The 57,460-nt window shown below is 55.4% G+C and carries 52 protein-coding genes (2 of these 52 running past the window's edge); 19 read left to right on the top strand and 33 right to left on the bottom strand.

What is annotated here, in order from left to right; all coding sequences use genetic code 11:
* The 3 genes from EL29_RS03995 to mntR form a co-directional block, all read right to left on the bottom strand.
* Positions 1 to 573 carry the start of an HlyD family secretion protein gene (locus EL29_RS03995; protein ID WP_015700686.1) on the bottom strand. It extends 573 nt beyond the left edge of the window, so the window shows 573 of its 1,146 coding nt (coding positions 1–573); the start codon lies at positions 571 to 573; the stop codon falls past the left edge of the window.
* Between the two features lie 142 nt (positions 574 to 715).
* The gene (locus tag EL29_RS03990; protein ID WP_014593277.1) at positions 716 to 1,825 is read right to left on the bottom strand and encodes an SLC13 family permease; all 1,110 of its coding nucleotides are present in this window, start codon (positions 1,823 to 1,825) and stop codon (positions 716 to 718) included.
* Between the two features lie 24 nt (positions 1,826 to 1,849).
* On the bottom strand, positions 1,850 to 2,308 hold the full coding sequence (gene mntR / locus EL29_RS03985; RefSeq protein WP_013025174.1) for a manganese-binding transcriptional regulator MntR: 459 nt from the start codon (positions 2,306 to 2,308) through the stop codon (positions 1,850 to 1,852).
* Between the two features lie 220 nt (positions 2,309 to 2,528).
* On the opposite strand from mntR, the gene EL29_RS03980 reads away from it, so the two are divergent.
* Positions 2,529 to 2,717, top strand: a complete 189-nt coding sequence (locus tag EL29_RS03980; RefSeq protein ID WP_014606238.1) for a hypothetical protein — start codon at positions 2,529 to 2,531, stop codon at positions 2,715 to 2,717.
* Positions 2,718 to 3,156: 439 nt separating this feature from the next.
* Here EL29_RS03980 and ompX read toward each other — a convergent pair whose 3' ends face one another.
* Positions 3,157 to 3,669, bottom strand: a complete 513-nt coding sequence (gene ompX / locus EL29_RS03975; protein ID WP_028714971.1) for an outer membrane protein OmpX — start codon at positions 3,667 to 3,669, stop codon at positions 3,157 to 3,159.
* Between the two features lie 366 nt (positions 3,670 to 4,035).
* On the opposite strand from ompX, the gene rhtA reads away from it, so the two are divergent.
* The 5 genes from rhtA to glnQ all read left to right on the top strand — a co-directional run bounded on the left by rhtA (position 4,036) and on the right by glnQ (position 8,308).
* Positions 4,036 to 4,947, top strand: coding sequence for a threonine/homoserine exporter RhtA (gene rhtA, locus EL29_RS03970; protein WP_014606240.1), 912 nt, complete (start codon positions 4,036 to 4,038; stop codon positions 4,945 to 4,947).
* 322 nt (positions 4,948 to 5,269) lie between these two features.
* Complete coding sequence (gene dps / locus EL29_RS03965; protein ID WP_014593274.1) at positions 5,270 to 5,773, top strand: DNA starvation/stationary phase protection protein Dps; 504 nt, start codon at positions 5,270 to 5,272, stop codon at positions 5,771 to 5,773.
* A gap of 333 nt (positions 5,774 to 6,106) precedes the next feature.
* A complete protein-coding gene (glnH, locus tag EL29_RS03960) occupies positions 6,107 to 6,853 on the top strand; it encodes a glutamine ABC transporter substrate-binding protein GlnH (RefSeq protein ID WP_014593273.1) in 747 nt (248 codons plus the stop codon).
* Between the two features lie 76 nt (positions 6,854 to 6,929).
* Positions 6,930 to 7,589 carry a glutamine ABC transporter permease GlnP gene (glnP, locus tag EL29_RS03955; RefSeq protein WP_014593272.1) on the top strand — a complete coding sequence of 220 codons (660 nt, stop codon included), beginning with the start codon at positions 6,930 to 6,932 and terminating at the stop codon, positions 7,587 to 7,589.
* Positions 7,586 to 8,308, top strand: a complete 723-nt coding sequence (gene glnQ / locus EL29_RS03950) for a glutamine ABC transporter ATP-binding protein GlnQ (RefSeq protein ID WP_014606242.1) — start codon at positions 7,586 to 7,588, stop codon at positions 8,306 to 8,308. Before glnP ends, glnQ begins: the two co-directional genes overlap by 4 nt.
* 35 nt (positions 8,309 to 8,343) lie before the next feature.
* On the opposite strand, the gene rlmF is transcribed toward glnQ, so the two are convergent.
* Positions 8,344 to 9,267 carry a 23S rRNA (adenine(1618)-N(6))-methyltransferase RlmF gene (gene rlmF / locus EL29_RS03945; protein WP_028714970.1) on the bottom strand — a complete coding sequence of 308 codons (924 nt, stop codon included), beginning with the start codon at positions 9,265 to 9,267 and terminating at the stop codon, positions 8,344 to 8,346.
* Positions 9,268 to 9,504: 237 nt separating this feature from the next.
* Positions 9,505 to 10,611: an SDR family oxidoreductase gene (locus EL29_RS03940; protein ID WP_014593269.1), complete on the bottom strand. Its 1,107-nt coding sequence runs from the start codon at positions 10,609 to 10,611 to the stop codon at positions 9,505 to 9,507.
* 318 nt (positions 10,612 to 10,929) lie between these two features.
* Here EL29_RS03940 and EL29_RS03935 point away from each other — a divergent pair, with 318 nt between their 5' ends.
* Complete coding sequence (locus EL29_RS03935) at positions 10,930 to 11,559, top strand: flavin reductase family protein (RefSeq protein ID WP_014593268.1); 630 nt, start codon at positions 10,930 to 10,932, stop codon at positions 11,557 to 11,559.
* Positions 11,560 to 11,562: 3 nt separating this feature from the next.
* Here the strand turns inward: EL29_RS03935 and EL29_RS03930 are convergent, their stop codons facing one another.
* The 7 genes from EL29_RS03930 to hutI all read right to left on the bottom strand — a co-directional run bounded on the left by EL29_RS03930 (position 11,563) and on the right by hutI (position 18,846).
* Positions 11,563 to 13,062, bottom strand: coding sequence for an HAL/PAL/TAL family ammonia-lyase (locus EL29_RS03930; RefSeq protein WP_028714969.1), 1,500 nt, complete (start codon positions 13,060 to 13,062; stop codon positions 11,563 to 11,565).
* The gene (locus EL29_RS03925) at positions 13,062 to 13,853 is read right to left on the bottom strand and encodes an ABC transporter ATP-binding protein (RefSeq protein WP_028714968.1); all 792 of its coding nucleotides are present in this window, start codon (positions 13,851 to 13,853) and stop codon (positions 13,062 to 13,064) included. Before EL29_RS03925 ends, EL29_RS03930 begins: the two co-directional genes overlap by 1 nt.
* Position 13,854: 1 nt before the next feature.
* Positions 13,855 to 14,586: an ABC transporter permease gene (locus EL29_RS03920; RefSeq protein WP_013025162.1), complete on the bottom strand. Its 732-nt coding sequence runs from the start codon at positions 14,584 to 14,586 to the stop codon at positions 13,855 to 13,857.
* Between the two features lie 11 nt (positions 14,587 to 14,597).
* Positions 14,598 to 15,317 carry an ABC transporter permease gene (locus tag EL29_RS03915; RefSeq protein ID WP_014606245.1) on the bottom strand — a complete coding sequence of 240 codons (720 nt, stop codon included), beginning with the start codon at positions 15,315 to 15,317 and terminating at the stop codon, positions 14,598 to 14,600.
* Positions 15,318 to 15,329: 12 nt separating this feature from the next.
* Entirely contained in the window at positions 15,330 to 16,178 is an 849-nt protein-coding gene (locus EL29_RS03910) for a transporter substrate-binding domain-containing protein (RefSeq protein WP_014606246.1), read from the bottom strand.
* 662 nt (positions 16,179 to 16,840) lie between these two features.
* Positions 16,841 to 17,632, bottom strand: coding sequence for an N-formylglutamate deformylase (hutG, locus tag EL29_RS03905; protein WP_014593263.1), 792 nt, complete (start codon positions 17,630 to 17,632; stop codon positions 16,841 to 16,843).
* Complete coding sequence (hutI, locus tag EL29_RS03900) at positions 17,629 to 18,846, bottom strand: imidazolonepropionase (RefSeq protein WP_014593262.1); 1,218 nt, start codon at positions 18,844 to 18,846, stop codon at positions 17,629 to 17,631. Before hutI ends, hutG begins: the two co-directional genes overlap by 4 nt.
* Positions 18,847 to 18,930: 84 nt before the next feature.
* Between hutI and EL29_RS03895 the strand changes: the two genes are divergently transcribed.
* Both EL29_RS03895 and EL29_RS03890 read left to right on the top strand, forming a co-directional pair.
* Complete coding sequence (locus EL29_RS03895; RefSeq protein WP_028714967.1) at positions 18,931 to 20,286, top strand: formimidoylglutamate deiminase; 1,356 nt, start codon at positions 18,931 to 18,933, stop codon at positions 20,284 to 20,286.
* Positions 20,283 to 20,828 carry a HutD/Ves family protein gene (locus tag EL29_RS03890; protein WP_014593260.1) on the top strand — a complete coding sequence of 182 codons (546 nt, stop codon included), beginning with the start codon at positions 20,283 to 20,285 and terminating at the stop codon, positions 20,826 to 20,828. The genes EL29_RS03895 and EL29_RS03890 overlap by 4 nt, the downstream gene beginning before the upstream one ends.
* Here the strand turns inward: EL29_RS03890 and hutC are convergent.
* Complete coding sequence (gene hutC / locus EL29_RS03885) at positions 20,812 to 21,567, bottom strand: histidine utilization transcriptional repressor HutC (RefSeq protein WP_014606249.1); 756 nt, start codon at positions 21,565 to 21,567, stop codon at positions 20,812 to 20,814. The genes EL29_RS03890 and hutC overlap by 17 nt on opposite strands.
* A 303-nt stretch (positions 21,568 to 21,870) precedes the next feature.
* Here hutC and hutH point away from each other — a divergent pair, with 303 nt between their 5' ends.
* Positions 21,871 to 23,427: a histidine ammonia-lyase gene (gene hutH / locus EL29_RS03880; protein WP_024470908.1), complete on the top strand. Its 1,557-nt coding sequence runs from the start codon at positions 21,871 to 21,873 to the stop codon at positions 23,425 to 23,427.
* A 10-nt stretch (positions 23,428 to 23,437) separates the two neighbouring features.
* Positions 23,438 to 25,120 carry a urocanate hydratase gene (gene hutU, locus EL29_RS03875; RefSeq protein ID WP_014593258.1) on the top strand — a complete coding sequence of 561 codons (1,683 nt, stop codon included), beginning with the start codon at positions 23,438 to 23,440 and terminating at the stop codon, positions 25,118 to 25,120.
* Between the two features lie 98 nt (positions 25,121 to 25,218).
* Here hutU and EL29_RS03870 read toward each other — a convergent pair whose 3' ends face one another.
* Both EL29_RS03870 and EL29_RS03865 read right to left on the bottom strand, forming a co-directional pair.
* Complete coding sequence (locus EL29_RS03870; RefSeq protein ID WP_014593257.1) at positions 25,219 to 26,532, bottom strand: MFS transporter; 1,314 nt, start codon at positions 26,530 to 26,532, stop codon at positions 25,219 to 25,221.
* 72 nt (positions 26,533 to 26,604) lie between these two features.
* Complete coding sequence (locus tag EL29_RS03865) at positions 26,605 to 27,801, bottom strand: L-talarate/galactarate dehydratase (protein ID WP_013025150.1); 1,197 nt, start codon at positions 27,799 to 27,801, stop codon at positions 26,605 to 26,607.
* Positions 27,802 to 28,070: 269 nt separating this feature from the next.
* Between EL29_RS03865 and EL29_RS03860 the strand changes: the two genes are divergently transcribed.
* Positions 28,071 to 29,126 carry a LacI family DNA-binding transcriptional regulator gene (locus EL29_RS03860; protein WP_019106162.1) on the top strand — a complete coding sequence of 352 codons (1,056 nt, stop codon included), beginning with the start codon at positions 28,071 to 28,073 and terminating at the stop codon, positions 29,124 to 29,126.
* Positions 29,127 to 29,268: 142 nt separating this feature from the next.
* Positions 29,269 to 30,432 carry a M20 aminoacylase family protein gene (locus EL29_RS03855; protein WP_024470907.1) on the top strand — a complete coding sequence of 388 codons (1,164 nt, stop codon included), beginning with the start codon at positions 29,269 to 29,271 and terminating at the stop codon, positions 30,430 to 30,432.
* Here the strand turns inward: EL29_RS03855 and ybiB are convergent.
* From ybiB to EL29_RS03835, 4 genes are all read right to left on the bottom strand, one after another.
* Positions 30,429 to 31,397 carry a DNA-binding protein YbiB gene (gene ybiB / locus EL29_RS03850; protein ID WP_014593253.1) on the bottom strand — a complete coding sequence of 323 codons (969 nt, stop codon included), beginning with the start codon at positions 31,395 to 31,397 and terminating at the stop codon, positions 30,429 to 30,431. The genes EL29_RS03855 and ybiB overlap by 4 nt on opposite strands.
* 27 nt (positions 31,398 to 31,424) lie before the next feature.
* On the bottom strand, positions 31,425 to 33,587 hold the full coding sequence (gene dinG / locus EL29_RS03845; RefSeq protein WP_014593252.1) for an ATP-dependent DNA helicase DinG: 2,163 nt from the start codon (positions 33,585 to 33,587) through the stop codon (positions 31,425 to 31,427).
* Between the two features lie 194 nt (positions 33,588 to 33,781).
* A complete protein-coding gene (locus EL29_RS03840; protein WP_014593251.1) occupies positions 33,782 to 34,312 on the bottom strand; it encodes a GNAT family N-acetyltransferase in 531 nt (176 codons plus the stop codon).
* A complete protein-coding gene (locus tag EL29_RS03835; RefSeq protein ID WP_013025144.1) occupies positions 34,309 to 34,872 on the bottom strand; it encodes a helix-turn-helix domain-containing protein in 564 nt (187 codons plus the stop codon). The genes EL29_RS03840 and EL29_RS03835 overlap by 4 nt, the downstream gene beginning before the upstream one ends.
* A gap of 149 nt (positions 34,873 to 35,021) precedes the next feature.
* Here EL29_RS03835 and EL29_RS03830 point away from each other — a divergent pair, with 149 nt between their 5' ends.
* Positions 35,022 to 35,756 carry a MerR family transcriptional regulator gene (locus EL29_RS03830; RefSeq protein WP_013025143.1) on the top strand — a complete coding sequence of 245 codons (735 nt, stop codon included), beginning with the start codon at positions 35,022 to 35,024 and terminating at the stop codon, positions 35,754 to 35,756.
* 84 nt (positions 35,757 to 35,840) lie between these two features.
* On the top strand, positions 35,841 to 35,948 hold the full coding sequence (locus EL29_RS23525; RefSeq protein WP_013025142.1) for a YohO family small membrane protein: 108 nt from the start codon (positions 35,841 to 35,843) through the stop codon (positions 35,946 to 35,948).
* On the opposite strand, the gene EL29_RS03825 is transcribed toward EL29_RS23525, so the two are convergent.
* The 8 genes from EL29_RS03825 to bglX all read right to left on the bottom strand — a co-directional run bounded on the left by EL29_RS03825 (position 35,929) and on the right by bglX (position 46,215).
* A complete protein-coding gene (locus EL29_RS03825; RefSeq protein ID WP_028714966.1) occupies positions 35,929 to 36,660 on the bottom strand; it encodes an ABC transporter permease in 732 nt (243 codons plus the stop codon). The two genes, EL29_RS23525 and EL29_RS03825, sit on opposite strands and share 20 nt — an antisense overlap.
* On the bottom strand, positions 36,648 to 37,595 hold the full coding sequence (locus EL29_RS03820) for an ABC transporter ATP-binding protein (protein WP_024470905.1): 948 nt from the start codon (positions 37,593 to 37,595) through the stop codon (positions 36,648 to 36,650). Before EL29_RS03820 ends, EL29_RS03825 begins: the two co-directional genes overlap by 13 nt.
* Complete coding sequence (locus EL29_RS03815; protein WP_028714965.1) at positions 37,582 to 38,763, bottom strand: ABC transporter permease; 1,182 nt, start codon at positions 38,761 to 38,763, stop codon at positions 37,582 to 37,584. Before EL29_RS03815 ends, EL29_RS03820 begins: the two co-directional genes overlap by 14 nt.
* Positions 38,764 to 38,766: 3 nt before the next feature.
* The gene (gene osmF / locus EL29_RS03810; RefSeq protein WP_015700703.1) at positions 38,767 to 39,678 is read right to left on the bottom strand and encodes a glycine betaine ABC transporter substrate-binding protein OsmF; all 912 of its coding nucleotides are present in this window, start codon (positions 39,676 to 39,678) and stop codon (positions 38,767 to 38,769) included.
* A gap of 181 nt (positions 39,679 to 39,859) precedes the next feature.
* Positions 39,860 to 40,393: an isopentenyl-diphosphate Delta-isomerase gene (gene idi, locus EL29_RS03805; protein WP_014593247.1), complete on the bottom strand. Its 534-nt coding sequence runs from the start codon at positions 40,391 to 40,393 to the stop codon at positions 39,860 to 39,862.
* Positions 40,394 to 40,541: 148 nt separating this feature from the next.
* Complete coding sequence (locus tag EL29_RS03800; RefSeq protein ID WP_026021034.1) at positions 40,542 to 42,437, bottom strand: methyl-accepting chemotaxis protein; 1,896 nt, start codon at positions 42,435 to 42,437, stop codon at positions 40,542 to 40,544.
* 178 nt (positions 42,438 to 42,615) lie between these two features.
* Complete coding sequence (locus tag EL29_RS03795) at positions 42,616 to 43,722, bottom strand: suppressor of fused domain protein (protein WP_019106159.1); 1,107 nt, start codon at positions 43,720 to 43,722, stop codon at positions 42,616 to 42,618.
* A gap of 195 nt (positions 43,723 to 43,917) precedes the next feature.
* Complete coding sequence (gene bglX, locus EL29_RS03790) at positions 43,918 to 46,215, bottom strand: beta-glucosidase BglX (RefSeq protein ID WP_028714964.1); 2,298 nt, start codon at positions 46,213 to 46,215, stop codon at positions 43,918 to 43,920.
* A 151-nt stretch (positions 46,216 to 46,366) separates the two neighbouring features.
* On the opposite strand from bglX, the gene dld reads away from it, so the two are divergent.
* Positions 46,367 to 48,070 (top strand): D-lactate dehydrogenase, encoded by a 1,704-nt coding sequence (dld, locus tag EL29_RS03785; protein ID WP_024470902.1) that lies wholly within the window; start codon positions 46,367 to 46,369, stop codon positions 48,068 to 48,070.
* Between the two features lie 62 nt (positions 48,071 to 48,132).
* On the opposite strand, the gene EL29_RS03780 is transcribed toward dld, so the two are convergent.
* From EL29_RS03780 to EL29_RS03770, 3 genes are all read right to left on the bottom strand, one after another.
* The gene (locus EL29_RS03780) at positions 48,133 to 50,583 is read right to left on the bottom strand and encodes a DUF3772 domain-containing protein (RefSeq protein ID WP_024470901.1); all 2,451 of its coding nucleotides are present in this window, start codon (positions 50,581 to 50,583) and stop codon (positions 48,133 to 48,135) included.
* Positions 50,584 to 50,718: 135 nt separating this feature from the next.
* Positions 50,719 to 51,666, bottom strand: a complete 948-nt coding sequence (gene pbpG, locus EL29_RS03775; RefSeq protein ID WP_014593242.1) for a D-alanyl-D-alanine endopeptidase — start codon at positions 51,664 to 51,666, stop codon at positions 50,719 to 50,721.
* A 175-nt stretch (positions 51,667 to 51,841) separates the two neighbouring features.
* Positions 51,842 to 52,429, bottom strand: a complete 588-nt coding sequence (locus tag EL29_RS03770; protein ID WP_013025130.1) for a Yip1 family protein — start codon at positions 52,427 to 52,429, stop codon at positions 51,842 to 51,844.
* Between the two features lie 207 nt (positions 52,430 to 52,636).
* Here EL29_RS03770 and EL29_RS03765 point away from each other — a divergent pair, with 207 nt between their 5' ends.
* Positions 52,637 to 53,218 (top strand): DedA family protein, encoded by a 582-nt coding sequence (locus EL29_RS03765; protein WP_014593240.1) that lies wholly within the window; start codon positions 52,637 to 52,639, stop codon positions 53,216 to 53,218.
* Here the strand turns inward: EL29_RS03765 and EL29_RS03760 are convergent.
* Positions 53,212 to 53,985, bottom strand: a complete 774-nt coding sequence (locus EL29_RS03760; protein WP_022623669.1) for an SDR family oxidoreductase — start codon at positions 53,983 to 53,985, stop codon at positions 53,212 to 53,214. The genes EL29_RS03765 and EL29_RS03760 overlap by 7 nt on opposite strands.
* A 156-nt stretch (positions 53,986 to 54,141) precedes the next feature.
* Here EL29_RS03760 and EL29_RS03755 point away from each other — a divergent pair, with 156 nt between their 5' ends.
* A complete protein-coding gene (locus EL29_RS03755; RefSeq protein ID WP_028714963.1) occupies positions 54,142 to 55,956 on the top strand; it encodes a glycoside hydrolase family 15 protein in 1,815 nt (604 codons plus the stop codon).
* A 196-nt stretch (positions 55,957 to 56,152) separates the two neighbouring features.
* Complete coding sequence (locus EL29_RS03750; RefSeq protein WP_014593237.1) at positions 56,153 to 57,295, top strand: L,D-transpeptidase family protein; 1,143 nt, start codon at positions 56,153 to 56,155, stop codon at positions 57,293 to 57,295.
* Between the two features lie 94 nt (positions 57,296 to 57,389).
* Here EL29_RS03750 and EL29_RS03745 read toward each other — a convergent pair whose 3' ends face one another.
* Positions 57,390 to 57,460 carry the final stretch of a transporter gene (locus EL29_RS03745; RefSeq protein ID WP_014606263.1) on the bottom strand. Its footprint extends 952 nt past the window's final position, so only the last 71 of its 1,023 coding nucleotides appear in the window; the start codon falls outside the window, past its right edge — the gene reads right to left on this strand; the stop codon is at positions 57,390 to 57,392.

Below are 57,460 nucleotides of genomic sequence, written 5' to 3'. Positions count from 1 at the left end.
CGAGTCGATGTTTCGCTGGCTGGTGGCACGCGGATCGACGCCACGCTGGCGCCGGTAGTCCGCCTGGGCGTTCATGTAGTTGGCTTCGGCTTTCGCCTGGTCGGCCAGCGCCTGATCGCGCTGGGCCGGATACTGAACACGAGAGAGCGCTAACTGCGCCTGTGCCTGATGCAGCTGTGCCGTGGCCAGACCCAACTGGGCTTTAGCCTGAGCACGCTGGGCCTCATTGTCACTCGGATCGATTTCAACCAGCAGATCGCCCTTCCTGACGCGTTGGTTATCGTTAACCAGCAGTTTAACAACATAGCCGGACGCTTTTGCGGCAATGGTGACCGCATTGCCTTCGGTAAAGGCGTCGTCAGTGGTTTCTTCGTTACGGGTCGTAAACCAGAAGAAAAAGGCCACGATTAGCATGACCACCACGACAACGGCCAGGATGATTAACGGTTTTTTGCCGGGGCGTTTGCGCGGCTTTTCGTCGTCATGATCCTGATTGTCATGTGGCTGGCTGTTTTTATCTGGCGCGTTTTCTGCGTCTTCCTGATGTGAATCGCGGTTGTTGTTCTCGCTCATAGTGTCCGTCGCTGGCTAAGGCCCTCTGTCCTGGGCGTAGAAAGTCCACTAAACATTAGATCGAAAACTGACAAAATCCAGTACAACTTTACGTAACTTGAGAAAGGCAGCACATCCTGCACCGCGGCAGGATGTGTCTGAGTCAGGCGACCAGTTTCAGCAACAGCCACCCCGTGAGCATTGACCAGGCGAGTAAGGGCACGGAGAAGAGATGAAAACGCCACCAGATGGCGCGATCTTTGGCCATTCGTAGCGCAATAAGGTTAGCGAGCGAACCGGGAAGCAAACCAAAGCCACCAATATTGACCGCCCAGGCAAGCACTTCTGTCGGCTGCACTTTTTGCAGTAGCAGGATGGTGGCCGGCACATTACTGATGACCTGGGACAGACCGATGGCCAGCAGATAAAGCTCGCCTTTGCCCAGATGCGTAATGGCATCGAAATGCGCCTGAACGACCGGTAAACGCGTCAGCAAGAAGACATCCAGGAACATCACGATGAAGACCACCAGCAGGCTCCAGTCGATATTGAGCAAGACCTGACGCGCCATAATCAGGAAACACACCATAATCAGCAACAGGGCCCAACCGGTCACATGCCATTCCAGCGCGGCAATAAAAAGCAGATACAGCACGACACTGACGGCAAAAAGGGGTTTCTGCCAGCTGTGCTCTTCGCTGGTCTCGTGCTTGTCAATCGTGCGTTTGGCAAAGCTGAACCAGGTCACCACCATCAGGCTCAACAGCAGCCAGGCGGCCAGCGGCGTCATTTGCAAGATAAAACCGCCCACGCTCAAAGAGCCGTGGCTCCAGAGCAAAATATTTTGTGGATTGCCCACCGGGGTGAGTAGCGAACCGGCATTGACCGCCAGCGCTTCAAAGATAATCAGGCGCGAGATAGGTAAATGCGAAAATTTGCGTAACGTCAGCGTCAGCGGCACCAAAATAAACAGCGCCACATCGTTGGTTAAGAAGGTCGACAGCAGCGCCGCCGCCAGCACCATAAAGAGTGCCAGCGTGCGTTCGTGTTTGAAGCGCGCAATTAACCTGGCCCCGAGAACATCAAAATACCCGCTGGTTTCTAACCCTTTTGTGAGGATAAGTAATCCACTCAGGGTAATGATGGTATGCCAGTCCACCGCGGCGGGAAGATCCGGCCAGCGATAGTCAGCAAGAAACAGCAGAACAACCCCAACAACGACTAACAAGTGCAATATATGGTCATGCAAAAATGAGCGAAGCACGATGGGCATGATGTCCGGCGCCTTACCTGAGGGTTAATTGTTTTCGTAAAATTTCTGGAATACAGCCAGGGTTTCATCACTCACGTGATGTTCAATGCCTTCTGAATCGCGCCGTGCCGTCTCCGGACTGATGCCAAGCGCTAACAGAAAGGTTTCAACAATATGATGGCGGGCGCGGCTCTCTTCAGCCAGCTTTTCGCCTTCACGTGTCAAAAAGACACCACGATAAGGGACCTGCTCTACCAGCCCGGCGGTACCTAATCGCTTTAACATTTTTGCGACGGTGGGTTGCGAAACCCCCAGGCGCGCCGCCATATCGACCTGACGTGCTTCACCAAATTCACCAATTAAATCAGAGATTAGCTCAACATAATCATCAATCAGCTCACGGCGATGCGCCTCGCGCACCTGCCGAAACCCTTCGACATGCTCTTCAATATCTTTTAGTGGTCCTTGCGGGGCAGAAACCACGCTTTTGGCACGACGACTCATTCAGCTTCCTCTTTATTTTTTTCCACACCAGCCCTGCCGTATGGATTTAGCTGCGCTCATTGTAAACCAGGCGCAAATAAGCTCAAATTTTTCGTCGTTAGCCTTGGCTAAACGATATAGCCAATGCTATATTTGTTGATAATGTAAACAGAGTGGTGCATTAAAGCACGATTAGGCCAGTCTGCTTACCGTTGCGTTAAATTAATTGGGAGGTGATGTTATGAGCACCCTGAAAAGCTGCATCGACTGCGGCAAATGCTTTCAGGCAGAAAAATCTACATCAGGTATGAAATCCTGGTGGTGCCTGCTGACGCGTTCCCCTTTTACGCTGCGCCTGATGTTGATCAACAAACTCCTGGGTCACGAACCTGAAGAACGCCACTGCCAGAAACTGATCTGGCGCGGCTAATCGTTGATACCGCCTTCTGGCTGCAAGCCTGAAGGTGCCATCTTCAGGCTGCACGGCCTTCTTTTTCGCTGTCTGGCTGTGCCATTCGCGCACGTTTTGCCTTTTGCTGTCGCCCGTTTGCACGTCCAGCGCTTCTTACTTTTGCATCACCCTGTCTGTGGCAATCCCACGTTTATTTTGCAACCCACGACCACGTGGCTGTCTCCGGCATCGCCTGGCGGATCGCTTTTCTCATTGTGCAGCCGTCGTTTTCAGCACGAGCAAGCCGGTAAGCTCAGAGGGAGACAGGCTGCGGCGCCGCATCCGGCAGGGAGTCAGGGTAATGGACGATATTGGGAAGGCGTGAAGGCCAGGCTGACGCTCTCTGGCGGGCTGTTTTTTTGTCACCAATAAAAACGGCCCTTAACAGGGCCGTTTTTTTAAACTCGACTAAGATCACTTAGAAGCTGTAACCTACGCCAGCAATCCAGGTGCCAACGTCAACGCTACGGATGCGGCTCTGCTCATAGCCCACGTCCAGTGCAACGTTTTCCATTGGGTTGAACTGCATACCTGCGCCGTAAGAGAAACCGTAATCGCTGGTATCAGTTTTGCCGCGTGAAACAGTGTCGTTCTGCTGGTATTTACCGTAGCCAACACCGACTACACCATAGATGCTTGCCCAGTCATTCAGACGGAATGCTGGACCACCGGTGATGCCGTAGTACTGGCCTTTATTGTAAATGCCATCTTCGGTACGATCTTTCTCGGTGTAGGTGAATGAGCCGATCCAACCCAGTGGGTTAGAACCGTCTTCATAACGATATTTCAGGTTGAAGCCGTTTGCTTTGTTAGCAACGCCCTGGTAGTCGCTCTGTGCGTAGCCACCGGTTACAGTGCTTTGTGCCATGGCGGAACCTGTCGCTACTGCTAACACACAGGCTAATGCTGAAAGACATGCAATTTTTTTCATAACCACCTCAAATGTGAAAGTACTTCTCTCCTGACAACGCTAAAAATATAACAAAAATTAGCGAGAAACTCTGCCCGCATTTTGTTGTCTAACACATAGTTTGGTGTAACAGGAAGTTAATGAAGTTTCGTATGTCATTCTTTTTTCTTATAAAATACGTCATATGATTGCAACAAACCTGCTTAATAAATTTTCATGCTTTAAGTTAATTCCTAAAAAATCCTGACATTAATTTACTTTTGCAGCCGCAAATGTGCCTAAAATCCAGGCAAACAGACAAAATTAAAATCGGTTTACGTCCTCTTTTTGACCGCCACTTCCATTACACTGGTCATCTTTAGCTCATGTTTGGGAAGTGCCTACAGGATGTCAGCCACCTCATTAAAGTCCATTACACCCGTTTTTATTCCCGTTATTGTTCTGCTTGTCTCAATGTTGTCACTTCAGGGCGGTGCCTCGCTGGCGAAAACCCTGTTTCCCACCGTGGGCGCAACCGGCATTACTGCGCTGCGTCTGGGATTTGGCACCCTGATCCTGTGCATTATTTTCAAACCCTGGCGACTGCGTTTTAGCCGGGAACAACGTACGCCACTGCTGATTTATGGTTTGTCACTGGGCGCGATGAACTTCTTGTTCTACCTCTCCATCCGTACCGTGCCCTTAGGCATTGCGGTGGGCCTGGAGTTTGTCGGTCCACTGACGCTGGCGCTGCTCGGTTCGCGCCGCGCGCTGGACTTTGTCTGGGTCCTGCTTGCCGTGGCAGGGCTGTGGTTCCTGCTGCCGTTTAGCACCGGCATTGCCTCGGTGGATCCGGTCGGCGCGCTGTTCGCGCTGGGTGCCGGCGCCTGTTGGGCGATATATATCTTATCGGGCCAGCGCGCAGGGGCAGAACATGGTGCTGCGACCGTGGCCATCGGATCGCTTATTGCCTCGCTGGTTTTTGTTCCCGTGGGTCTGACGTTTGCCGCCAGTGGCATCTGGCAGTGGAGCGTGGTTCCCGTCGCGATTCTGGTGGCGTTTCTTTCTACAGCACTGCCCTACTCGCTGGAAATGGTGGCATTAACGCGCTTGCCGGCGCGCATCTTTGGCACATTGATGAGCCTTGAGCCTGCAGTGGCAGCTCTGTCGGGGATGATGTATCTGCATGAAAGCCTTTCGGGTAAGCAATGTCTGGCGTTGCTGGCCATCATTCTGGCTTCCGCAGGCGCCACCCTGACGATGCGTCCAAGAAAGAGTCAGTTAAATGAAGTTGAATTGACCGACAACGCAAAAAAATAATCCGCTTTAGCCTGTTGAAAAACAGGCTAAATAACAATAAAAATCATCTTGATAATTATTTCATTAGAAATGTCATTGAAAATTAATATTTTGAAACACACAGAATACCTTTCCAAAAGGTACACCTAACCAACTGATTTTTATTACCTTTGAAGCGCTGTTAAATTTAACATATTATTAACTCTTTTGGTATTTACGTCGTTAGAGCTAAGGCAGATGCTATTTCAGCCATTGATAAGGCCAATCCTGCAAATCCCGGAATCGCTGCTATACTAAGTTTCGTACTTGATTAGGACAACCATTGAATGAGAGGACTGAAACAATGAGTACCGCTAAACTGGTTAAAACAAAATCTTCTGATCTACTTTACACCCGTAATGATGTGGCAGATGACGAAAAGAGAGCCACCATTGAGGTGCTCAACCGCCTGGTAGTGGAGTTCATTGATCTGTCGTTGATCACCAAGCAAGCCCACTGGAACATGCGTGGTGCAAACTTCATCGGCGTGCATGAGATGCTGGATGGCTTCCGCACCGCGATTACCGATCACCAGGATACTATCGCAGAACGTGTTGTGCAGTTGGGCGGTGTGGCACTGGGTACCACCCAAGTTGTGAACGACAAGACTCCGCTGAAAAGCTATCCGTTAAATATTCACAGCGTACAAGATCATCTGAAAGCGCTGGCCGATCGTTACGGCATTGTCGCTAACGATACGCGTAAAGCGATTTCGGAAGTTAAAGACGAAGATACTGCAGATATTTTCACTGCCGCCTCGCGTGACCTTGATAAATTCCTGTGGTTTATCGAATCCAATATCGAATAATGCCAGACACTGAGGTGTCAACAGGCGGGGAAACCCGCCTTTTTTACGTCTGTGTAATTATAATTTTATGACTTTGTTAACAGTTCTTACTTCCTGCCCTTCCTGTTTTTCCCGTCTGATGCACACTACCTCTGCACCACCGCAGCACACCGCACCAACACAGAGCACCAAAACAGTGCACACCGTTTGACCTGTGCAGAATCGTGTCAGCGATTGTGTCACAGGCGGTGAATTCTGCGGTTTTTGCAAAGTTGGCATAATTTTTTCATATGATAGCCCGCAAACGATAGCTCGCAAACCTGGCTTTGAGCCCGGTCGTAAAAAGGAAAAATAATGAAATCGCTGTTTAACGTCTCTGTGGCCGCCCTGGCGCTGGCCTTCTCTCTCTCCGCTACCGCAGCCGAAAAGAAACTGATTGTCGCCACTGATACCGCCTTTGTCCCGTTTGAATTTAAACAGGGTGATAAGTACGTTGGGTTTGATGTGGATTTGTGGGACGCCATCGCCAAAGAATTAAAACTGGATTACACCCTGAAGCCAATGGATTTCAGTGGCATCATCCCTGCACTGCAAACGCGCAACGTTGACCTGGCCTTAGCCGGTATCACCATTACGGATGAACGTAAAAAAGCGATCGAATTTTCTGATGGCTATTACAAAAGTGGTCTGCTGGTGATGGTGCGTAATAACGAAAACGACATCAAAAGCATCAATGACCTTAACGGCAAAGTGGTCGCGGTGAAGAGCGGAACCGGCTCGGTGGATTACGCCAAGAGCCACATTAAAACCAAAGATCTGCGTCAGTTCCCTAACATCGACAACGCCTATATGGAACTGGGCACCAACCGTGCTGACGCCGTGCTGCACGATACGCCAAACATCCTCTACTTTATTAATACTGCGGGCAAAGGCCGCTTCAAGGCAGTCGGTGATTCCATTGAAGCACAACAGTACGGTATTGCCTTCCCGAAAGGCAGTGACGACCTGCGTGAAAAAGTGAATGGCGCCCTGAAAACGCTTAAAGAGAACGGTACGTATAACCAGCTCTACAAAAAATGGTTCGGCACCGATCCTAAATAATAACTGAAACGGTTTTACTTTTTTCAGCAGGGAAGATTTCCCTGCTTTTTTCCATCGCAACAACTGGAGTTTCACCATGGAGTTTGACTGGAGCGTCATTTGGCCAGCCATGCCCGCGCTGCTCGAAGGCGCAAAAATGACCTTAATTATTTCCATTATCGGCCTGGTGGGCGGTTTGATCATCGGGCTGGTCGCGGGTTTTGCGCGCGCTTACGGCGGCTGGATAAGCAATCATATTGCCCTGGTTTTTATTGAAATCATTCGTGGCACGCCTATCGTTGTGCAGGTCATGTTTATCTATTTCGCCCTGCCAATGGCTTTCCCGGATTTACGTATCGATCCTTTCACCGCTGCCGTGGTGACCATCATGATCAACTCGGGCGCTTATATTGCGGAAATCACGCGCGGCGCCGTGCTGTCAATTAATAAAGGTTTTCGCGAAGCCGGCCTGGCGCTGGGCCTGTCGAGCCGTGAAACCCTGCGCTATGTGATTATGCCGTTAGCGCTGCGCCGTATGCTCCCTCCGCTTGGTAACCAGTGGATCGTCAGTATCAAAGATACCTCTCTGTTTATCGTGATTGGCGTGGCCGAACTGACGCGTCAGGGCCAGGAAATTATTGCCGGTAACTTTCGCGCGCTGGAAATCTGGAGTGCGGTAGCGATTATCTATCTTGTGATTACGTTGGTGTTGAGCTTTGTGCTGCGCCGCATTGAGAAAAGGGTGAAAATCCTGTGATTGAATTTAAAGACGTCTCAAAGCATTTTGGCAAAACCCAGGTGCTACACAATATCGACCTGAAAATTAAGCAGGGAGAAGTGGTGGTAATTATTGGCCCATCCGGCTCCGGTAAATCCACACTGCTGCGCTGTATTAACAAGCTGGAAGAGATCACCAGCGGTGAGCTGATTGTCGATGGATTGAAAGTTAACGATCCGAAAGTCGACGATCGCCTGATTCGTCAGGAAGCGGGCATGGTGTTCCAGCAGTTTCACCTTTTCCCGCAGATGAGCGCCCTGGATAACGTGGCTTTTGGTCCGATTCGGGTACGGGGTGCCAGCAAAGAAGAGGCTCGTCAACTGGCGCAAAGCCTGCTGGCTAAAGTGGGCCTGGCCGAACGCGCCGGTCACTTTCCCTCTGAGCTGTCCGGCGGCCAGCAGCAGCGTGTCGCAATTGCCCGCGCGCTGGCGGTTAAGCCCAAGATGATGCTTTTCGATGAGCCGACCTCTGCGCTGGACCCGGAGCTTCGTCATGAAGTCTTGAAGGTGATGCAGGATCTGGCTGAAGAAGGCATGACGATGGTCATCGTCACCCATGAAGTCGGCTTTGCACAGAAAGTCGCATCGCGGCTGATCTTTATTGATAAAGGTCGCATTGCTGAAGACGGCGATCCTGATACGCTGATCAGCCATCCGCCAAGTGAACGTCTGCGCGAATTTTTACAGCACGTTTCCTGAGTGATTAACACAGCAGCCCATAACGGGCTGCTGTCTCATCGTGACAGACGCTGTGCGCGTTGGGCGGCGGACATAAAGCTCCACGCCAGAAAACGGCTCTGCTTCTGCCCCTGCGCCATATTGACGACCCGGACCACCGCGGTATCCAGTGCCTGTAACTGTTTTTCCAGCGCAGGCAAATGCTCTTTTCGCGATACCAGTGAGGTAAACCACACCACCTGACTTGCCAGGCCAGCGCTTTCCGCAATCATTTTCCCCACAAACGCTTTTTCACCGCCTTCGCACCAGAGCTCATTATGCTGACCGCCAAAGTTGAGCGGCGCCGACTGCTGTAAGCCCAGATTTCGTGATTTACGCTGTGAACCCGCCGCCGCCTCTGCAGCCGACGCATGAAATGGCGGATTGCAGATGACCGCATGGAAAAACGCACCTTTATTCACAACGCCGTTCAGCACCGCCTGAGGATTTTTTTGCCGACGTAAGCGGATCAGACGCGACATACCGGCGTTGGCGGCGACAATTTTACCTGCGGCTTTCAGGGCAGCGTCGTCGATTTCGGTTCCGGTGAAACGCCAGCCGTATTCTGCGGCTCCAATCAGGGGATAAATGCAGTTTGCCCCGCAGCCAATATCCAGCACGTCGGCCGAGGGAACCCTGCCCTGATTATCCAGCGCCAGGAGATCCGCCAGATAATGCAGGTAGTCGGCGCGCCCCGGCACGGGCGGACACAGCGATCCCGGCGCCAGCTGCCAGTCGAGTCCGTAGAAGAGTTTAAGCAGCGCCTGGTTAAGCAGCATCACGGCCTCGGGATCGGCAAAATCAACCGACATGACGCCATAACCATTGGGCCGGACCTTTGCTGCCAGCGGTGGATGCGCCGCCGTGAGGGCAGCAAAATCATATTCACCCTGATGGCGGTTTCGGGCGTGGAAGAGCGACGGGCTGGCAGACTTTTTCATACTTTCTCTCATGTTTTCAGGCGCGCGTACAATACGCTGTGACTGGCAGAAAATAAACAGCATTCTCGGCTGAAAGCAGACTTTATGGCGGGCAAGCCAGGTGATGTTATGCAGGCGAATCGCTGTTTAGGGTGTTTGGCAAAGCGAATAAAAGGCAGAAGAAGGGAAAAGCATGAGCGGAGAGCAAAATGCGCGCCGCCAGTCATCATGCTGGCGGCGCGACTCACGAATGCGGGATTATTTAAAATCGACGCGCATTAAATCCTGGATGGGCATCCCTTTCGTCGTTTCTACACAACGATCGATATAGCTGGTAAAGCCCGGGGGCGAACTCATTCCCAGACGCAGCAACTTATCATTAGAAAACACGACATTCAGACGGGCAAACTCGCCGTACAGACGCATCGCGCGCAGCATCAGGCGTTCGTTGCAAGGCCCGTAAATCTTTTTAAAGTTCTTACGCTCTTTAACGATTTCGCTGAAATCAACTTGCAGATAGTTAGGTGCCAGCGGTGCACTTTTTTCTGCGGTGGCAAAGGCCGAATCGATCTCAGAGAAGGTGTTGCTGCTGCGCTCACCGGCAGAAATATGGTAGACCATCTCTTTGGTGCAGCCGTGATCCATCAGGAATACCAGGGATTTTGCACAGTAGTCCACCGGGATAACATCGACACGATCATCAAGCGAGCAGAGGAATTTCTCCAGCTTCATCACCATTTTAAATACCCAGAAAATGCTGCCTGACGGCGTACAACCTTCCTGAGAATGGCCAACAACGATGGACGGACGGGCAATGACCAGCGGCAGGTGCGGTAACTCCTGCTTGATCTTGTTTTCGATATAAGATTTGGAATAGGTGTAATCGACAATGTGATCTTCACGTGACGACAGCACCAGGTCCTCTTTGACGACTTCACCCTGATCCGGCGCGGAAGACATTGCCGTGCCCACGTGAACAAATTTTACGAATTCTGGCAGCCCAGCCATTCTGGCAGCCAGCTTAAAGGTGCCTTCGACGTTGACGCGCCAGATATCGTTATTTTCACCAAATGACGCAATCGCTGCGCAGTTGATAACGTGGCTGACCTGATCGATACGCGCATCACCCAGAAAAAGTTCGGGTGCAAGGAGATCGCCGACCAGAATATGATCTGCGGTCAGGCGTTGAATCGCCTGTGCCGAACATGAAAACTTGGTTAAATTTTCTTTAACCCTCTCCAGTCCCTGGTTAGCATCGCTGGCTCTGACAAGCAGCAGCAACTCAACATCCTGGCGCATCAGCAATTCTGCCACAACTGCACCACCAACGAATCCAGAAGATCCTGTAACAAGAATTTTTTTCATATCGACCACGAGAACAATTGATGAGGTTGTATAGTGCACCTAATTCGTTAAACAAATACGAAACTTTGTTAGCACAAAATGTATAAAATGCAATCGTTTACTTTTCGTTTACTTTTGCACCATCTGTTTTCAGCAGTAAAATCGGAAAATAACACTTAACTAACTGATATAAATAAAAATTCATCCGTTAGCACAGAAAGTAACGGCTGTTATTATTCAGGAATAATCCGGTACCTGATCGAGACCTTTTTTACAGATTTGCCCCGCCAACAGCCATTTACCCACTACGCTTGAATCAGCTTTTACAGGGAGACAACCATGAACAAACGTTATTCATACCAGCCACGCGCCGGACACGGTCTGCCGCACGATCCACTCAATGCGATTATCGGCCCGCGCCCCATCGGCTGGATAAGCTCCACCAGCGCCAAAGGCATACGTAATCTTGCCCCTTACAGCTTTTTCAACTGTTTCAATTACCTGCCGCCGATCATTGGTTTTGCCAGTAGCGGCTGGAAAGACAGTGTGCAGAATATTGCTGAAACCAAAGAATTTGTCTGGAATCTGGCGACCCGTCCGCTGGCTGAGGCCATGAATGAAAGTTCGATTTCTGCGCCCGCCGATCAGGACGAGTTTGCCCTTGCCGGTTTAACGCCCCTGGCCGCCTCTCAGGTTAACGCCAGTCTGGTGCAGGAAAGCCCGGTGAATTTTGAATGTAAACTCACGCAGCTGATTCAGTTGCAGGATGCGCAGGGAAAAGCCATCGACAGCTGGCTGGTGTTAGGCGAAGCCGTCGCTATCCACATTGACGAAAGGCTACTGGAAAACGGGATTTATCAGACGGCAAAAGCCGAACCGATTCTGCGCGCGGGCGGCCCCAGTGCCTATTACGGGATCACTGAGGCGCAGCGGTTTGACCTGGTGCGTCCGGATGCGCGGCGGGGATAAATCTCAGAGCACCTCCGGCATCTGGGTTCGAAGGACCTGCACCGCGCGGGCAATCTCCGGTGCCAGCCAGCGATCCTCTTGCCAGCAGGGTACAATCTGACGCAGACGTCGCCAGGCGCGAAGGGTTCCACTTGCCAGTTGCGCCTCACCGTGGAACTCCAGCGCCTGGGCCGCCAGCAGGTATTCAATGGCGAGAATGTAATAGACGTTACTCACGGTTTTCAGCAATTTTAATGCCGCACCGGTTCCCAGACTGAGGTGGTCTTCCTGTAGCCCGGAGGTGATGTAGTTATCCAGCACCGCCGGCTGAGCCAACTGGCGATTCTCAGCACAGAGCGAGGCCGCCACGTATTGCGCAATCATCATGCCGGAGTTGACGCCGGGCTGGCCGACCAGGAAAGGCGGTAAGCCGCTGACCAACGGGTTGACCAGACGATCCAGACGCCGTTCGGCAATGCTCCCCAGTTCCGCCAGGGCAATGGCCAGCAGGTCGCAGGCCATCGCGACCGATTCACCGTGTGGATGCGCTTGTGAGACCACGCGCCAGGCCTGCGGTGTGCCCATTACCAGTGGATTATCGGTACAGGCGTTGAGTTCCGTTTCAATCTGACGCTCGGCATGTGCAAACTGATCGCGGCAGGCACCGTGCACCTGCGGCATGGATCGCAGGCTCAATGCATCCTGGGTCCGGATGCCGCTGCTTATCTTCAATAGCGGGCTGTCGCCCAGTAAACGCCGTAACCGCTCGCCGCTGCGCTGGATACCCGGGCTGGCTTTAAGGGACAACACCTCTTCGTCAAAGGCAACCAGCTGCCCACGCAAGGCTTCAAAACTCATGGCTCCGGTAACGTCTGCCCAGTCCAGCAAACGGCGGGCATCATCCAGCGCCAGGCAGGCCAGTCCGGTCATGCACGGCGTACCGTTTACCAGGCTAAGCCCCTCTTTTGCGCCGGGTCGATAGGGCGTGAGTCCGGTCCGCGCCAGCGCCTCACAGGCAGGCACAATCTGCCCATCAAATTCCGCCTCGCCCACGCCAATCAGCGTCAGGCTGATATGCGCCATGTGCGTCAAATACCCTACCGATCCCTGCGAAGGCACCTGAGGCGTAATGTGCTGGTTAAGCAGCACCAACAGGCGCCGAACCAGTTCGACCGACACGCCGGATTTCCCGTGACTGTAGTTCGCTATTGCGGTGCATAAGATAGCGCGCACCTCATGTTTTGCCAGCAGCGGCCCCACGCCACAGGCATGACTTAACAAGGTGTTACGCGACAGCTGACTCAGCTCTTCTTCCGCCAGCATAATATTGCACAGCGCCCCCAGCCCCGTGTTGATGCCATAGGCGATCTGACCACTCGCAACGATATTCGTTACGATTTCTCGCCCCCGGGCAATGCGCTGCCAGGCACTCTCGCTCAGCACCAGCTCGGCATCGTGGCGGGCGACCTCAACCACCTCCTGCCAGGCTACCGGCGCGTCTCCCCAGACAACAACGCGACTCATTACACAGACTCCGCTGCATGGTGGCTGGAGATAAACTGCCTGAAGCGCGCCGAGCCGCCCTCACCGAACATGTCATCCGGCGTTCCCTGACAGTCAATGGTGCCTTGATGCATAAATATCACCCGGTTTGATACGTGGCGGGCAAACCCCATTTCATGCGTCACCACTAACATGGTGCGCCCCTCTTCTGCCAGACTGCGCATGACCTTCAGCACTTCGCCGACCAGTTCAGGATCAAGTGCCGAGGTGGGCTCATCAAATAACATCACCTCCGGGTCCATGGCTAGCGCACGGGCAATGGCGACGCGCTGCTGTTGACCACCCGACAACTGGGCCGGATAAAAACCTTTGCGATTCAAAAGTCCGACCCGGTCCAGCAGCTGTTCTGCCTGCGCAATACAGGTTTTCTTATCGCGTTTCAGAACATATTGCGGCCCTTCAATGACGTTTTGCAGCACGGTCATATGGGACCAGAGATTGAAGCTCTGAAAAACCATCCCCAGGCGTGAGCGCAAACGTTCCACCTGTTTGGGATTCGCGGCCAGTTGATGCCCGCGGGCATGGCGTTTCATCTCAATGGTTTCCCCGCCGACGCTTACCACGCCGGAATCGGGTGTTTCCAGCAGGTTAATACAGCGCAGCAAGGTACTTTTGCCCGAGCCGCTGGCACCGAGGATCGAAATGACGTCACCTTTGTGGGCCTGTAATGAAATGCCTTTCAGCACTTCCATGGCGCCAAATGATTTATGGATATCGCTGGCGGACAGCGTTACGGCGGATGAATCCTGCATCTTAATCTCCCCCAGGGACGGGTTTAATGGCCGCTAGCGGCTTCTTTGCGGGCTGATGAACCGGCGTCAGTCGACGCTCAAGCAGGGCATACAGCTGCACGATGATGAAATTGAGGATCAGGTAAATGGCGGCGGCACACAGAAACACTTCCATCGTGCGGTAGGTACGCTGGATAATCTGCTGCGCGACGCCCGTGACATCCCACACGGTAACCAGGCTGGCGAGTGCGGTGGACTTCACCAGCAAAATGGCTTCGGTTGAATAGGCCGGCAAGGCATAGCGCAACATCACGGGCGCAATAATGCGCCGCAGCAGCAGCCAGCGCGACATACCGCACGCCATACCGGCTTCCACCTGCCCGGCGGGCACCGCCAGCAACGCACCACGCAGGATTTCTGCCGTATAGGCAGCGGTGCACAGGGACAGCGCCAGCACGGCACAGCTGAATGGCTCACGTAAAAACGGCCAGACAAAACTGTGGCGAATCACGCCAAACTGGCCCAGGCCGTAATAGATTAAAAACAGCTGGATCATCAGGGGAGAACCGCGAAACACCAGAATATAGCCACGGGCAAAACTGCTCAGTATGCGCCAGCGGCTCATGCGCAGCGCCAGAATGCCCACCGCCAGCACGCCGCCGCACAGGAATGAACTGATAAACAGGCCGAGCGTAACCGGCAGGGCGGCGCTTAACTTCAGGAAAGTATCAGCAAGAAAGGCAAAATCGATCATGGTGCGGTTCCTTAATGCTGTGCCGCCGTTCGGCTCTGCCAGGCGCGGCCCAGACGAGCTTCCACGCGCAGAAAAGCCCGATTCGACAGCACAGTTAACAACAGATAGCATCCGCCGCCGATCAGATAAAAGGTGAAGTAGTCCCGCGTAGAACCCGCCGCGACCTGACTGGCGCGCATCAGCTCCACGATGCCGGTGACCGAAACCAACGCAGAGTCTTTCAGGCTCATCTGCCAGACATTGGACAGGCCAGGCAGCGCGTAGCGCGCCACCTGAGGCAGCAGGATGCGCTGACGAATTCGCCAGCGCGACATGCCTGTTGCCACCGCCGCTTCCACTTCGCCCCGGGACAGCGCCAGCCGGGCAGCACGATAAACTTCAGCCTGGTAGGAGCCCGAAATCAGCCCGATCGCCAGCGCGCCGATCAGAAAAGGCGGCGCCTCGATAAATCCCTGCGCACCAAATATTTGACCGATCTGGGTGATCAGGCCTGAACCACCAAAGTAAAACAGGTAGATCACCAGTAGCTCCGGGATGCCGCGAAAAATCACCGAATAGCCCTCACCCAACCAGCGTAAGGGACGGTGAGAAGACAATTTCGCCGCGGCGATGCCTGAGCCCACGACGGCTCCTACCATCAGCGCGACCAGCGACAACAGCAATGTAGTAAGCGTTGCGCTCACTATCAGCCGCCCCCAGCCATCTGCGCCAAAACCCAGCAGGCTTATCATGCTCGACCTCACTTATGGCGTAACGTCAGTTTTAAACCATTTCTCGCTGAGCTCTTTTACGGTGCCGTCAGCCAGCGCGGCCTTAATGGCATCGTCCAGTTTTGCTTTCAGATCGCCGTCTGCCATCCGCACGCCCATGGCTTCACCTTCGCCCCAGATCGGGCCGCCCAGTTGCGGACCGCTGAAGGCCAGGTTGCTGTTGTCTTTGCGCGTCAGCATTGATTTAGCAAAGGTCACATCGTCAAACACCGCATCAATACGTCCAGCCTGTAAATCCAGAATGGCATCGGCAGAGGTGGTGTATTCGCGTATGTCGGCCACGCCTTTGAAATATTTATCGATAAAAGGCGTGTATACCGTGCCGGAGGCAATACCGATGGTTTTTCCTTTCAGGGCCGCCTTTATCGGTGCCAGTGCGGCTTCAATCTCTTTTTCATCATCATGCAACTTCGTCACGCCCTTGCCCGGGGGGAGCAGCGTCCCTTTTACGGCAATAAAGGTGGCTGGCGTAGAGGCATAGGGAAGCGTAAAACTGACCACTTTTTTTCGCTCTGGCGTGATCACAATGGCGTCCATGATCACGTCGTATTTACCCGCATTCAGCCCGGCAATCATGCCATCCCAGTTCTGGACAACCAGTTTGCATTCCATGCCCATGCGCTTGCACAGGTTGGCCATGAGTTCCGGCTCAAATCCCCCGAGTTTGCCGCCGGGCAGCGTCAGGTTCCAGGGTTCATAGCTGCCTTCCGTCGCTATCGTGATCGATTTCCACTCTTTCGCCTGCACCGCAACGGTGCTGAGCAGCAGGCTGGAAAACAGGGTCGTAAGGCAAAAACGGCGAAACGCTTCGGGGTGCTTCATACGGCTTCTCCTGGATGAAAATGCGTTTTAAGAGTGTCAGTGTTGTTTTAACAAAAAGCTTACAAGATGATGAATCATGTATATACAAGCTAACATTGTCGAATTCATTGTCGGCTTGATCGTTTTGTGAGCCAGACACGATAAATAGCAACGGGATATCGAACAGAGCTAACTTGTACATACAACCTAGCAAAGGTCGTGCCAGTTCAGGACGCTCGGCAACCGCCGCCCCATTGCCCGGTGAAAGTGCTCTTACCAGGCCAATGCCCGTTTCAGGTGCAGCACTGCACACATTCAGCGCAAACTTGCGCGCAGTGCTGCGGCGGACAGAAACAGATCGGCAACCGATTATGTTATCGCCTGGCGGGGATCACGGATAAGCGCCCTGCATTTAGCCCCTCTCACTGGTCTGGCGAACATCATCGCTCAGCCTCTTCATGCCTGGCGCGCACCTGTAAATGCCTTGCCTGAACAGGCGAAAAGATGCTGAGAGTCGTGGGAGAAAGTCGTGCGCTATGCGGTAAAAGGAGGCAGCCGGGACCCAGCGTGGCGCCCGGCTGTGTGCTATTGTGCCAACGGGCGCTAAGTGGCCGAAGCCCATCAGGTCCGTTATTCTGCGCCGGCCAAAACCGCCAGCCGGGCCGCGGTGATTGGGTTACGCCTCAGCCCGTTTTTCCCTGTTCGAGAAAGCTATGCAGCAGCGGCTTTAACACCTTCTTCAACTGCGCAGCCCGCGCTTCATGCCAGGTAAACGGCGGCGTTTCATCCATATAGTTAATTTGCGACAGCTCCAGCTGCACAGCCTGAACCTGCTGCTGCGGCTGCCCGTAAGCACGCGTGATATAACCACCTTTGAAACGGCCGTTCACCACCCAGCTGTAGCGATCCTGCGCGCGGCACACCGAGGTGAGTCCGTTAATCACGGCACTGCTGCAGCTCGCCCCATCGTTGGTACCAATATTGAGATCCGGCAACCGCCCCTCAAACAGACGGGGAATTTCACTGGCAATAGAGTGCGCATCAAACAGCAAAGCGTAACCAAACTCCGCTTTCATTTGCGCCAGCGTCTGCTGAATCTGCTGATGGTAAGGTTGCCAGATAGCGTTGATGTAGCCCTGGCGCTGCGCATCCGTGGGCGTTTTGCCCTCGATAAAAGTCGGCGTGCCGTCAAACAGGGTTTCGGGGAACAGGCCGGTCGTGGCCGTGGTATAGAGCGGTTGATTATCCGACGGGCGATTCAGATCGATAACAAATCGTGAGTAGCGACCGATGATAATGCTCGCTCCCATATCACGCAGAAAATCATAAAGTTGTGGCAGGTGCCAGTCGGTGTCAGGTAAGTTGCGGGCGGCCTCGCTGAGTCCCTCCTCCACTTCCGGTGTCAACAGCGTACCGGCATGAGGGATACTGACCAGTAGGGGAATATTGCCCTGGGTGAAATGAAAAGGTGTCATTGTGCTTCTCCGCGATAGATGACCGTACAGGGCAGTTCACCGCCCAGCCAGTAAACCAGTTCCGCCGGGCGAGCCAGCGGCCAGTGGACAAAACTGGCAACTTTGCCAGCCTCAAGCGAGCCGTGGCTGGCTTCCAGCCCTAGCGCCTTCGCGCCCCACAGGGTGACGCCGGCCAGCGCCTCTTCCGGCGTCATGCCAAACAGCGTGCAGCCCATATTGAGCATTAACCGCAGTGACAGGGCCGGAGAGGTACCAGGGTTGGCATCACTCGCCAGCGCCATGGGCACGCCATAGCGGCGAAACAGAGCCACAGGTGGGCGCTGCGTTTCCCGTAACAGGTAAAATGCGCCAGGCAGCAGTACCGCGACCGTGCCGTGCCCGGCCATCGCCTGGACATCCTGCTCGGTAGCATATTCCAGGTGATCGGCTGAGAGCGCGTCATGGCGTGCTGCCAGCGCCGCACCACCCAGCGCAGACAACTGCTCTGCATGAAGTTTTACCGGCAGCCCCAGCGCCTTTGCCCGCTCAAACACCCGGGCCACCTGCTGAGGAGAAAAGGCCAGATGTTCACAGAAAGCATCAACCGCGTCAGCCAGCCCTTCGGCTTTGACCTGAGGCAGCAGGCGTTCGCAGATAATCGCTATCCAGCCCTCGGGATCCTGTTTAAATTCGGGCGGAAAAGCGTGCGCAGCAAGGCAGGTTGCCTGCACATCCGCAGCCACCTCTTTACCCAGTTGGCGGATGGCGCGCAGCATACGTAATTCGCTCTCTTCGTCCAGCCCGTAACCGGATTTGATCTCGACAGTCGTCACGCCTTCAGCCAGTAAACGATTCAGTCGCCAGCGGGCCGATGAAACCAGTGCCTGCTCGCTGGCCGCGCGCGTAGCCCGAACGGTAGAGAGGATCCCCCCGCCCTGTGCCGCTATGTCGGCATAACTGACCCCGTTGAGACGCTGTTCAAATTCCTGACTGCGATCCCCACCAAAAACCAGATGCGTATGACAATCGACCAGCCCTGGCGTGATAATCCCGCCCGGTAACTGATGATGTTTTTGTGCGCTAAAGGCAGGCATATCCGCGGCGGCGCCTACCCACACCAGCTTGTCTGCCTTCACCGCCAGCGCCCCCTGCTCAATCATCGCGTAGCGACCACCGCGCATGGTCACCACATCAGCACCGGTCCACACACTGTCTACCTGGAGTTCTTCTGCCATTCCTGCCTCTCGTTACTCTCGCCGTTTACAGCCCACTTTAAAGTATGTATATGTATATACAACCACATCCCTTGAGGATCAACTATGGCAATTTTTTTTGCGCCCCGCGCACTGCTGGCTGACGGCTGGTACAAACAGGTACGCATCCACGTCAGTCCGGCCGGAATCATTGAGGCCATCACGCCCAACAGTGATGACCGTCAGGCATGTCGCTTACCCGGCGAGGTCATTCCCGCTATCGCAAATCTGCACTCTCATGCTTTTCAGCGCGCCATGGCCGGTCTGGCCGAAGTGGCGGGCGATCCACAAGACAGCTTCTGGACCTGGCGCGACTTAATGTATCGCATGGTGCAGCGCCTGACGCCCCAGCAGGTGGGCGATATTGCCGCGTTGCTGTACATCGATATGTTAAAAGGTGGCTACTGCCAGGTTGCAGAATTCCATTATCTGCATCATGACGTTAACGGCGCGCCCTATGCCGATGATGCCATGCTGCAGCAGTTGATTGCCGCCGCCGAGACGGCAGGCATTGGTCAGACCCTGCTTCCGGTGCTTTACAGCTACAGCGGGTTTGGCGCGCAGCCGCCTGTGGCCGGGCAGAAACGCTTTATTCAGCAGACCGACAACTACCTGCAACAGCAGGCACGCCTGCAGGCGTGGGTGAAAGACAAGCCATTGCACAACGTAGGCCTGTGCTTTCACTCACTGCGTGCGGTGAGCGAAGTGCAAATGCACGAAGTGTTAGCCGCCAGCGATCGGTCGTTACCGGTGCACATCCACGTTGCCGAGCAGGAAAAAGAGGTGAACGACAGCCTGGCCTGGAGCGGCGAGCGCCCGGTGAGCTGGCTGATGAACCGCTTTGACGTTGACGCGCGCTGGTGCCTGATCCATGCCACACATCTTGATAACAGCGAGGTGACGCGCCTTGCCACCAGCGGCGCGGTTGCCGGGTTGTGTCCGACTACCGAAGCCAATCTTGGCGACGGCATTTTCCCGGCGGTGGACTATATCGCTCAGGGCGGTCGCTGGGGCATCGGCTCTGACAGCCATGTCTCATTGAGCGTTCAGGAAGAGCTGCGCTGGCTGGAATATGCTCAGCGTCTGCGCGACCGCCGTCGTAACCGTATCGCCCTGGCTCACCAGCCTTCCGTCGGCGACCTGCTGTGGCAGCAGGCAGCTGCAGGCGGCGCTCAGGCCTGTGGGATCAGGAGTGGTTCACTGGCCGTGGGGCAGCGCGCCGACTGGCTGGTACTGCGCGATCAGGCCTGGCTGGGCAGCGTGAATGACCACGCCCTGCTTAACCGTTGGCTGTTTGCGGGCCAGCGCGATCAGATTCGCGACGTGTATGTGGCGGGCAATCGGGTCATTAACGACGGGCATCATGCCGAAGAACACGCCTGCGCGGCGCGCTTCGCCCAGGCAATGGCGGCGCTGCAATGAGAACATTATTTTCTCTGGAAAACTTACCCGCTAGCCGCTGGCGCAACGGCGGAGGCGAAACACGCGAGATTATCAGCTTTCCGCCTGATGCCGACGATTTCGCCTGGCGAGCCAGTATTGCGACCATTGCTCAGGACGGCCCGTTTTCGACGTTCAACGGCATAGATCGCACGATTACTCTGCTGAACGGCAGCCCGGTGCTGCTGCGCGGTCCGGCAGGCGAGCACCGCTTACTGCCTGAAGTTCCCTGGGCTTTCGCGGGTGAATGGGCACTTGAAGCCAGTCTGGAAGGCAAAGAGGCCAGTCAGGATTTTAACGTCATGACGCGGCGTGACGCATGGCGGGCGCAGGCCGACGTCGTTACGCAAGCCGTCTGCAGCGAGCACGGCGTAGCGTGGGTGTTAGCCGGAGAATGGCGCATCGCGGATGACGCGCGGTTAGAGGCGCAGCAGGGGACATGGTGGGTAGATCACTCCACCCTGCTCTCGCCAGCCAGTCCGGAGGCAAGACTGCTGTTCGTGCGCCTTACCCGTGTCCTTTGAAGCGGCCCAGCAGCTTATAGCGCGAGCCCGGATAGAGTAATCGCGCATAGGTCACGATTTTATTGTCGCTCCAGGTCTGGCGGCGGATAAGCAGACAGGGCTCATGCTCATCGATCGCCAGATGTTTACGCTGACGCGCATCGGGCATCACCGCTTCAACGATGTGCTCACCTGCCGTTAACGGCGCCGCCCGCATCAGATAGGTATAAGGCGTGAGCGTATGGTAATCCTGAGTCAGATAGTCCGGAGCCAGCTGCGGATTCACCAGTCGGTCTTCAAGCTGCACCGGCAACTCGTTTTCATAATGCACAATCAGCGAATGAAACAGCGTTTGCCCGGTGGTCAGCCCCAGAACCGAAGCCTGCTCGGGATCGGCTTTGTTCTGACCCATCATCAGAATTTTGCAGCTGTGCTGGTGACCGCGCTGGGCAATTTCATCGGCGATGTTATGCACTTCGAGCATGGCCGTATAGCCTTTCATTTCGGCAACAAATGTTCCTACGCCCTGCATACGCACCAGAAACCCTTCGCTGGTCAGCTCGCGTAATGCACGATTGATGGTCATCCGGCTCACGCCTAGTTCATTGACCAGCTCGCTTTCGGAGGGCACGCGCTGATTTGCTTTCCAGTGTCCTTCACGAATCTGGCTGATGATAGCCTGCTTGACCCGTTGATAAATAGGCGCAGGTTCATCGCTCATGGCCGCCGCCAGTTGTGCAATTGCCGTATGCTCGGCCATAACGTTTTCCTTTCGCAGATAATGCGCAGAGTTTACTGCCTGCAGGGTTGGATGTATATACATTCAGACGCGGTTTCAGCACTTTAACCGTGCACCTGCTGCCTGATAAAGGTGCAGCAATACCGGTCGTTGCTCGCTCCCCCCTGCCCTGACGCCCGATCAATTTTGTGATCGGTTTGGCACGCTGATTGCAACTTGTATAGACAAGAATAGACACTTATGGTTCACTCGCGTTATTCAGTTGATCAGGGTCAATAAAGATGCCCTGCGGCAACCCAACCCTTGTATAGACAGGAGCAGGTTATGTCAGGTTCGACTCAGGTATTACACCTGGTGCCAGGTAATGTTGATCTCGCGACATTACGCGCAATTTACCAGGGTAACGTTACCCTCAGCCTCGACGATGGCGCCCGCCAGGCCGTCGCCGAGGCACAACGCACCGTTGACGCGATCGTCGCCTCCGGCAGCGTGGTTTACGGCATTAACACCGGTTTTGGCAAACTGGCCCAAACCCAGATCCCCGCCAGCCGTCTGGCGGATCTGCAACGTAATCTGGTGCTGTCCCACAGCGTCGGGTTAGGGAATTTACTGCCTGATAACGTCACGCGGCTGGTCGTCGCCAGCAAAGTGATCAGCCTTTCGCGGGGCCATTCGGGTGTACGCATCGAACTGATCGATGCCCTGCTGGCCCTGTTTAATGCCGGCATCATGCCGTGCATTCCGGAAAAAGGATCGGTGGGTGCCTCGGGCGATCTGGCGCCGCTGGCGCATATGTCGCTGATGCTGCTTGGTGAAGGTCAGGTCAGGTTCAAAGGGGAACTTATTGCGGCGACAGAAGGCCTGGCTAAAGTCGGGTTGACGCCCTTTGTTCTGGGCCCGAAAGAAGGTCTGGCATTGCTTAATGGCACCCAGGTTTCCACGGCGCTGGCGCTGCGTGGCCTGTTTGAAGCCGAAAACCTGTTTGCCGCAGGTTTACTGGCGGGCGCCCTGTCGTTAGAAGCGATCAAAGGTTCGTTAAAACCCTTCGATGCCCGTATCCATCAGGCGCGCGGTCAGCACGGGCAGATTGCCGTGGCCGCCGCGATTACCAGCCTGATTGAAGGAAGCGAAATCCTCGGTTCACATACCCACTGTGGCCGGGTACAGGATCCCTATTCTATCCGCTGCGTACCTCAGGTAATGGGCGCCTGCCTGGATAACCTCTCTCATGCCGCGCGCGTCCTGCAAATTGAAGCCAACGCCGCCTCTGATAATCCGCTGGTTTTCAGCGAAACCGGCGATGTGATCTCCGGCGGCAACTTCCATGCTGAACCGGTCGCCTTTGCAGCCGACATTATTGCGCTGGCCGTGGCTGAAGTGGGCGCTATCTCGGAACGTCGACTGGCCCTGCTGCTGGATACCGGCCTGTCCGGACTGCCACCTTTCCTGGTTCGCGACGGCGGCGTGAACTCCGGCTTTATGATTGCCCAGGTCACTGCGGCGGCGCTGGCATCAGAAAATAAATCGCTGGCCCATCCCGGCAGTGTAGACAGCTTACCGACCTCGGCTAACCAGGAAGATCACGTTTCCATGGCCACCTATGCCGCCCGCCGCCTGGGGGATATGTGCTTTAACAGCGCCGCCGTGGTGGGCATTGAAGCGATGGCCGCCGCCCAGGGCATTGAGTTTCATCGTCCCTTGCAAAGTTCTGCACCGATAGAGCAGGCCCTTGGCCGCATCCGCGAACGCGTTGCCTTCCTGGAAGAAGACCGCCTGCTGGCACCCGACATTGAGGCGATGCGTCAGTGGGCAAGCCGCTGCGACTGGCCAGAGGCACTCACCGCATTACTACCCAGCATGGGCACCTATTCAGTTAAATAAGGAATCCGTCATGAGCGAAACCCTGTCTAAAGCGGTAGCACGCGAGATCCGTGCGCCGCGTGGAAATGAACTGCACTGCGCTAACTGGTTAATTGAAGCAGCTTACCGCATGATTCAGAACAACCTGGATCCCGACGTGGCAGAACGTCCGGAAGATCTGGTGGTGTACGGCGGTATTGGTAAAGCCGCGCGCAACTGGGAATGTTTTGAGCAAATTTTACGATCGCTGCAGCTCCTGCAGCCGGACGAAACCCTGCTGATCCAGTCGGGCAAACCCGTCGGCGTGTTTCGTACCCATGCGGATGCCCCCCGCGTCCTGCTGGCCAACTCCAATCTGGTTCCTCACTGGGCTAACTGGGATCACTTCCACGAACTGGATAAAGCCGGGCTGATGATGTATGGCCAGATGACGGCCGGCTCATGGATTTACATTGGCGCCCAGGGAATCGTTCAGGGCACCTACGAGACGTTTGTCGAGGCCGGACGCCAGCACTATAACAATGATCTAAGCGGACGCTGGATCCTGACCGCCGGTTTAGGTGGCATGGGTGGTGCGCAACCCTTGGCAGGCGTGCTGGCGGGCGCCTGCGTACTGGCGATTGAGTGTCAGGAATCCCGTATCGATTTTCGTTTACGCACGCGTTATGTCGATTACAAAGCCACCTCGCTGGATGAAGCACTGGCCTTGATTGATGAGGCGACCAAAGCGAAGAAAGCCATTTCTGTCGGCCTGCTGGGCAACGCGGCGGAAATCCTGCCCGAGCTGGTTAAGCGCGCCAAAGCGGGTGGACCTAAGCCTGACATCGTCACCGACCAGACTTCGGCGCACGATCCCCTTAACGGCTATCTGCCCATTGACTGGGACGTCTCACGCTGGGAGCAGGAACGCAAGACACATCCTAAAGCCGTGGAGAAAGCTGCCCGTGCCTCTATGGCCGTCCACGTTCAGGCGATGCTCGACTTCTGTCATATGGGCATTCCTACCGTCGATTATGGCAACAACATTCGCCAGGTCGCACTGGATGAAGGCGTCAGCAATGCCTTTGATTTTCCCGGTTTTGTGCCAGCCTATATCCGTCCCCTGTTTTGCGAAGGTAAAGGTCCGTTCCGCTGGGTTGCCCTGTCTGGCGACCCCGAAGATATCTATAAAACGGATGCCAAACTCAAAGAACTTTTCCCGCAACATAAAACGCTGCATCGCTGGCTGGATATGGCGCAGGAACGCATCGCCTTCCAGGGCTTACCGGCGCGTATCTGCTGGCTGGGATTGGGTGAGCGCCATCTCGCGGCCCTCGCGTTCAATGAAATGGTACGCAACGGCGAGCTAAAAGCACCGATTGTGATCGGTCGCGATCACCTCGACTGCGGCTCTGTTGCCTCGCCAAACCGTGAAACCGAAGCGATGAAAGATGGGTCGGATGCGGTATCCGACTGGCCGCTGCTCAACGCCCTGCTGAATACGGCGGGCGGCGCGACCTGGGTGAGCCTGCATCATGGTGGTGGCGTGGGCATGGGCTTCTCCCAGCATTCTGGCGTGGTGATTGTGTGCGACGGCACGGAAGCGGCTGATGCCCGCTTGGGCCGCGTGCTGTGGAACGATCCTGCTACCGGCGTGATGCGTCATGCCGATGCGGGATACGAACAGGCACAGCAGTGTGCGACAAAACACGGTCTGAACTTACCGATGCAATAACCCGCAACGCCGATTTTATTGAGTCGCGTCATGCGGTAAAAAACGCTGTTCCGGGGAGTGCGGTTCCGGAACAGCGGCGCGAAATGCTCGCAACAGGCTTACTCAGGCTTCGTGGACGTCAGCGTAATCCGTTCCAAAGGCCCGACAATAAAGAGATACGAAATCAGGCCGAGCAGCCCCATCGATCCCACATATAAAATCGCATAATCAAATGATTGCGTATTCGCCAGAATGATCCCGATCACCAGCGGGGTAACGATACTGGCCATATTGCCGCACATGTTGAAAACGCCACCGGCAATGCCCAACACCTCTTTCGGCGATGTATCGCTCAGCACACACCAGCCCAGATTGCCAAAACCTTTGGCGAAAAAGGCAACGCTCATGGCCGCAACCACCACAATTTCCGAGGACGTGTAATTGGCGATAACAATGACACAGGAGAGCAGCATCCCACAGATGACGGGCAGTTTACGCGCAACCGTCAGGCTGTAACCGCGTTTGAGTAACGCATCAGAAAACACGCCGCCCAACAGGCCGCCCACAAAACCCGCGATGGCCGGTATACTGGCAATAAATCCCACTTTCAGAATCGACATGCCCTTGGCCTGATAGAGATAGGTAGGGAACCAGGTCAGGAAGAACCAGGTAATTGAGGTGACACAAAACTGGCCAATGTAGACACCAATCATCATGCGGTTAATACACACGCTTTTAAACTGCGCCAGTGTAATTTTCTCTTGCGCCTTTTTACTGCCTAATGCGGGTTCTCCACCGCCGTCACGAATATACTCGATTTCCTCCTGATTTACTTTGGGATGCTGTAAGGGATCTCTGACTTTAAACAGCCAGACGATCCCTAAAATAACGCCAATCGCGCCGATATAATAAAAAACATAGTGCCAACTTAAATTATGAAGAATAATTGTCATCAAAGGCGTAATAATTCCGAGCGAGATATATTGTGCTGACTGATAAATCGACGTCACAAATCCCCGCTCTTTGTTTGGAAACCACTGCACACTTAACCGACTGTTTGCCGGAAACGCTGGCGCTTCAATGGCCCCCATCAATAAACGCAAAATCACCAGAACGATAAGCGGACTGGCGTAGAGATAAATCGTGCCCTGCAGCATGGTCACCAGCGACCAGCCAATCAGCGCACAGCCGTATACCATGCGGGCACCATAGCGGTCCAGTAACCAGCCGCCGGGTAATTGCATAATGACATAGGCAATACCAAAGGCCGAAAAGGCCAGCCCCATCGCTTCAGGATCAAAGCCCAACTCCTGACTCATAAAAGGCGCGACGACAGATAACGTCGCACGATCGGCATAATTAAATACGGTGGCAAGAAACAGAAATAGCAAAATAGAATAACGTACCTTGGTACGTTTTATTATTGTATTCATCACCCACTCCTGGATATCGGGTTGAGAGAGATTTAAAAGGAGAGGTGGCGGGAGAGATTCCCGCCAAAAAGATTAGGGACGTTTGCCGAATTCACAGGTTAATTGAGTCCAGCTTCGTGCTTGTTCGCTGAGCGTAAAACCAAGTCCGTGGCGATCTGAAACAAACATCCGTCCGTCACGTAATTCCAGTTGCTCATTAAATAACGGGTTCAGCCATTCGAAATGCTCCAGCCAGGGCTCAAGCGGATAGGCCGCCGCCAGATGCAGGTGAACCTCCATGGCGAAATGTGGCGCAAGCTTACGACCGTGCTTCGCCGCCAGATCCATGATTTTCAGGAAAGGGGAAATGCCACCCACGCGCGGCGCATCCGGCTGAACGAAATCACTGGCGTTGCCCAAAATCAGTTGCTCATGCTCACGGAAGCTGGTGAGCATCTCACCGGTCGCAATGGGCGTGTCCAGCGCGGCGGCCAGTTGTGCATGGCCTTCCACATCGTAAGCATCCAGCGGTTCTTCAATCCAGATCAGATTGAACGGCTCCATTTTGCGGCCCATACGGATAGCGGTCTCACGATCCCACTGTTGGTTGGCATCAACCATCAACGGAAAATCGTCGCCCAGCGCTTCACGCACTGCCGTTAAGCGACGAATGTCTTCGGCACAGTTTGGCTGCCCCACTTTCAACTTGATCCCGCCGATGCCGTTTTCACGTGAAATCACCACGTTCTTTAATACCTGCTCCAGCGGTGTATGCAGGAAGCCGCCCGAGGTGTTGTAGCACTGTACGGAATCACGATGGGAACCTAACAGTTTTGCCAACGGCAGCCCGGCGCGTTTCGCTTTCATATCCCACAGCGCAATATCAATGGGAGAGATAGCCTGCACCGCCATGCCGCTTCGTCCTACCGATGCGCCCGCCCACAGCAGTTTGGTGTAGATTTTATCAATATCGTTTGGATCTTCCCCCAGCAGATTATCGGCAATCTCCTTAGCATGCGCGTAAATGCCCTGCCCGCCAGCGCGTTTGGAATAGCTGAATCCCACCCCTTCAAAACCCTCACGGCTACGAATTTCAGCAATGATAATGGCCACTTCGGTTAACGGCTTTTGGCGCCCTGTCAGCACCTTGGCATCGCTGACGGGCGTGGCCAGGGGTAAAATCGACAGGGAGAGTTTGACCCATTCAATACGATCACCGACGTCAGCCGCCGTTTTTGCGTTTACCGTTTTGGCATAGCTCACGGCATTAGAATTTGCGCTTACAGACATAGTTATCTCCTGTGGTCTAAAAATGATTGCGCTAACATTTTTATCTTTACATCCCGGCCTGCGGCAGAAAACCGCGTTGTGTTTATTTTGAACAACAGATCACATTTACCTTGCATAAAGGGAGCCATGCTGCCAGCGAGATCGCATTTATAACTTTTTCTTCGTGTTAAACAACATAATGATTGCGTTAACATCTATCGCGAATTTTTTTAGTCATGTCAGCGCATACTGCTTAATGCGTAACGCACCGGCTGGAAATGCTCAGGAACATGAAGAATAATGCCAGTGCGAATACCGCCGTCACCGTGAAATGGATTGCCGTGAAAAGTTCGAAACCGACCCATGCGCCCACGCTTGAAGATGTCGCCCGCCATGCCGGACTGTCACCGATGACCGTCAGCCGCGTGCTGAATGCCCCGCAGTTAGTGCGGCCTAAAACGGCAGAAAGAGTCATGGAGGCGGTGCGGGTGACGGGATACATTCCTAATGCGCTGGCGGGAAGCCTGGCTTCAAGGCGCAGTAAGCTCATCGCTGTCGTGGTGCCGCAAATCAACAACAACATGTTCGTGGATACCATTCAGTCGTTGAGTGATGAGCTGGGCTTGCGGGGTTATCATATCCTGCTGAGCGTGGCGGGCTATCGCACTGATACTGAAGCCGAACTGGTGGCAACACTGCTGTCACGACGTCCGGACGGGATTGTTCTGACCGGGATCCATCATTCGGCCGCCCTTAAAAAGGTGATCCTGAATGCCGCGATACCGGTCGTTGAAATCTGGGATCTGACGCCAACGCCGCTCGATATGCTGGTGGGATTCTCGCATCAACGCGTCGGTCAGGCCACGGCAGAATACCTGCTTGAACAAGGCTTCCGTCGGCCCGGCCTGGTGTGGACGTCAGACAAACGTGCCGGACAGCGTAAACAGGGATTATGTGACGTCTTCAGCCAGCAAGGAATTGACGCAATCCCACAGGCAGACGCGGCGCTCCCCGCCTCTCTGGCATCCGGACGCGCCGGTTTAACGCAGCTCTTCGATCAGGGTGAGTATGACGTCATCGTCTGCAGTTCAGACACGCTGGCACAGGGTGCGATTATGGAGGCAGAAAGCCGTGGCCTGCGCGTGCCTGAAGATATTGCGGTGATGGGCTTTGGCGATCTGGATTTTGCTGCCAGCAATCGCCCTGCCCTCACCACGGTCAGCGTCGATCGGGTCGCTATAGGTCAACGTGCCGCTACGCTGCTGGCCGATCGGATTGAACAGCGTCCCTGCGCAGAAAGCATTATTGATATCGGCTTCCATTTAATTAAGCGTGAGTCGGCATAACAGGCGATACGGTTGCACGCTTGTTTATTACTTATTCCATTTTGATTTAGCCCATTCGCTATTTTATCGCGCCTGGCGATAGACGCGCTCTCGCCCGGCCTCTAAAGTGAAGCTTCCTGAATGATATGGAGCGCGACATTGCATGACTCTTTCCTCTGACCTGCTTGATGATGCGCTGCGCTGGCGCCACCAGTTTCATCGCGAACCCGAACTCGGCTATGAGGAACATCGGACCAGCGATAAGGTTGCGCATGAACTTGAGCAGGCGGGCCTGCAGGTATTTCGTGGTCTTGCCGGGACGGGCGTGGTTGGCACCCTGAAAAATGGAAGCGGACCGGTCATCGGCCTGCGTGCCGATATGGACGCGCTGCCCATCAATGAAAAAGGCGAAACCGCCTGGCGCTCCAGTAAACCTGGTGTGATGCACGCCTGCGGCCATGATGGCCACACGGCGATTTTACTGGCGGCCGCCAGACAGCTTGCCGCCACGCGTCAGTTCAGCGGCACGGTGCATTTTATTTTTCAGCCTGCGGAAGAAAACCTCGGCGGCGCCCGGAAAATGGTGGAAGAGGGATTATTTACCCGTTTCCCCATGGATGCTGTCTATGCGATGCACAACTGGCCCGGCCTGCCGCTGGGATCGCTGGCGGTTAACGCCGGTGCGATGATGGCCTCACTGGATGCGTTTGAAATTACGCTGAGCGGTAAAAGCTGCCACGCGGCCATGCCGGAAAGCGGTGCCGACCCGATGGTGGTGGCAGCTGAACTGATTCTGGCCCTGCAAACGATCCCCTCACGTCGCCTTTCTCCCCTTTCCTCAGCCGTGGTGAGCGTCACGCAGATTCAGGGTGGTGAGGCAATTAACGTGATTCCCGAACAGATCGTTCTGCGCGGCACCGTGCGCTGCCTGCAAGACGATGTGCGCAAACGGGTTCATGCGCTTATTGATGATTTTGTCACTACGCTGCCGAAACCCTTTGGCGTCTGCGGCGCGATTCGCTGGCTACCTGGCTACCCGGTGACAACCAACCATACAGGCCCGGCCCGGCAGGTTCACGACGTTGCCGTCAGTACGCTGGGGGAAGAGCAGGTGCGGTGGCAGGTGAATCCCTCTATGGCCTCTGAAGATTTCGCCTGCATGCTGGAAGCCTGCCCGGGGGCCTATTTCTGGCTCGGTGCAGATGGTGCAACCCCATCCGCCCCCTTACATAATGCTCACTACGATTTCAACGATGCGCTCATCCCCACCGGTATCCGCTTCTGGCAAAACCTGGTTGAGCACGCCCTGCCACAGGCTCACCGTTAAAAACCGGCCGCCGCCAGTTTCTCAAGGCCGGCTTCCCGCGAGGCGCACTGACCGCTTGCGCGCAGGCAGCAGGCAATTTGCAGTCGCAGCGCCTCTGGTAGAGGGCGCTGGTGATTCAGCACCTCTTCCGTCCACCGCGCTGTCTCGGCGGCCGACTTGTCGGCGGGCAGCGGCACCGCTACCTCCGGCTGTCTCTCTACCCAGACCTCCGCCTGCTGTGCTGCACCGCCCACATAGCTGATGGCCGGGCAGCGCTGCGGATTGGCATAAACCTCACCTTCGGTCCCGTTCAGCAGAATCGCGGGGGCATCGATAGCGCTAAAAAAGGTCGCCACCCGTGGAACATACTCCGGGTGGGATACGCTTGACAGGCGCAGGGCCTCGCGCTCACCAAACGGCGTGGCCAGCTTCGCCAGCGTGTGGGCGCTGTTACGCACGCCCATGCGCCAGCGTAACGACAGCTGTTTTGCCATGGGTGGGCAGAGGTGATCGATGGTAATAAAGGCCAGCTCACCCCTGTCGAGCTTTGCCTGTGCCTGTTCGGCCGTAGTGACCGGCACGATCCCCAGCGCGGCAAAGACCGCTTCGCTGGTCACGCGCGTGGCATCGTCACTGACGCCGTGAACCAGCACGGGCAGACCGAGCCTGTTAAGCACCTGCGCCAGTAATGGGGTTAAATTTCCCTGACGGCGCGCACCGTTATAGCTGGGAATGACCACAGGCATGGGACGACCGCTCGGCGCCTGCAGGCGCATCACACGCGACTGCATCGCCTGATAGAAGCCGCGCATTTCTGCTTCGCCTTCACCTTTGATTCGCAGGGCGATTAAAATACTGCCCATTTCAAGATCCGGCACCTCGCCGTCCAGCATTGCGCCGTAGAGTGCCAGGGCACTGTCGAAATCGATATCGCGAGCATGGTTCTTACCGCGCCCGACTTCTTTGATAATTTTATTCAGTTCCATCACGCATTTCCGCTCAGTGGCAACGACTTAACGCCGCTTCGCACGCGGTTTGCGCGTGCCGGGATTGGGTTTGGTGTTTCTGGCCTCGGGTTCAGGCGTGACCGGCTGCTCAATTGAAAACACCGGCAGCGCCGCCAGCAGCCGACTGCCGTAAGCTTTACTCAACAGGCGGCGATCGTAAATAACAATCTCGCCAAAACACTGATGGCTGCGGATCAAACGCCCGACCTGCTGAATCAGCGTAAAAGAGGCGCTGGGTAAGCTCTGTACCTCAAACGGATAACGCCTGAGGCTCTTCAGCCATTCGCCCTCGGTTAAAATTACCGGACTGTCTATGGGCGGAAAAGCAATTTTATGGATATGTACCTGACTGAGCAGCTCACCTTTTAAATCCAGCCCTTCCGCAAACGACTGCAGGCCGATGAGAATACTGGTATCGCCCTGCTCTACCCGTTTGCGGTGCAGGGCGATCAGGCGACTGCGGGGCTGATCGCCCTGCACCAGCATCATCAGTCGTAATTCTGGCAGCGCCTCGACAAACTGTTGCATGGCGCGCCCGCTGGCAAATAACACCAGCACGCCTTTATGCTTTTCTGTCTGCATTTGCTGGCGGAAAAAGGCCGCCATCTCCGCGATGTGCTCAGCCTCATTCGCCATCAACGGTTCGTAGCGCATCTGCGGGATCACCAGCTTGCCCTGATCGACGTGGCTGAACGGCGACGCCAGTGCCACAAAACGGTCGCCCGCCTTTTCATTCAACCCCGACATTTCCTGCAGGCGGCTAAAGCTGTTCAATGAGCGCAAGGTCGCGGAGGTCACGACAACGTGAGGAATCTTGCGCCACAGCATTTTTTCCAGCTGATCGCAGACGCGAATTCCCGCGCAGTGGAAGAACAGGTGTGCCTGACCGTCGCGCAGTTCACGGGTTATCCATTTTGAAACGGGCGCACCAGAGGCTTTTTCCATCGCAGCCAGTCGCCACAGCTTGCTGACTGATTCAAACCAGCCAAAGTGGCGGTTGAGCTGCAATAAATTGCGGTGCAGACGCACGAGATCGACGCTTCCGGTTTGTTCACTCAAGGCGTTAATCAACCCTTCGCTGAGCCCACGTAGCCCGTCGCTCAGCTTGAACAGCCGGGCGCACAGCGCCAGCAGCTCGTCAGGTAAGGTGCCCAACACGAAACGAAACTCGCCGGGCTGATTGTGCGGCGGAAGCAATGGGCTTAATGCCTCACTTATGGTGGCAAGGCGTTCGCGCAGTTCATCACAGTGGGCTTTAAGACGTTCGGGATTAGCCAACGGCGGGGGTGATTTGGGCCGCATCTGGCTCATAATCGCCTCCACCAGCTTCACAAACAGATCGAGCTGCAGGCTGGTCCAGCCCGGCGTGATATCGGCGCTCATCTCCAGTGCATCACGCGCCACTTCAGGCAGGTGATGCCCTTCATCCAGCACCAGCATCAGATTTTTGGCCGGGGGCAGCACCGATTCGTTTTCCATGGCCGCCATCACCAGCGCGTGGTTGGCTACCACCACATCGACCTGCTCGATTTCCCGCCGGGCAACGAAAAACGGACATTCGCGGTACCAGCGGCAATGCACGCCAAGGCAACTGGCTTTGTCAGTAGACAGACGCTGCCACAGGCTGTCGCTGACGTTCTCCTCGCTGTGATCGCGCAGGCCATCCCACTGATAGCGATCCAGTGACTTTTGCAGCCGTCCGCACTGGATCTGCTCTTCTTTGGTGCTGCTGACCGCTTCGTCATCCAGGTAGAACAGCAAATCGGCCTGCTGATTATCGTCTGCGACCAGCGCGGCCAGATTGCGCGGACACACATAGCGCCCGCGTCCAAAGGCAGCAGTAAAGGTGAGATCCGGAATGATTTTTTTAAGCAATGGCAAATCTTTGCTGAAGATCTGATCCTGCAAGGCGACGTTGGCCGTGCTGATCACCAGCCGCTTCTCTTCCGCGCGGCTGACGGCGATGCCAGGAATAAGATACGAAAGGGTTTTGCCCACGCCAGTCGGCGCTTCTACAGCCAGGTGGCGACCGTCATCACCCGACAGACATTTCGCGACCTCCGCGATCATCTGCCGCTGGGCAGGACGGGGAATAAAGTCTGGCACCTGTTGCTGCAGCGCTTTATACCACTGTGCGATCTGGCTTTTTAATGCTGCTGTCAGGGCCATGTTAAGATTACCGCTTTACTCGATGGCCTGTATTTTTACACAGTATCGCAGTGACGTCAGCTTTCGGGTCTGTTTTTTCGTGCTGGCTTCAGAAAAGGCCTGCTCGTGCTGTCGGGTCAACAGCAGGCCACAGCCGCCGTGGCGCGTTGTCGCGTGTTGCGCAGGGATAAGGCGGCGGCCCGAAGGCCTGTACTTCAGCCGCCGTGCGAATCCAGCACCTTAAACATCACTGTGGTCGCGTCCAGTTTTCCCTCAATAGACTGCGCATAGGCAGGAATTTCACCCGCAACCTGCCAGTGCAGCGCGCGATAAAGATCGCTTGCCACGTCCCCGGATCGGGTGTCCAGCACCAGCAGGCGTTTTCCCTTCTGATGCGCCCGCTGTTCTGCCTGCTGCATTAACCTGCGCGCTATCCCCTGCCGCCGCGCCTGCGGATGCACGAGCAGCTTACTGACTTCGGCCCTATGGCTTCCATTGGGCATGGCGCTGTCATTGAGCATCACGGTGCCCACCACCCGGCCATGCTGGCGGGCAACCAGCAGTTCACTCTGGCCTTTTTCCAGCGCGGCAAGCTGATTTTGCCAAAAAAGGGTCATCACGCTGATGTTTTCAGGATCGATAAAACCGATGCTGGCACCCTCGGCCACACAGGCCTGTAAGACCTGGGCCAGTTCGGGTAAAACCTGTTGTGCCTCAGCGGCGCTGAGTTGTTGATACGTCATCATGATTTGCAGACCACCAGTAAGTAGCGGGCACCTTCAGTAAGATGTGCCTGAAAAGCGGACGCGCCGCTAAGATGAAAACGCAGGCTGTCGCCGGGTGCTAAGGTCCAGCTCTGCGCGCCCATGGTTATCGTCAGCTGTCCCTGTTGCATCCAGATATGTTGTTCCATGCCCTGTAGCGGTGGCGCGTCGTATTCGACGCGCGCGCCGGGCCGCAGTGTGCCTTCGATCAGCTCACAGCGGAAATTATGGGCGGGCGGTGAGACATTGCGGCGGCTAAATCCACTGGCTTCGTCGTTCCAGATCGGCTGGCGTTCGCGAGGGATCAGGAGATCGCTTTCCGCTTCCACTTCGCTCAGCAGGCGCGACATGGTCAGACTGTAAGCCACACACAAACGATTAAGCAGGGCAGCCGTTGGGCTGGTTTCAGCACGCTCAATACGCGATAATGTGGGCCGGCTAATGCCGGTGGCGGTTGAGAGTTCATCAAGTGACCAACCCTGCTTCATCCGTAATTCTGCAAGGCGGGCTGCTAAGCGTTGCTCCGTATTATCAAAAGACATGTTTCATCTCACTTATGAAAAATAAATCTCATAACTGAGATAGAACAACAATTAAGCGCAGCCGTCAAGTTGTACATCTAAAAATTGGTTGTACAACTTAACAGGCTTCGTTATGGTGTTTTAACTCAGGTCAGTTTAAAGAGGTAAATATGACCTTATACAGTATCGGCGATGTCGCCGAACGCTGTGGCATAAATCCGGTTACCTTACGCGCCTGGCAACGACGTTATGGATTATTGAAACCACAACGTACCGAAGGCGGTCATCGACAGTTCGATGAAGAAGATGTTCAGCGTATCCAGGAAATCATGCGCTGGATTGAAAGTGGAGTACCAGTAGGCAAGGTCAAAGCACTACTGGAAGGTGGAGATGTTGATTCCAACGATGGCTGGACCGCCATGCAGGACGAACTCATCAGCATACTGCGCCATGTAAGACCGGCTAAGCTACGCAACAAGATCGCTTTAATTGGTCGCGAACATGCGGTTGATGCCTTGATCGATCACGTTTTTATGCCCATAAGGCAGAAACTCAGCCTGGATCAGAATACAGCACGGACAATGTGCAGCCTGCTGGATGGCATCCTGATCGACTACGTGGCTTTTTGTCTGGCAAGCAGTCGCAAAAAAGCCGGTAAAGAAGCGCTGATTATTGGCTGGGGCATTGAAGATCGCACGCGCATCTGGCTGGAAGGATGGCGACTGTCGCAGCACGGCTGGCGCATCGACGTGCTTGCCGAACCGCTTGATGTTCCCCGGCCCGAGTTATTTCCGGGGCTGAATATGTTTGTTTTTACCGGTAAAAGACTGACGCGCCGTCAGCAGGAACAGCTGGCACACTGGCAGGAACAGGGATTCTCTGTACGTTTGCACGACGCACACTGAAATAAAAACGCACGCTCGGCACTATGACTGCTGCCTTGCGCGCGCTATTATCCCCGCCTTGACGTAAACACCCTCAGGTTAGTTATGAACTGGAAAAAAACATTTTTTGCCACGCTGTTTGCCATTATGGCTATCGGCGGCACCAGTGGACTTATGCTGGTTGGCTATTCACTTATCGTTCATTCACGCTAAGACGGCGCTGCAGCCGTTCAAACAGGCGATCGCTGACGATCGCTAACAGCCCGACCAGCAACGCGCCTTGTATGACACAGGCGGTATTAAAGCCGCTCAGGCCGATGATGATGGGCGATCCCAGGCTCTTTGCCCCGACGGTAGAGGCGATGGCCGCCGTGCCGATATTGATGATGACGGAGTTACGTATCCCGGCAATGATCACCGGTGCCGCCAGCGCAAGCTCAACCTGCCACAAACGCTGCCAGCCACTCATGCCGACACCCACGGCGATCTCACGACTGCTGGCCGGGACGCTGTCCAGCCCCGCCAGTGTGCCCTGTAAAATTGGCAGCAGCCCATAAAGCAGCAATGCCACCACGGCAGGCCACGCGCCGAATCCCATGACAGGCACGGCTATCGCCAGCACCGCCACCGGCGGGATCGTCTGACCGGCGGCGGCGATGGTTTCCAACAACGGGCGAAAAGCCCGTCCCGCAGGGCGAGTGACCAGCACGCCGCTGCCGACGCCGATAGCAACCGCCATCAGGCTGGCGGTTACCACCAGAAAAAGATGTGCCAGGGTGAGCTGCCAGAAACTGTCCTGCTGATAAAGCGGGCGGGCCAGATCGGGAAACCAGGCGGCAAACACGGGGCCGCTGTAGGGCATGGCCGCCAGCAGGCTGAGATAAAACAGGACCAGCCACAGCAGAGGATCGGCTAACCGTCGCATTGTTGAGCCTCTGCGTGATGAAGGAGATCGCTGAAGTAGAGCACGCCCAGCGGTTGCTGATGCGCATCTACGACGGGCAGTTTATCCGTGCCGCGGCTGATAAACTGTGACAACGCTTCGCGCAGGCTCAGCGTCGCCGCCAGCGGCTCGGCATCCAGCCATTCCCCACGACGTACTGCGCGTCCCACCTGGCCAAGCGCCAGCAGATGCAGCCCTATCTCGCTGCGCCCCAGAAAATCACGCACAAAGTCGTTGCCTGGCCGGGTCAGCAATTCAAGCGGTTTACCCTGCTGAACGATCTCACCGTCGTCCATGAGTACAATATTGTCGGCCAGCGTCAGGGCTTCATCAATATCGTGCGTGACCAGCACGATGGTGCACCCTGAAGCACGGTGAATGCGTAACATCTCCTGCTGAAGCGCAGTGCGCGTGACCGGGTCCAGTGCGCCAAAGGGTTCATCCATCAGCAGTACGTCAGGATCCGCCGCCAGCGCCCGCGCAACACCAACGCGCTGCTGTTGTCCCCCGGAGAGCTGATGTGGATAGCGGCGAAGTAATGCCGGATCCAAATTCAGCAGTGCGATCAACTCGTCAATACGTTCGCGCCTGCGCGCTTTTGACCAGCCCAGCAAGGCAGGGACGGTAGCCATGTTCTTTTCAATCGTCCAGTGCGGAAACAGACCAATCGACTGAATGGCATAGCCGGTACGGCGGCGCAGCGCCTGGGCATCCATCTGACGAATGGATTCGCCTGCAAAGCGGATTTCCCCTTCATCGTACTCCACCAGACGATTAATCATTTTAAGCGTGGTCGATTTACCTGAGCCCGAGGTGCCCAGCAGCACGGTAAAGGTTCCTTTTGCGATGGTCAGCGACAGGTTTTTAACCGCGGCTTTACCCGCAAAGAACCGGGTGACGCCATCAAACTGAATCATCTTTTCTCTCCAGCAGGGAAATCAACAAGCGGAATAACGCATCCAAAGTCACCGCCATCGCAATCACCGGGATCACGCCTAACAGCACTAAGTCCAGCGCGTTGCTCAGCAGCCCCTGGAAAATAATCGCGCCGAATCCGCCTGCGCCGATCAGCGCCGCCACCACGGCCATGCCCAGTGTCTGCACCACCACAACCCGTATGCCCGACAACCACACCGGCAAGGCCAGCGGCACCTCCACGGCGAAAAACTGCTGCCTGCCGCTCAGCCCCATGCCGCGCGCACTTTCGCGCACGTCTGGCGGCACCTGCTGCAGTCCGGTTACCACGCTGCGCACCAGCGGCAACAGGGCATACAACACCAGCGCGATCAGCGCGGGCGCCATGCCAATGCCGCTGATGCCCCATGCACCTGCCCAGGGAAAGCGTTTTGCCAGCCCCGCCAGTGGGGCAATGAGTAAGCCAAACAGCGCCACGGAGGGCACCGTCTGAACCACATTCAGCACGCCGAAGACGCTGCTTTGCCAGCCGGATCGCCGGTAAAGCACGATGCCCAGCGGGAAAGCAATCAGTAAAGCAGGCAGGACGGTGGCGGCCAGTAGCGTCAGATGACGCAATAAGGCCGCATCAAAGACCGACTGGCGGTTGGCATATTCTTTCAGTAACGACAGGTCGTCCAGCTGGCCGCTGAACAGCAGCCAGAGGGGAAGGATCCATACCAGCAGATTCAGCACCAGTTGCCACAGCCTGCGGCGGGTGAGCGCACGCGCGGTATCGGTGATCAACAGTAGCGTCAGCGCGCTGCCGCACCACATGCCGCTCGCAAAGCTGGTTCGCGCCAGTCGGCTGCCCTGCCCGGCCAGCACCCTGGCCTGGTCGCCGCTGAGCCAGATCATGACCGCCAGCACCAGCCCGGCGCTTATTAACTGCAACGCGCAGCGAAACCCCGTCGGTCTGGCCCACAGCAGTAACCACAGCAACGCCAGCGGGGGCAGAAGCGCCATGCCGTGCGCCATTTGCCAGAGCATCACCGGCTGGCCGGCAACCAGACGATTAGCCGCAAAGCTCACAAACGGCAGGCAGCCTGACGTCAGGCTCAGTAACATAATCAGTACCAGCGCCACCGGCTGCTGTCGAGGCCGGGATATCGCCTCCCGCGATAGCCACATCGGTTACAGCAGCTTTTTCTGTTCTAACCACGCTTTCGCCACGCTGCTGGCGTCCTGCCCTTCAACGGCAATTTTGGCGTTGAGCTGCTGCAATGTCTTTTCATCCAGCGCACTGAAAACGGGTTTAAGCCATGCAGCCATTTGCGGGTAAGCCTGGAGAACCGCTTCACGCACTACTGGCGCAGGCGCATAAATGGGCTGAACGCCTTTTGGGTCACTGAGCGTTTTCAGGCCCAACGCGGCAACCGGGCCATCCGTACCGTAAGCCATGGCGGCATTGACGCCTGACGTTTGCTGCGCGGCTGCGCCGATAGTCACGGCGGTATCGCCCCCGGCCAACGATAACAGCTGATCCTGTTTTAACGTAAAGCCATAGGCTTTTTCGAATGCGGGAAGCGCATCACTGCGTTCAATAAATTCCGCAGAGGCAGCCAGCTTGAACGTGCCCCCTTTTTTCAGATAGGCGCTGAGATCGTCAAGGGAGTTGAGGTGATTTTTCTCCGCGACGTCGTTACGGACCGCGATGGTCCAGGTGTTGTTCGCCGGGGCGGGCGTCAGCCACACGAGGTGATTTTTTTCGGCATCAAGTTTTTTCACTTTTTCATAGCCTTCGCGGGCATGCTTCCAGGCACTGTCTTTTTCATCATTAAAAAAGAAGGCTCCGTTGCCGGTGTATTCCGGGTAGATATCCAGTTCGCCCGCGGTGATGGCGCCCCGCACCACCTGGGTTGCCCCCAGCTGAATTTTGTTAACGGTCTTGACGCCGTGCTTTTCCAGCACCAGCAGGATGACATTGCCCAGCAGTGAGCCTTCAGTATCTATCTTGGAACCCACACGCACCGGGTCGGCCGCGTGTGCCATTCCCAGACTCAGCAGTAAAAGGCTGATGCCGGCCAAACCGCGAATGTTTGCCATGATGCTTTCCTTATTGATGTATTCATCTGGAAGTACGGTTGGCTGTAGGGATAACCTGCCAGGCACGCCCACCGTTTTAGAGGTTGCAATAAAAGCGTAGCCTGGCAATCGCATTCCGCGATCTGTTTTGTCCTGAAATCAGATGCGGCTAACCCTGACCGCATCGGCCAGGGCTCGGTGATTAAGCCGGGAAAGTGAAACTGTCGAGACAGGCTGGAATACGGGGAAAGGTATGAAGGAACCAGGGCGTAAACTGCTGGGGCTGCTGCTGCATTTGCTGGGCAATATCCTGCATTGAGCGGTAGTCAAATGCATCCGCCTCCTGCGGGTTAAGCACGGGCAGCGCGTCGCTCACGGCAAAAAAGACATGGCCGTACTCGTGCTCTGTCAGGCCATTACTGAGCGGCAGGTTATAGCTCAGTTCGAAGACAGGCGTCAGCGACAGGATCATGCCCATTTCTTCGCGCAGACGGCGTTCGGCCGCCTCTTTAGTCGATTCATGAGGATAAGGATGACCGCAGCAGGTATTGCTCCATAATCCGCCGCAGTGATATTTGTCACTGGCGCGACGCTGGAGCAGCAGCTCCTGCCGGGTGTTAAAAACGTACACCGTGACAGCGCGGTGCAGTAATCCTTTTTCATGCACTTCCAACTTTTCCATTTTGCCGGTGGGACGATCAAGATGGTCGACGAGGATAACTTCAATAGCAGACATGAGGATTCCTTGAGTGTATTCCTCATTATTCTGGCACAAGATTGGGGAGGTTGAGGGGATAAAATTGTGCTGTTTATGCACAAATCTGTCAGACGGCAATGGCGATCGTCGAAAACGTCAGGCCAGCGGGCGCTGGCCTGACTGTGAATTACAGTTTGAAGCTTTGTACAACCTGTTCCAGTTGCAGACTCTGGGCTTCCATCGCCTGCGCGGCAGAGGAGACCTCTTCCACTAAGACGGCGTTCTGCTGCGTGGTGCCGTCAAGCTGAGTAATGGCAACGTTAACCTGTTCGATGCCCATGCTCTGCTCACGACTGGCGGCCATGATCTCGCTCATTAGCGTAGTGACGCTGCTCACGCCCTGCACCAGCTCGTCCATGGTTTGTCCTGCCTGTTCGACCAGCTGACTGCCTGCATCGATATTCGCGACCGACTCTTCGATCAGTTTTTTGATTTCACGTGCGGAGTTGGCCGAACGCTGCGCCAGATTACGCACCTCCGAGGCGACCACGGCAAAACCACGGCCCTGCTCGCCAGCACGCGCGGCTTCAACGGCGGCGTTGAGTGCCAGGATATTGGTCTGGAAGGCAATGCTGTCGATCACGCTGATGATATCGACGACTTTACGCGAAGAGTGGTGAATTTCGCCCATCGTGCTCACCACCTGACGAACCACTTCCGTTCCGCGCGACGCCACTTTAGAAGCCTCACCCGCCAGCTGGTTCGCATGCGTTGCGTTGTCGGCGTTCTGGCGTACAGTGCCGGTCAGTTGCTCCATAGAAGCCGCCGTTTCAACAATCGAGCTGGCCTGCTCTTCCGTGCGCGAGGAGAGGTTGGTGTTGCCGCTGGCAATTTCACGCGACGCCGCAGAGATGGCCAGGGCGCTGCTGCCGACCTGCTGCATTAACCCCTGCAGATAGCTGATAAAGTGGTTAAAGCTCTGCGCAACGGCGTTAAATTCCGGGCTGTTACTGGCTGGCAGACGCTGCGTGAGATCCGCGCCCCCTGTCGACAGCGCTTCGATATTTTGGTTGAGCATGCTCAAACGCTTCATCATGGCGCGCATGAAACCCAGCATGACCAGCAACAGAATAATGGCCAGAGGGATCTGCACCAAACCCAGGCGCATCAGCATATTGTGGGACTGGGCTTTCAGCAGGCTGGACGGTACGCTACTGGCCAGATACCACGGGCTGCCCGGAATAGCCTGCAGAAACAGCGTTTGCTCGCCATCGTTGCTGCTATAGGTTGACTCTGCGGACTTTGTCCCCGCACTGGCAAGCATCGCTTTCAGCGGCGCAGCCATAGGATTTTGCAGATCGCTCAGGTTTTCGAGTTTCGGCGTGCCGTTAACCAGCGCCGCGTTACCCACGACTTTGCCGTCAGACTCAACGATCAGGACGTCTCCATGAATCGCCTCGCCCATCTTTTTAGCCAGTTGGTTGAAGAAACCCAGCGTAACGTCGATGGTGGAAACGCCCCAGACTGTCCCGTCGCGGTAGATTGCCATGGCACAGTTGGTACGCGGCTGTGGGCTGGCGGCATCCTGATAAGCTTTAGCCCATGCGCACTGCCCTTTCGGCGCGGCCATGCCGTCTTTATACCAGGGCTGCTCCCAGTATTTGTCCGCGGCTTCAGAGTTCCAGTAGGTGTTAACCTGAAGCTTGTTGCTGGCGTCACGTGCAAAAAAGCTGCTGTCTTTCTCTTTACCCGCCTCGCGACGATGGGGTAAAGGCCAGATACCGCCACCGAAAACGTTACTGTCCTGATACTGGTTGACCAGTGCAGGTAATAAGGTGTCGATGGCGGCGCTGTCGATGACCGAGGCGGCCTCGGTAATGGCACGTTGCTGTGCCTGAACACGGTTCATTTGCTCAACGATGCCGGTTGCCAGCGAATCCACCTGATAGCGAATCAGGCGGCTTTCATTGTCCACCAACTGAGGCGCGACAAACTGGTTGATCACCCAAATAGTGACCAACACTAGCGCAACAAAAAAACCGATAAGCGTTGCTGTGAAGCGGGATTGCGTGGTCTTTAACATCATTGTTCCCCTGGACCTTTTGTGGCGCTATTGCCTGATCGGGGTTAACGGCACGGCAAGGGGGAACTTGAGTAGACCAGATCACAAATTTAACAAGTCTTTTAACAATAAAGATATTTAGTTACGCCAGGTCAGTAACTTTTTCCACCAAGAGGAAAAATCGCGCTGTCTCCGGCGTTTATTCTGTGTTCACGACCTGTTCGCGCGGTCGAAATATGTGCGTATTTCCCCCGGCGGTGAGCCGTTCACGCAGATGCTGCCCGCCCTGGGCTTCGCTCTGGGCAAATTGCCGTTCCGCTTCGGTTACCGGCGTGGCCCACAGCAGCGTGGGTCTGTCGCCATCCTGCCTCGGCAGCGGGAACTGGGCCTGTTCCGGGGCCAGCTCGTTGGCTAACAGGTAGCTTTCGAATCCCACCGGTGCCACCTCTGAGGCCAGCGTATGGCCTTCACCCAGCCAGGTCAGCCGCGCCCACGGCAAATGGACAAATTCAGCCAGCGCGCTGGCCATCTGGACCGCATTGCTTTCTGTCATGACTTCGCCATCGACCGCCATCGCCAGCTCTGCCCGGCGGTACTGCGGGGCCAGCTCATCGAACAGAAAATCAACCTGCGGCATGGGGCGAATGCTCATGCCCAGGGTCAGAAAGTACCAGATGCCGTTATGGTAGTGCTGAGAGAGCGCCATGGGCGGCCAGTTGCCCTGATCGATCGCGTAGTATTTGACCGACTCGCCAAACTGCGCCTGATAACAGGCCAGCAAGTCCTGTTGCACCTTGTCCCATTGGCTGCCGTCATGCCATTCACGCCAGAACTGGCGCTGCTGTTCGGCAAGGGCATAGTAATGATTGGTCGAGGCTGAACCGAGCGGCGCGGTCAGACGGTTTTTTTTGATACAACCGGCGGAGAAACTGACCTGTTTATCCTGGTAAAGGCTCCAGCCAGGAATCACGGCAAGAAGTTGCCCGTAGTACCACAGTGCCGCTCCCGCATCTCCGGGTTCCCAGAGAATTTGCAGACCTGCGGGATCCAGCGGCGGTTCAGCTTCCAGATTACGGCAGTATTCTGCACTCAGCAGGGGGGCAATGCCCTGTTCCATCGCCTGGTGATCTTCCTGAACCGGCGCAGGGAGCAGGTTTCGTAACCAGCAGCCACGCACCGCAAACTGGCTACGAAACAGATCGGTTGGCCAGATATAGAAATAAGCAGTCCGCGCATCCTGTTCGACAATTGCCGTCAGGGTGCGCTGCTGATTGTGGACTTCAGCAATCAGTGATTGATACGTCATAGCGCCTCGACAGTACTTGAGGAATCCATTTTCCCCGAGGATAGAGCAGGATCACGTCTGCTGCCACGACAGGCAAGGGTAAAACTCTCAAAGTGAATCGATGAAGGCAGAAGGCAGGAACGGAGGATAAACCCGCCTCCCCGAACGGGGAAGCGGTGACATCGACAGGAACCTGCAACCAGGTCCGTCTGAGGTTTACTGATAGGTGAACTGGGTGTTTTGCGTGCGGACTGAGTCCAGACCAATCATGACGTTAAATTTACCCGGTTCGGCAACGTGCTTCATCTGCTGGTTCCAAAACTTCAGCGCATCCACATCAATCTTAAAGGTCACCTGCTGAGATTCACCGGCTTTGAGCATGATGCGCTTGAAGCCATGCAACTCTTTTACCGGACGGCTGATGCTGGCAACGGGATCGTTGAGATAGAGCTGTACCACCGTGGCACCGTCCACTTTGCCGCTGTTCGTTACGGTTACGCTGGCTTCGATACTGCCGTTGTGCGCCATCGTTTCTGATGAAAGCGTGACTGGCGACACGGTGAACGTGGTGTAGCTCAGGCCATAACCAAACGGATAAAGCGGGCCGTTTTCCGCATCGTAGTAGTGCGATGTGTACTTGTTGGGCTTGGCAAAATTGTACGGGCGGCCGGTCGGTAAATGGTTGTAATAGATGGGAATCTGACCCACGGAGCGGGGGAAAGACATCGGCAGTTTACCCGATGGGTTGTAATCGCCAAACAGCACATCCGCGATAGCATTGCCCCCTTCTGTTCCGCTGAACCAGGTTTCCAGCATGGCATCGGCCATTCTGTCTTCATCAACCAGCGTCAATGGGCGACCATTCATCAGCACAATCACCAGCGGCTTGCCTGTCGCTTTCAGCGCGGCTAACAGCTTCTGTTGCGAAGGCGGGATCATCAGATTACTGCGGCTGGACGCCTCGTGCGCCATGCCCTGCGCTTCCCCTACCGCCGCCACGATGACATCGGCCTGCTTCGCTTTCTCGACCGCCTCATCAATCATTGCCTGCGGCGAACGCGGATCGACCGCCACGGCCGGTTCATACATGTTGAGGAAGTCCTGAATGCCTTTGTTATCTGACACGTTCGCGCCTTTGGCGTACAGCAGCGTGGCTTTGCCTTCGGTGGCGTTTTTCATGCCCTGCAGCAGGGAAACCGACTGTTTGGCGACGCCCGCCGCCGACCAGCTGCCCATGACGTCACGCTGGCTGTCGGCAAGCGGTCCAATCAAGGCAATGGTGCCAGATTTCTTCAGCGGTAAGGTATCAAGGCGGTTTTTCAGCAGCACCATACTCTTGCGGGCCACATCGCGGGCTTCCGGGCGGTGTAAACGGCTTTCTGCGTTGGTATCCTTCGGATCGCTCTCTTTCGGGCCAAGATGACTGTAGGGATCGTTAAACAGCCCCATATCGTATTTCACATTGAGCACGTGCCGGGCCGCATCATCGATTTCGGCTTTGCTGACGATGCCGCGCTTCACCAGGTCGGGTAAATACTGGCTGTAGTATTCATCGCTCATACTCATATCTACGCCAGACTTAATGGCAATACGCACGGCATCCTGGGGATCGCTCGCCACACCGTGCTTGATCAGCTCTTTAATCGCCCCGTGATCGCTGATGGTTATTCCTTTGAATTTCCATTCATGACGCAGCAGATCTTTCAGCAGCCAGCTGTCGGCCGTCGCGGGCACGCCATTAATGGAATTCAGCGCGACCATTACGCCGCCGCTGCCGGCATCCAGCGAGGCTTTATACGGCGGCAGGTAGTCCTGGAACATGCGCTGTGGGCTCATATCCACGGTGTTGTAATCGCGTCCGCCTTCCACCGCGCCATAGAGCGCAAAGTGTTTCACGCTGGTCATAATGTTGTAGCGGTCTGCGGGGCTTTTGCCCTGCATCGCCTGCACCATGGTGCGTCCCATGGCAGAGGTTAAATAGGTGTCCTCGCCGAACCCTTCAGACACGCGGCCCCAGCGCGGTTCACGGCTGACGTCGACCATCGGTGCCCAGGTCATATTTAACCCATCGTCCGCCGCTTCATAGGCAGAAATGCGCCCCACTTCATTGACGGCGTCGAGATCCCAGCTGGATGCCAGCGCTAAGGGAATCGGGAAAATCGTTCGCTGCCCGTGTACCACGTCATAGGCAAAAAACAGCGGAATTTTCAGGCGGCTTAGCTGCATCACCTGGTCCTGCATCGCGCGAATATCCTGACGCGTCACGGTATTAAAAATGGCGCCAACCTGACCTTTGTGGATCATCTCACGTACGGCTTCTTTTGGCGTATCCGGGCCCACGCTGATTAAACGTAACTGGCCGATTTTCTCGTCCAGCGTCATTTTTTTCAGCAGGTTGTTCACGTAGGCATCACGCGCCTGTTCGGTCATGGGATGGTGAACGGTGGGCTCCCCGGCAAATGCAGGTTGCAGAGCAAGGGAAACAGCGAGGCTAACAGAGCAAATCCATTTCATCAGGTTGGGTTCTCTTAAGTAACTGCGCAATATCGACTAAATGCAGAATGCCATCTTCAGAGCATAGCATGTCACCTGCGGCTATCACACTGCGCCCGACGCAACTCACGTGCTACAGTAATGACGCATGCATAAGACAAGGGAATTGCCCATGATGACACCTTCTGCCCTGATCGCCGATCTCCGCCGCCAGGTCGGCTCTGGTAACGTACTGACCGAGGCCGCCCATACCGCCCGCTATCGTAAAGGCTTCCGTTCCGGTGAGGGAGACGCGCTGGCGGTCGTCTTTCCTGCGACGCTGCTGGAACTGTGGCGCGTCCTGCAAACGCTGGTGACTGCCGATGCCATTATTCTGATGCAGGCGGCGAACACCGGCCTCACCGAAGGCTCAACGCCGCAGGGTAACGACTACGATCGCCCGCTGGTCATTGTCAGTACCCTGAGGCTGGATAAGCTACAGCTGATCGACAACGGCAAACAGGCGCTGGCCTTTCCGGGGAGTACGCTGTATCAGCTGGAAAAAATCCTCGCGCCGCTGGGCCGCGAGCCGCATTCGGTTATTGGATCATCCTGCATTGGCGCGTCGGTGCTGGGTGGCATCTGCAACAACTCCGGCGGTTCACTGATTAAACGTGGCCCGGCCTACAGTGAGATGGCGTTGTTTGCCCAGATTGATGCCCAGGGACGGCTGAAGTTGGTTAACCACCTTGGTATTGAGCTTGGCACCACGCCAGAAGAGATTCTGGGGCGGCTGGATGATGATCGCTGGCAGCCCGGGGATGTGCTGCATGACGGCCGTCATGCCTCCGATCACGACTACGCCGAACGGGTGCGTGATGTTGATGCGGATACGCCCGCCCGTTTTAACGCCGATGCCCGCCGCCTGTTTGAAGCGTCGGGCTGCGCAGGCAAGCTGGCGGTATTTGCGGTGCGCCTGGATACGTTTGCGCGCGAACCGCAACAGCAAGTGTTTTATATCGGCACCAATGATGCCTCGGTACTGGGTGACCTGCGCTGCCATATGCTGGCGAATTTCAACAATCTGCCCGTGGCCGCGGAATATATGCATCGGGATATCTACGACATCGCCGAAGTCTATGGCAAAGACACCTTCCTGATGATCGACAAGCTTGGCACCGACAAGATGCCGCTGTTTTTCAGTCTCAAGGGCCGGGTCGATGGCTGGTTGAACAAACTGTCGTTTATCAAACCGCATCTGAGCGACCGGCTGCTGCAGCGCGTCAGTCGCCTCTTCCCCGCCCATCTTCCCAAACGCATGAAACAGTATCGTGATAAATACCAACACCATTTAATGCTGAAAATGTCGGGTGATGGCATTGCGGAGGCGCGTGACTATCTGCGTGAGTTTTTTCGTGAGGGCGGCGGCGAGTTTTTTGAATGCGAAGGAAAAGAAGGTGCGCATGCCTTTCTGCATCGCTTTGCGGCCGCGGGCGCGGCGGTGCGCTATCACGCCGTTCATGCGGATGAGGTAGAAGATATTCTGGCGCTGGATATTGCGTTGCGTCGCAATGATAAAGCGTGGTTTGAGAGCCTGCCTGATGAGATTACCCAGTCGATAAGCCATCGCCTTTATTACGGGCACTTCTTCTGCCATGTCTTCCATCAGGATTACATTGTGAAAAAAGGCGTGGATGTTCATGCGCTGAAAGAAAAGATGCTGGCGATTTTGCACAGCCGCGGGGCGGAATATCCGGCAGAGCATAATGTCGGGCATCTGTATCAGGCCCAGCCACAGCTCACCGCGTTTTACCGCAAGCTCGATCCCACCAACAGCTTTAATCCGGGCATCGGTAAAACCAGTAAGCTAAAAGGCTGGGCGGTAAAACAGCCCTGACTGGGCACGTCGCACCTGAACAGAGTAAAACGGGCGGCCAGCGAAAATGACCGCCCGTTTATTTAGCGAGGAGGTTCTTCGGTTACCGCATCAGAAGAAACCAGCTGACGGCGCTCAATAATCATGGTCTGCGGCGTGGACAGCACAATGCCCTCTTTACGCAAGCGGGTCAGAATATCGAACAGTAGATCGCTCTTCGCGCCCGCGATCTGGCGCTGACTGGCAACGTTGCCGGTGACGCTCAGCACGATGCCCTGGGCGGTAAGATCTTTAAAGGATACCGAGGGTTCCGGGTTCTCCAGAATACGCTCGTTTTCCTCATAGACCTTCAGCAAAATCTCCCGCACCTGTACCGGATCGATATCCAACGGAAACGTCAGGCTAATGGTCACCACGCCCTGCGCATTGCCCATTGTCGCATTACGTACGTTCTGAGAGATGAACTGAGAGTTAGGCACGATCACGGTGGATTTATCACCCAGCTGGATTTCCGTTGCGCGCACGTTGATGCGGCGAATATCCCCTTCAACGCCACTGATCGTCACCAAATCCCCGACTTTGACCGGACGTTCAGTCAGCAAAATCAGACCGGAAATAAAGTTTTTAACGATTTCCTGCAGGCCGAAACCGATACCGACCGACAGGGCGCTGACGATCCAGGCCAGCTTGTTCCACTGCAGCCCCATAATCGACAGCGTCAGCAAAATAATCAGGACATAGCCAACGTTGCTGAACAGCGTGACCAGCGACATGCGCATGCCGCTGTCCATGGTGGTCTTCGGCAGGAAATCGGTATCAAGCCAGCGACGTACCGAGCGCAGAATATAGATGCCCACAATCAGGCACAGCAGCGCGTTAACCAAGTGGGCAGGCACAATATTCAGGGATTCAAGGCCCTTACCGCCCCAGAACTCAATCGCCTTTTGCAGCAGCTCAATCGGTGTTGAAGAGGCAAAGGTGCCGTTAAGCAGTGCCAGCGCGACAAACATGATCAGCAAGGTTTTACCGATCGCCGCAAGAATGGTGGCGACCTGCTGCAGATGTCGCTCATCAATGTTTAGCGAGCCCTGAATACGCTTGCCCGTCGTATTATTGACAGAGAAAAGGCTTTCACAGCCGTCGTTAATCAAATGACTGAGTATGTAAAACGAACCAAACAAAATGCCACACCACACCAGCTCGTAGCTTAAAAAACGCGCCAGGGTGACGTAACCAATCACCAGCGAAGCCAGAATCGTCAGCGACGTCAGCGTCAGGGCCATCTGAATCAGCCCGACCAGCGTTGAGCGCGCTTCCGGCGGCGTGCCTTCCTGCGCCAGACGCCGACGAACGCGCTTGGTGCGCATGCTGATTGCCAGCGCCGTGCTGCCGATCAGCAATGCCGTCAGGCCGTTAGCAAAGATACTGGTATTCAGGCTGGTCCCGGCGGTGTAGTTAAAGGACTCTACCGTCTGGAAAATAAACACCAGCAAGGCGGTGATAGGTGGGAAAGGTTTCAGGGCCAGCGCCACCTCGTTCGAGATGGTGGGTAAACGCCAGCTTGGCCGACGCGTGGACAAAAATGCCCGCCCGAGCCCGGCAATCAAACCACAATAAACGCTTAATTCGACCAGACGATAAATAAAGTCCTGCACGTCGCTGGAAACTTCATCGCGGCGGGTAAAGGCCTGGGAAATAAAGGCAAAGGTCAACACCACCGCCACCAGGCTGGTCAGGGCCACGGCCGTCGCCAGAAAGCTGCGGCGCAGGCGTCCTTCCGGCAGTTTATTAATGCTGACCCAGGCTAAAAATTCTTCGCCATAGCGGCGTCCCAACGTCATCACCAGCACGGCGGCCAGCAACCAGCCTAGCGTACCCAGACGCCAGCCTGACTCCCAGGACAGCGCAGCGGTATCTTTCAGCTCGTTTAAGAAATCGCCAATCTTCTCATCGTCAAGATCCTGACTGCTGAATACCGGCGACCAGAAACGTGGCCCTAAAATGCTGCCAGAGTTAAGCGCCAGTTTGTTTTTCAACTGATCGCGACGCAGATTGACGATTTGCGATGACAGCATCAGGGCGCTGTTTTTAATGCCCTCCGCCTGCTTAATCTGATCGTCGAGCTTACTTTTCTGACTTTCCAGCGCGCTACGTTTGCGCGTGACGTCTGCCGTCTCTTTGACGCCGCTTTCCGGTTTGGGGGCTGGGCCAAGCACGGCCAGCTGGGCCTCAAGCTGCTGACGGTCAGGCTGCAACGCCTGGGCCAGCGTATCCGTATTGCCTGACAGCTCCAGCGCCATTTCATTCAGCCGACTCAGCTTATTTTCATCGCTTTCAACGGAAACCTGACTTTTAATTTTGTCGAGGATTTTCTGCATCTTGGGCAGCTCGACCGAGGCGTTCACTTTCGGCTTGTCGTCAGGCTGCTGGGTAGTGGTGGCCTGAGCCGGATCGTCTGCGGCGATGCTCAGGATGGGAACGGCGGTGAACAATGCTAAAAAAATCAGAACAATAAAGGATCGTAACGTGAGCATATGAATGAGATTCCGGCACAGTAATCAGGCGAATCACCCTCGCCATTTGCGGGTAGTTTAAGTTTTCGCCTGGCGTGAAACTATAGGAATACCGATCAATATTGGTCGGGCCGCCCGCGGCAGCCCGACGGGATATTACTCTACTTCAGAACCGCTGGCAGCGTTGCTGGCAACCTGACCTGCTTTCTGTTTTTTATAGGCCAGCGCGGCCGCCGGAACCGGCGCCGCTTTGCCCGTTTCCAGCCAGTCGCGCAGACGGTTAGCATCGGCAAAATGGGTATATTTACCAAATGCATCCAGCACCACCAGTGCCACCGGGCGGTTTTTAATCATGGTACGCATGACCAGGCAATGTCCCGCTTCATCGGTATAGCCCGTTTTGGTCAACTGAATGTGCCAGCCATTCTTATACACCAGATGATTGGTATTGCGGAACGGCAGCGCGTAGCTGGGATGGGTAAATACTGCGGTTTCTTCTTTGGTCGTGCTCAGCTCGCCCAACAGGGGATATTCGCGCGTGGCTTTTAACAGCTTCACCAAATCTTCTGCGCTGGAGACGTTCTGAATGGAGAGACCGGTAGGTTCAACGTAATGGGTATGGTTCATGCCCAGCGCACGCGCCTTAGCATTCATCGCCTTAATAAAGGCGTTATATCCACCGGGATACGCATGGGCCAGGCTGGCCGCCGCGCGGTTTTCAGATGACATCAGCGCCAGCATCAGCATGCTCCGACGGCTTATCTGGCTGTTAAGCTTCACGCGTGAAAACACGCCGCGCATCTCTGGCGTCTGACTGATATCAACCGTGACCATCTCGTTCATCGGCTGATGCGCATCCAGTACCACCATTGCCGTCATCAACTTGGTGATCGAGGCAATCGGCCGCACCCGGTCAGGGTGACTGGAAAATAACGTTTTCCCGCTCGTCAGATCGACGATCAGGGCGCTGCCTGAGGCAATTTGCGGCTGAGCAATGGGCGCCATTTGCGACAGCGTCGTGGTCGCCTGTGCTGGAAGGGAAACAACCTGCCCGGAAACGAGCAGCGCCAGCGTTAACAGTGAAAAGCGAATTTTTGCAGGCATCGTGAAAAAAAGACCCGGTTAAGATTGTGCGCTGTGTAAACACAGGCCGCCGACGACTGAGCAGGCAGAGCGCGGGCTGGCCGCAGCATCATACTCTGAAGCGGTAAAATTATCCTGGTGAGATTGTTTCTGAGCGTTAAAAAGATGTTGCCGCCCTGCAGGCGGCAACAGCACGTTAAAACAGGTGCGGGCCATAGCCCCACAGAATCACGGTTAAGGCCAGCAACACTTCAAATACCAGCACGCCGATGGCCAGAGTGGAACTGGAAAAACGCAGGCTTTCATCCCGGTCAATGTTCAGAAACAGCGGGATGCCCACGTACAGCAGATAGCCGGTATACAGCAGCGCCAGCGCACCCGCTAATACGCACAGCCATACCAGCGGATAAAGTGCCACGAGTCCGCTTAAAAACAGCGGCGTAGCCACATAGCCCGCAAACACCGTACAGCGTTCAACGCCAGGGCGCTGCGGGTAGTCACGCGCCATCCAGTGAATAACGCGTCCCATCACCGCCACGCCGCCCAGAATCAACAGATAAAACAGAATACCCAGGCCCAGTGCTGTCAGGAAATTCAATTGTACATACTGCCCTTCACCCAGATTCCAGCCTGAGTTCGTGGTGCCGATTATGGCGCAAATAACCGGAATGGCTGCCATCAGCAGAACGTGATGAGTGTAATGGTGCGAAACCGTTTCGTTCTCTTGCTTGATATTGCGCATTTCCTGATTAGGATGCGCTAACAAACCCCAGACATGGTTCATACGCTTACTCCTCTGATGCCGTTGGGCTACCCCGTTTTGATGCAGCATCCACGTAAGGGCAGCATTGCTTACAGTATAAACGGCAAGGCAACTTCTGTGGGGCCTGCGCAAAAAAACAGCGAAAAAGATCGCTGATTAACGCTTAAACGGATGGCTTAACGAATCAGGTATAAACTGAAAGAAATTTCTTCACACAGGAAGTGCACCTTGCATTTGGATATCAACGCATTAATTACGCAGTACGGCTATCTTGCACTGTTTATCGGCTGTATTGCCGAAGGGGAAACATTTCTGTTGCTGGGCGGCGTAGCCGCGCATGAAGGATTACTGCATTACGCGGGTGTGGTACTGGCGGCGATGGCAGGCGGCATTCTGGGCGACCAGCTGCTCTTCTGGATTGGCCGGCGCTTTGGTACAGGCATCCTGCGGCGGTTTAAAAAACATCAGGACAAAATTGTTAAAGCTAACCGCCTGATTAAGCGGCGTCCCAGCCTGTTCGTGATCGGCGCGCGCTTTATGTACGGCTTTCGCCTGATTGGTCCCATTATCATTGGGGCAAGCCGCCTCAATCCGCTGAAGTTTCTGGCGCTTAACATCATTGGGGCGGCATTATGGTCACTGCTGTTTGTGACACTCGGCTATTTTGCTGGCGGAATCATTGCCCCCTGGCTGCACAAGCTTGATCAGCACTTTAAACATCTGCTGTGGCTGGCTGCCGCCGTGCTCTTTGCCTTTGGGGTTCGCTGGGCCATTCGCCACTGGAATAACCGCCGGGCCGACGATCAGTAACCCTTGAACTGGGGATTTGCCAGCATAAAGCCGCCATCGATGATAAATGACTGGCCGGTGGTATAGGTGGCCCATTCAGAGCTCAGCCAGGCCACCATGCTGGCAATTTCGTGCGTATCTCCTGGACGACCCGCAGGGATCTCAGGCATTTTGACCTTGTGCGCATCGTCATCGGTCATTTTGTTCATCGGCGTGGCGATCGCGCCTGGCGCCACGGCATTCACCAGAATATTGTGGGGCAGCAAACTCAAGGCCATCGATTTAGTCAGCCCGCCTGCCGCATGTTTGGCCGCGGTGTAGGCAACGGAACCCGGCAGCGGAGTGTGTTCATGCACGGAGGTGATGTTGATGATACGTCCGCCCTGCCCCTGCTTGATCATGTTGCGTGCCGCAACCTGGCCGCAGATAAACACGCCATCCACATCTACGCTAAATGTCTTACGCCAGTCTTCCCAGGTCACGTCCATAAAGTCCGCTTTGAAATTCGCCCCGGCATTGTTGACCAGAACATCAATGCGGCCCAGCTTGTCTATAAGCTGCTGCAGAACCTTGCCCCCTGCGGGCGGATCGGCCAGGTCGAGCTGGATCGTCTCAGCTCGCTGCCCAATCTCCGCCACCCGTTTTGCCGTGCGCTGTGCGCCTTCCTCATCAGACCGCCAGGTGATGCCAATATCAAACCCCTGCTCTGCTAACATTTCAGCACAACGACTGCCAATGCCTGAATCCGACGCGGTAACGATTGCAACTTTTCGTTGTGGTGTAGTCATGACGGTCTCCTCTGGAAGTGTATGAAAAGTATATACCGCAATGAAAATTGTGCCGTTTGCGGACGGCCCGGCGCCCGGATTAACGATCTGTGTCAGAACACAGCGCGATGAAGGCACCTGGCTATAGTTAAGGCTGACACTGACAGGGAGAAACCGATGAGTAAGGTTAAACGTAAGATTGACGACCATGGCGTAATAGGCGATTTACGCACCTGCGCCCTGGTCGCAAACGATGGCACTATCGATTATCTCTGCTGGCCGGAACTGGACAGCCCATCGGTGTTTTCCGCCCTGCTGGACAGCGACGAGGCCGGCCTGTTTTCCCTGGCACCCGACTGGCAAAACGCCCGTCGCCAGCAAATCTATCTGCCTGATACCAACATCCTGCAGACCCGCTGGCTGGCCGAAGAAGGCGTCGCCGAGATCACCGACTACATGCCGATTTGCGACCGGCAGGATAAACTGCCGCGTATCATCCGTCAGGTAAAGATGGTTCGGGGCCGGGCACGCTTTAATATGGTGTGCTCCCCGCGCCATGATTACGCCCGGGCGGACACCCGCGCTGAGGTACAGCGGGGCTGTATTGATTTTCACGCCACCGATCAGCCCTCGCTGCGCCTGGCAGCAACGGTGGTGATGACGCTGGAGGGCAATCACGCCACCGCCAGTTTTGAGCTTAAAGCCGGTGAACATGCCGAATTCGAATTTGGCAGCGTACAGGATGCCCACATCGAAAAGCTGGCCACCGCCAACTGCTTTGAAGAAACGCTGAGCTACTGGCGGGAATGGAGCAGCCGCAGCACCTATCACGGTCGCTGGCAGGAGATGGTACAACGCTCTGCGCTGGTACTTAAGCTGCTGACCTCCTGGCAACACGGCTCCATCGCCGCGGCTGCCACCTTTGGCCTGCCCGAGGAGCTGGGCGGCGAACGCAACTGGGATTACCGCGCTTCGTGGATACGGGATGCCTCATTCAGCATGTACGCCCTGATGCGGCTGGGTTACGTGGACGAAGCCAAGCACTTTACGGAATGGGTCGGTCGCTGTGTAGAAAACAGCCACCATGATGAAATGCGGCTGCAGGTGATGTACCGCCTGGACAGCAGTACGGATCTTCAGGAGATGTCGCTGCTTAACCTCTCTGGCTATGCCAACTCCAGTCCGGTGCGCATTGGCAACGATGCCTGGCGGCAAAAACAGTTAGATATTTATGGCGAACTGATGGATGCCATCTACCTGTCCAACAAATACGGCGAGGCCATTTCTCAGCGGGGCTGGAATCATGTGTCAGAAATGCTGGACTGGCTGTGCGATAACTGGCATCAGCCCGATGCCGGCATCTGGGAAATGCGCGGCGAGCCGGAGCACTTCCTTCACTCACGTTTAATGTGTTGGGTCGCTCTGGATCGGGGCCTGCGGCTGGCAATGAAGCGTTCACTGCCGATGCCTTACGATCGCTGGGACAAAACCCGTCGCGAGATCCGCGATGATATCTGGAAGAATTTCTGGAACAGTGAACGCGGGCATTTTGTTTCGACCCGCCACGGTGAACACCTTGATGCCTCCATGCTGCTGATGCCGCTGGTGCGTTTTGTGGGCGCCACCGATCCGGACTGGATCGCCACGCTGGATGCCATCCAGGTGAACCTGGTGAGCGACGGCATGGTACGTCGTTATAACATTCACGAAACGCCAGCTGATGGGCTAACGGGCGCAGAGGGCTCCTTTGGTGCCTGCTCGTTCTGGTATGTGGAATGTCTGGCGCGTGCCGGACGCATTCGCGAGGCACATTTTGAGTTCGAGAAATTACTGAGCTACGCTAATCCGTTGGGTTTGTATGCGGAAGAGTTTGACAGTCATGGGCAGGCACTGGGAAATACGCCCCAGGCGTTGACGCATCTTGCGTTGATCAGCGCCGCGTTTTTCCTGAACCGTAAGCTAAACGGGGACGTCACGCTTTGGCAGCCATAATGGGCTGTTTTTCGCCCAAATTGGTAAAGAACAAAGGCAGATAACGCAGGCGAGTCAGGTAAAGTATTTTAAAGCGGTTAAAATCCTGATTCACAACATCAGTTTAATGAACATATAATGCGCAGCAGGTCATAGTGACCAGCATGGGTTCGATACATTGACAAGCCTGAAACATGGCGATAAAGACTTGTAAAATATGAAAAAAAGCATTCGCGCGTTCGCTTCACTTGCATTGGCTTTGGCGGCATTCAGTCAGTCAGCCCTTGCTGTTGTTTACCCGTTACCGCCGGCAAACAGCCGTCTGACCGGGCAAAATATTGAAATTACCATTCCCGAGGACAGCAAATTACCTCTGGAAGCTTTTGCAGCTCAGTTCCAAATGGGCCTCAGCAATATGCTGGAAGCCAACCCGGGCGTTGACGTTTATCTGCCAAAACCTGGCAGCAAACTGATTATCCCACAGCAGTTACTGTTACCTGACGCGCCGCGTGAAGGCATTGTGATCAACAGTGCTGAAATGCGTCTTTACTACTATCCGAAAGGCACCAAAACGGTGGTTGTACTGCCTATCGGTATCGGTGAACTGGGTAAAGACACGCCGCTGAACTGGACCACCACTGTTCAGCGTAAAAAAGATGGTCCGACGTGGACGCCAACGAAAGCGATGCACGCGGAGTACGCTTCACGTGGTGAAAACCTGCCTGCCGTCTTCCCGGCCGGTCCGGATAACCCGATGGGGCTGTATGCGCTCTATATCGGTCGTCTGTATGCCATTCACGGCACCAACGCTAACTTCGGTATTGGCCTGCGGGTCAGTCACGGTTGTGTGCGCTTACGTGCCGACGACATCAAATGGCTGTTCGATCATGTGCCGGTTGGCACGCGCGTGCAGTTTATCAACCAGCCGGTGAAAGCCTCGGTTGAGCCAGACGGTTCACGCTGGATGGAAGTGCACAATCCGCTCTCGACCACGGAAGAGCAGTTTAACTCTCGTGAGCTGGTGCCAATTACGCTGACCCAGGCCGTTGGCAAAGTTCTGGTAGACGGCAGCATCAACCAGTCTCAGGTTGATAAAGCGATTCAGAACCGCTCCGGTATGCCCGTGCAGGTTAACGCGCCAGAAAACAACGTGGTGCCCGCGCCTGTTCAGGTAACCGAAGGCGAAGATGCCGAGCCGAAGGAAGAGCCGATGACGCCGGTGATGTCACAGCCAACGAATCCGGTCGCTGTGCAGCCTGAGCCTCAGCAGTCGCAACCGGCAGAACAGCAGCCGCAGGTTCAGCCTTCACAGCCTGTGCAGCCGTCACAGCCTGCGCCAGCAAGCAATGGTAATCTGTAAGGTCTGATCCTTCACTGGGTAAAAAGCCAGCGCCGGTTAACCGGGCTGGCTTTTTTTTTGTGCCCTTTACAGGCTTTGTCACCGGGCGCAGCCTCTACACGCTGGGCCTTCGCAAGGCCAGCCAGCCCGCCAGCAGGGTAAACGCGAGCACGATCAGCACCAGCA

The organism is Pantoea ananatis LMG 2665 (assembly GCF_000710035.2).
Taxonomy (GTDB): Bacteria; Pseudomonadota; Gammaproteobacteria; order Enterobacterales; family Enterobacteriaceae; genus Pantoea; species Pantoea ananatis.
The sequence above is the reverse complement of the archived record's forward strand: the minus strand, read 5'-3'. Positions and strand labels throughout refer to the sequence as shown.

Bases quoted from the DNA above. Each gene is read 5' to 3' on its own strand.
- rhtA (WP_014606240.1), top strand. From the start codon at position 4,036: ATGTCAGCCACCTCATTAAAGTCCATTACACCCGTTTTTATTCCCGTT.
- EL29_RS03870 (WP_014593257.1), bottom strand. From the start codon at position 26,532: ATGAATACAATAATAAAACGTACCAAGGTACGTTATTCTATTTTGCTA.
- EL29_RS03840 (WP_014593251.1), bottom strand. From the start codon at position 34,312: ATGATGACGTATCAACAACTCAGCGCCGCTGAGGCACAACAGGTTTTA.
- dps (WP_014593274.1), top strand. From the start codon at position 5,270: ATGAGTACCGCTAAACTGGTTAAAACAAAATCTTCTGATCTACTTTAC.
- pbpG (WP_014593242.1), bottom strand. From the start codon at position 51,666: ATGCCTGCAAAAATTCGCTTTTCACTGTTAACGCTGGCGCTGCTCGTT.
- EL29_RS03890 (WP_014593260.1), top strand. From the start codon at position 20,283: ATGAGAACATTATTTTCTCTGGAAAACTTACCCGCTAGCCGCTGGCGC.
- EL29_RS03980 (WP_014606238.1), top strand. From the start codon at position 2,529: ATGAGCACCCTGAAAAGCTGCATCGACTGCGGCAAATGCTTTCAGGCA.
- EL29_RS03925 (WP_028714968.1), bottom strand. From the start codon at position 13,853: ATGCAGGATTCATCCGCCGTAACGCTGTCCGCCAGCGATATCCATAAA.
- EL29_RS03780 (WP_024470901.1), bottom strand. From the start codon at position 50,583: ATGCTCACGTTACGATCCTTTATTGTTCTGATTTTTTTAGCATTGTTC.
- rlmF (WP_028714970.1), bottom strand. From the start codon at position 9,267: ATGAAAAAGTCTGCCAGCCCGTCGCTCTTCCACGCCCGAAACCGCCAT.
- EL29_RS03760 (WP_022623669.1), bottom strand. From the start codon at position 53,985: ATGACTACACCACAACGAAAAGTTGCAATCGTTACCGCGTCGGATTCA.
- EL29_RS03825 (WP_028714966.1), bottom strand. From the start codon at position 36,660: ATGCGACGGTTAGCCGATCCTCTGCTGTGGCTGGTCCTGTTTTATCTC.
- EL29_RS03835 (WP_013025144.1), bottom strand. From the start codon at position 34,872: ATGTCTTTTGATAATACGGAGCAACGCTTAGCAGCCCGCCTTGCAGAA.
- EL29_RS03830 (WP_013025143.1), top strand. From the start codon at position 35,022: ATGACCTTATACAGTATCGGCGATGTCGCCGAACGCTGTGGCATAAAT.
- ybiB (WP_014593253.1), bottom strand. From the start codon at position 31,397: ATGGAACTGAATAAAATTATCAAAGAAGTCGGGCGCGGTAAGAACCAT.
- EL29_RS03795 (WP_019106159.1), bottom strand. From the start codon at position 43,722: ATGACGTATCAATCACTGATTGCTGAAGTCCACAATCAGCAGCGCACC.
- EL29_RS03910 (WP_014606246.1), bottom strand. From the start codon at position 16,178: ATGAAGCACCCCGAAGCGTTTCGCCGTTTTTGCCTTACGACCCTGTTT.
- EL29_RS03920 (WP_013025162.1), bottom strand. From the start codon at position 14,586: ATGATCGATTTTGCCTTTCTTGCTGATACTTTCCTGAAGTTAAGCGCC.
- EL29_RS03940 (WP_014593269.1), bottom strand. From the start codon at position 10,611: ATGAAAAAAATTCTTGTTACAGGATCTTCTGGATTCGTTGGTGGTGCA.
- glnP (WP_014593272.1), top strand. From the start codon at position 6,930: ATGGAGTTTGACTGGAGCGTCATTTGGCCAGCCATGCCCGCGCTGCTC.
- EL29_RS03755 (WP_028714963.1), top strand. From the start codon at position 54,142: ATGAGTAAGGTTAAACGTAAGATTGACGACCATGGCGTAATAGGCGAT.
- EL29_RS03930 (WP_028714969.1), bottom strand. From the start codon at position 13,062: ATGAGTCGCGTTGTTGTCTGGGGAGACGCGCCGGTAGCCTGGCAGGAG.
- EL29_RS03770 (WP_013025130.1), bottom strand. From the start codon at position 52,429: ATGAACCATGTCTGGGGTTTGTTAGCGCATCCTAATCAGGAAATGCGC.
- osmF (WP_015700703.1), bottom strand. From the start codon at position 39,678: ATGGCAAACATTCGCGGTTTGGCCGGCATCAGCCTTTTACTGCTGAGT.
- EL29_RS03855 (WP_024470907.1), top strand. From the start codon at position 29,269: ATGACTCTTTCCTCTGACCTGCTTGATGATGCGCTGCGCTGGCGCCAC.
- hutG (WP_014593263.1), bottom strand. From the start codon at position 17,632: ATGACACCTTTTCATTTCACCCAGGGCAATATTCCCCTACTGGTCAGT.
- dinG (WP_014593252.1), bottom strand. From the start codon at position 33,587: ATGGCCCTGACAGCAGCATTAAAAAGCCAGATCGCACAGTGGTATAAA.
- hutI (WP_014593262.1), bottom strand. From the start codon at position 18,846: ATGGCAGAAGAACTCCAGGTAGACAGTGTGTGGACCGGTGCTGATGTG.
- EL29_RS23525 (WP_013025142.1), top strand. From the start codon at position 35,841: ATGAACTGGAAAAAAACATTTTTTGCCACGCTGTTTGCCATTATGGCT.
- EL29_RS03815 (WP_028714965.1), bottom strand. From the start codon at position 38,763: ATGTGGCTATCGCGGGAGGCGATATCCCGGCCTCGACAGCAGCCGGTG.
- EL29_RS03860 (WP_019106162.1), top strand. From the start codon at position 28,071: ATGAAGAATAATGCCAGTGCGAATACCGCCGTCACCGTGAAATGGATT.
- EL29_RS03800 (WP_026021034.1), bottom strand. From the start codon at position 42,437: ATGTTAAAGACCACGCAATCCCGCTTCACAGCAACGCTTATCGGTTTT.
- bglX (WP_028714964.1), bottom strand. From the start codon at position 46,215: ATGAAATGGATTTGCTCTGTTAGCCTCGCTGTTTCCCTTGCTCTGCAA.
- EL29_RS03750 (WP_014593237.1), top strand. From the start codon at position 56,153: ATGAAAAAAAGCATTCGCGCGTTCGCTTCACTTGCATTGGCTTTGGCG.
- EL29_RS03820 (WP_024470905.1), bottom strand. From the start codon at position 37,595: ATGATTCAGTTTGATGGCGTCACCCGGTTCTTTGCGGGTAAAGCCGCG.
- dld (WP_024470902.1), top strand. From the start codon at position 46,367: ATGATGACACCTTCTGCCCTGATCGCCGATCTCCGCCGCCAGGTCGGC.
- ompX (WP_028714971.1), bottom strand. From the start codon at position 3,669: ATGAAAAAAATTGCATGTCTTTCAGCATTAGCCTGTGTGTTAGCAGTA.
- EL29_RS03895 (WP_028714967.1), top strand. From the start codon at position 18,931: ATGGCAATTTTTTTTGCGCCCCGCGCACTGCTGGCTGACGGCTGGTAC.
- EL29_RS03915 (WP_014606245.1), bottom strand. From the start codon at position 15,317: ATGATAAGCCTGCTGGGTTTTGGCGCAGATGGCTGGGGGCGGCTGATA.
- EL29_RS03865 (WP_013025150.1), bottom strand. From the start codon at position 27,801: ATGTCTGTAAGCGCAAATTCTAATGCCGTGAGCTATGCCAAAACGGTA.
- hutU (WP_014593258.1), top strand. From the start codon at position 23,438: ATGAGCGAAACCCTGTCTAAAGCGGTAGCACGCGAGATCCGTGCGCCG.
- hutC (WP_014606249.1), bottom strand. From the start codon at position 21,567: ATGGCCGAGCATACGGCAATTGCACAACTGGCGGCGGCCATGAGCGAT.
- EL29_RS03990 (WP_014593277.1), bottom strand. From the start codon at position 1,825: ATGCCCATCGTGCTTCGCTCATTTTTGCATGACCATATATTGCACTTG.
- EL29_RS03935 (WP_014593268.1), top strand. From the start codon at position 10,930: ATGAACAAACGTTATTCATACCAGCCACGCGCCGGACACGGTCTGCCG.
- idi (WP_014593247.1), bottom strand. From the start codon at position 40,393: ATGTCTGCTATTGAAGTTATCCTCGTCGACCATCTTGATCGTCCCACC.
- hutH (WP_024470908.1), top strand. From the start codon at position 21,871: ATGTCAGGTTCGACTCAGGTATTACACCTGGTGCCAGGTAATGTTGAT.
- glnH (WP_014593273.1), top strand. From the start codon at position 6,107: ATGAAATCGCTGTTTAACGTCTCTGTGGCCGCCCTGGCGCTGGCCTTC.
- mntR (WP_013025174.1), bottom strand. From the start codon at position 2,308: ATGAGTCGTCGTGCCAAAAGCGTGGTTTCTGCCCCGCAAGGACCACTA.